At 71.2% G+C, this 57671-nt stretch carries 39 protein-coding genes (2 of these 39 cut by a window edge); 13 read left to right on the plus strand and 26 right to left on the minus strand.

All coding sequences use genetic code 11. The features are described from left to right. Both ABTZ59_RS02825 and ABTZ59_RS02830 read right to left on the minus strand, forming a co-directional pair. Positions 1-982, minus strand: partial view of an MMPL family transporter gene (locus ABTZ59_RS02825; protein WP_351389212.1) — the beginning only. Its footprint begins 1256 nt before the window's first position; 982 of the gene's 2238 nt are visible here — the first part of the coding sequence; its start codon is at positions 980-982; its stop codon lies off the left edge, out of view. A 104-nt stretch (positions 983-1086) separates the two neighbouring features. Further along, positions 1087-1659, minus strand: a complete 573-nt coding sequence (locus tag ABTZ59_RS02830) for a TetR/AcrR family transcriptional regulator (RefSeq protein ID WP_351389215.1) — start codon at positions 1657-1659, stop codon at positions 1087-1089. Positions 1660-1879: 220 nt separating this feature from the next. Here ABTZ59_RS02830 and ABTZ59_RS02835 point away from each other — a divergent pair, with 220 nt between their 5' ends. Then, positions 1880-5374: a S41 family peptidase gene (locus ABTZ59_RS02835; RefSeq protein ID WP_351389220.1), complete on the plus strand. Its 3495-nt coding sequence runs from the start codon at positions 1880-1882 to the stop codon at positions 5372-5374. Positions 5375-5498: 124 nt separating this feature from the next. On the opposite strand, the gene ABTZ59_RS02840 is transcribed toward ABTZ59_RS02835, so the two are convergent. The 4 genes from ABTZ59_RS02840 to ABTZ59_RS02855 all read right to left on the minus strand — a co-directional run bounded on the left by ABTZ59_RS02840 (position 5499) and on the right by ABTZ59_RS02855 (position 9377). Further along, positions 5499-5795, minus strand: coding sequence for a hypothetical protein (locus ABTZ59_RS02840; RefSeq protein ID WP_351389223.1), 297 nt, complete (start codon positions 5793-5795; stop codon positions 5499-5501). A gap of 86 nt (positions 5796-5881) precedes the next feature. Continuing rightward, on the minus strand, positions 5882-6781 hold the full coding sequence (locus ABTZ59_RS02845) for an SDR family oxidoreductase (RefSeq protein ID WP_351389226.1): 900 nt from the start codon (positions 6779-6781) through the stop codon (positions 5882-5884). Then, on the minus strand, positions 6778-7728 hold the full coding sequence (locus tag ABTZ59_RS02850; protein ID WP_351390084.1) for an alpha/beta fold hydrolase: 951 nt from the start codon (positions 7726-7728) through the stop codon (positions 6778-6780). The genes ABTZ59_RS02845 and ABTZ59_RS02850 overlap by 4 nt, the downstream gene beginning before the upstream one ends. Positions 7729-7733: 5 nt before the next feature. After that, entirely contained in the window at positions 7734-9377 is a 1644-nt protein-coding gene (locus ABTZ59_RS02855) for a flavin-containing monooxygenase (protein ID WP_351389230.1), read from the minus strand. Positions 9378-9690: 313 nt separating this feature from the next. Here ABTZ59_RS02855 and ABTZ59_RS02860 point away from each other — a divergent pair, with 313 nt between their 5' ends. Next, entirely contained in the window at positions 9691-10353 is a 663-nt protein-coding gene (locus tag ABTZ59_RS02860; protein WP_351390087.1) for a MerR family transcriptional regulator, read from the plus strand. 65 nt (positions 10354-10418) lie between these two features. Here ABTZ59_RS02860 and ABTZ59_RS02865 read toward each other — a convergent pair whose 3' ends face one another. The 6 genes from ABTZ59_RS02865 to ABTZ59_RS02890 all read right to left on the minus strand — a co-directional run bounded on the left by ABTZ59_RS02865 (position 10419) and on the right by ABTZ59_RS02890 (position 15559). Beyond that, complete coding sequence (locus ABTZ59_RS02865) at positions 10419-11225, minus strand: exodeoxyribonuclease III (protein ID WP_351389236.1); 807 nt, start codon at positions 11223-11225, stop codon at positions 10419-10421. 683 nt (positions 11226-11908) lie between these two features. Then, the gene (locus ABTZ59_RS02870) at positions 11909-13357 is read right to left on the minus strand and encodes a DUF2079 domain-containing protein (RefSeq protein WP_351389239.1); all 1449 of its coding nucleotides are present in this window, start codon (positions 13355-13357) and stop codon (positions 11909-11911) included. Positions 13358-13371: 14 nt separating this feature from the next. Continuing rightward, positions 13372-13884: a hypothetical protein gene (locus ABTZ59_RS02875; protein ID WP_351389243.1), complete on the minus strand. Its 513-nt coding sequence runs from the start codon at positions 13882-13884 to the stop codon at positions 13372-13374. Beyond that, positions 13877-14392 carry a SigE family RNA polymerase sigma factor gene (locus tag ABTZ59_RS02880; protein ID WP_351389247.1) on the minus strand — a complete coding sequence of 172 codons (516 nt, stop codon included), beginning with the start codon at positions 14390-14392 and terminating at the stop codon, positions 13877-13879. The genes ABTZ59_RS02875 and ABTZ59_RS02880 overlap by 8 nt, the downstream gene beginning before the upstream one ends. A 174-nt stretch (positions 14393-14566) precedes the next feature. Beyond that, positions 14567-14974: a rodlin gene (locus tag ABTZ59_RS02885; protein ID WP_351389252.1), complete on the minus strand. Its 408-nt coding sequence runs from the start codon at positions 14972-14974 to the stop codon at positions 14567-14569. Positions 14975-15148: 174 nt separating this feature from the next. Continuing rightward, complete coding sequence (locus ABTZ59_RS02890) at positions 15149-15559, minus strand: rodlin (RefSeq protein WP_351389257.1); 411 nt, start codon at positions 15557-15559, stop codon at positions 15149-15151. 254 nt (positions 15560-15813) lie between these two features. On the opposite strand from ABTZ59_RS02890, the gene ABTZ59_RS02895 reads away from it, so the two are divergent. The 3 genes from ABTZ59_RS02895 (at position 15814) to ABTZ59_RS02905 (ending at position 17917) form a co-directional block, all read left to right on the plus strand. Beyond that, positions 15814-16224, plus strand: a complete 411-nt coding sequence (locus ABTZ59_RS02895) for a rodlin (protein ID WP_351390091.1) — start codon at positions 15814-15816, stop codon at positions 16222-16224. A gap of 326 nt (positions 16225-16550) precedes the next feature. Continuing rightward, positions 16551-16784, plus strand: a complete 234-nt coding sequence (locus tag ABTZ59_RS02900) for a chaplin (RefSeq protein ID WP_351389260.1) — start codon at positions 16551-16553, stop codon at positions 16782-16784. Positions 16785-16933: 149 nt separating this feature from the next. Continuing rightward, a complete protein-coding gene (locus ABTZ59_RS02905) occupies positions 16934-17917 on the plus strand; it encodes a chaplin (RefSeq protein WP_351389263.1) in 984 nt (327 codons plus the stop codon). 88 nt (positions 17918-18005) lie between these two features. Here the strand turns inward: ABTZ59_RS02905 and ABTZ59_RS02910 are convergent, their stop codons facing one another. Both ABTZ59_RS02910 and ABTZ59_RS02915 read right to left on the minus strand, forming a co-directional pair. Beyond that, positions 18006-19274 (minus strand): NAD(P)-binding domain-containing protein, encoded by a 1269-nt coding sequence (locus ABTZ59_RS02910; protein WP_351389266.1) that lies wholly within the window; start codon positions 19272-19274, stop codon positions 18006-18008. Between the two features lie 65 nt (positions 19275-19339). Beyond that, entirely contained in the window at positions 19340-20713 is a 1374-nt protein-coding gene (locus ABTZ59_RS02915; protein ID WP_351389271.1) for a carboxylate--amine ligase, read from the minus strand. Positions 20714-20877: 164 nt separating this feature from the next. Here ABTZ59_RS02915 and ABTZ59_RS02920 point away from each other — a divergent pair, with 164 nt between their 5' ends. Then, positions 20878-22065, plus strand: a complete 1188-nt coding sequence (locus ABTZ59_RS02920) for a glycoside hydrolase family 26 protein (protein ID WP_503001872.1) — start codon at positions 20878-20880, stop codon at positions 22063-22065. Positions 22066-22098: 33 nt separating this feature from the next. On the opposite strand, the gene ABTZ59_RS02925 is transcribed toward ABTZ59_RS02920, so the two are convergent. The 8 genes from ABTZ59_RS02925 to ABTZ59_RS02960 are packed head-to-tail and all read right to left on the minus strand — an operon-like array spanning position 22099 to position 32363. Further along, positions 22099-23301 (minus strand): GNAT family N-acetyltransferase, encoded by a 1203-nt coding sequence (locus ABTZ59_RS02925; RefSeq protein WP_351389278.1) that lies wholly within the window; start codon positions 23299-23301, stop codon positions 22099-22101. A 7-nt stretch (positions 23302-23308) separates the two neighbouring features. Further along, positions 23309-24097, minus strand: a complete 789-nt coding sequence (locus ABTZ59_RS02930; RefSeq protein WP_351389282.1) for a YveK family protein — start codon at positions 24095-24097, stop codon at positions 23309-23311. Positions 24098-24104: 7 nt separating this feature from the next. Then, complete coding sequence (locus ABTZ59_RS02935; protein WP_351389285.1) at positions 24105-25253, minus strand: glycosyltransferase; 1149 nt, start codon at positions 25251-25253, stop codon at positions 24105-24107. Next, positions 25250-26116, minus strand: a complete 867-nt coding sequence (locus ABTZ59_RS02940) for a polysaccharide deacetylase family protein (protein ID WP_351389288.1) — start codon at positions 26114-26116, stop codon at positions 25250-25252. Before ABTZ59_RS02940 ends, ABTZ59_RS02935 begins: the two co-directional genes overlap by 4 nt. Continuing rightward, complete coding sequence (gene murJ / locus ABTZ59_RS02945) at positions 26106-27827, minus strand: murein biosynthesis integral membrane protein MurJ (protein ID WP_351389294.1); 1722 nt, start codon at positions 27825-27827, stop codon at positions 26106-26108. Before murJ ends, ABTZ59_RS02940 begins: the two co-directional genes overlap by 11 nt. After that, a complete protein-coding gene (locus tag ABTZ59_RS02950) occupies positions 27824-29275 on the minus strand; it encodes an O-antigen ligase family protein (RefSeq protein WP_351389297.1) in 1452 nt (483 codons plus the stop codon). The genes murJ and ABTZ59_RS02950 overlap by 4 nt, the downstream gene beginning before the upstream one ends. After that, positions 29275-31122 carry a sugar transferase gene (locus ABTZ59_RS02955; protein WP_351389301.1) on the minus strand — a complete coding sequence of 616 codons (1848 nt, stop codon included), beginning with the start codon at positions 31120-31122 and terminating at the stop codon, positions 29275-29277. Before ABTZ59_RS02955 ends, ABTZ59_RS02950 begins: the two co-directional genes overlap by 1 nt. Then, positions 31119-32363, minus strand: coding sequence for a glycosyltransferase (locus tag ABTZ59_RS02960; protein WP_351389306.1), 1245 nt, complete (start codon positions 32361-32363; stop codon positions 31119-31121). Before ABTZ59_RS02960 ends, ABTZ59_RS02955 begins: the two co-directional genes overlap by 4 nt. A gap of 475 nt (positions 32364-32838) precedes the next feature. Here ABTZ59_RS02960 and ABTZ59_RS02965 point away from each other — a divergent pair, with 475 nt between their 5' ends. The 3 genes from ABTZ59_RS02965 (at position 32839) to ABTZ59_RS02975 (ending at position 34431) form a co-directional block, all read left to right on the plus strand. Then, positions 32839-33078, plus strand: coding sequence for a chaplin (locus tag ABTZ59_RS02965; RefSeq protein ID WP_351389309.1), 240 nt, complete (start codon positions 32839-32841; stop codon positions 33076-33078). Between the two features lie 338 nt (positions 33079-33416). Beyond that, positions 33417-33872, plus strand: a complete 456-nt coding sequence (locus ABTZ59_RS02970) for a hypothetical protein (protein WP_351389312.1) — start codon at positions 33417-33419, stop codon at positions 33870-33872. Between the two features lie 208 nt (positions 33873-34080). Continuing rightward, the gene (locus ABTZ59_RS02975; RefSeq protein WP_351389313.1) at positions 34081-34431 is read left to right on the plus strand and encodes a hypothetical protein; all 351 of its coding nucleotides are present in this window, start codon (positions 34081-34083) and stop codon (positions 34429-34431) included. A 134-nt stretch (positions 34432-34565) separates the two neighbouring features. On the opposite strand, the gene ABTZ59_RS02980 is transcribed toward ABTZ59_RS02975, so the two are convergent. The 3 genes from ABTZ59_RS02980 to ABTZ59_RS02990 all read right to left on the minus strand — a co-directional run bounded on the left by ABTZ59_RS02980 (position 34566) and on the right by ABTZ59_RS02990 (position 37481). Then, the gene (locus tag ABTZ59_RS02980) at positions 34566-35213 is read right to left on the minus strand and encodes a vitamin K epoxide reductase family protein (protein WP_351390097.1); all 648 of its coding nucleotides are present in this window, start codon (positions 35211-35213) and stop codon (positions 34566-34568) included. 60 nt (positions 35214-35273) lie between these two features. After that, entirely contained in the window at positions 35274-35780 is a 507-nt protein-coding gene (locus ABTZ59_RS02985; protein ID WP_351389315.1) for a DUF5949 family protein, read from the minus strand. A gap of 159 nt (positions 35781-35939) precedes the next feature. Further along, a complete protein-coding gene (locus ABTZ59_RS02990) occupies positions 35940-37481 on the minus strand; it encodes a glycosyltransferase family protein (RefSeq protein WP_351389317.1) in 1542 nt (513 codons plus the stop codon). A 442-nt stretch (positions 37482-37923) separates the two neighbouring features. Here ABTZ59_RS02990 and ABTZ59_RS02995 point away from each other — a divergent pair, with 442 nt between their 5' ends. Together ABTZ59_RS02995 and ABTZ59_RS03000 are read left to right on the plus strand one after the other, a co-directional pair. Further along, positions 37924-38136, plus strand: coding sequence for an MbtH family protein (locus tag ABTZ59_RS02995; protein ID WP_351389321.1), 213 nt, complete (start codon positions 37924-37926; stop codon positions 38134-38136). Between the two features lie 253 nt (positions 38137-38389). Then, entirely contained in the window at positions 38390-52543 is a 14154-nt protein-coding gene (locus ABTZ59_RS03000; protein WP_351389325.1) for a non-ribosomal peptide synthetase, read from the plus strand. Positions 52544-52566: 23 nt separating this feature from the next. On the opposite strand, the gene ccrA is transcribed toward ABTZ59_RS03000, so the two are convergent. Next, a complete protein-coding gene (ccrA, locus tag ABTZ59_RS03005; protein WP_351389330.1) occupies positions 52567-53853 on the minus strand; it encodes a crotonyl-CoA carboxylase/reductase in 1287 nt (428 codons plus the stop codon). Between the two features lie 110 nt (positions 53854-53963). Between ccrA and ABTZ59_RS03010 the strand changes: the two genes are divergently transcribed. Then, complete coding sequence (locus ABTZ59_RS03010) at positions 53964-55538, plus strand: AfsR/SARP family transcriptional regulator (protein WP_351389334.1); 1575 nt, start codon at positions 53964-53966, stop codon at positions 55536-55538. 49 nt (positions 55539-55587) lie between these two features. Continuing rightward, positions 55588-57671: the start of a non-ribosomal peptide synthetase gene (locus ABTZ59_RS03015; RefSeq protein ID WP_351389337.1), read on the plus strand. The gene runs 6565 nt beyond the window's last position; the window shows 2084 of its 8649 coding nt (coding positions 1-2084); the start codon lies at positions 55588-55590; its stop codon lies beyond the right edge, outside the window.

Consider the following 57671-nt stretch of genomic DNA (forward strand, 5'->3'; position numbering starts at 1 on the left):
CGAGCGCCGCGGGAATGAGGGTGAGCGCGATGAGGACGGCGATCACGACCGTACCGGCGGCGGCGAGGCCCATCTTGGTGAGCATCGGGATATTGACGACGGCCAGCCCGGCGAGCGCGATCACCACGGTGAGTCCGGCGAACACCACGGCCGACCCGGCGGTGCCGACGGCCCGGCCCGCCGCCTCCTCCCGCTCCCGGCCCTCGGCCAGTTCGGCCCGGTAGCGGGAGACGATGAACAGCGCGTAGTCGATCCCGACCGCGAGACCGATCATCATCGCCAGGATGGAGGTGGTGGAGCCCAGGTCGAGGACGCTGGCCAGCGCGGTGATGGTGGAGACCCCGACACCGACCCCGATGAGCGCGGTCACCAGCGGCAGCCCCGCCGCGACCAGCGAACCGAACGTGATGACCAGCACCACCGCGGCGACGGCCACACCGATGATCTCCGTGGACCCCATCTCGGGAGTGGCCTGGAGCGCGTCCCCGCCGACCTCCACCGTCAGCCCGTGCGTCCGCGCCTCGGCGCCGGTCTCCTCCAGCGCGGTTCGGGTCTCGTCGGTCAGCTCCATCGAGGTGACCTTGTACGAGACCTGGACGTACGCCGTCGAGCCGTCCTGCGAGACGGCGTTGGCGGTGTACGGATCGGTCACGGAGCCGACCTGGCCGGACCCGCCCGACAGTTCGTCGACGATCTTGCCGACCTCGGCCTTGTGCCCGGCGTCGGTCATCTTCTCCCCGGCCGGCGCCTTGAAGACGACCCGAGCGGTCGCACCGTCGGCACTGGCTCCTGGGAAGCGCTCTTCCAACAGGTCGAAGGCCTTCTGGGCCTCCGTCCCCGGTATCGAGAAGGAACTGGACGTGGGCGTGGACGCGGAGGCGGCCGCGACACCGGCGAGCGCGAGCAATGCCACCCACACAAGGGCGACATAGTTGCGGCGCCGGAAGGCGAACCGTCCGAGCTTGTAGAGAAACGTGGCCACGAGGGCGTACTCCCGGGTCTGTGGATGGATCTGAGGGCATGGGGAGCCGGCCCGACAACGAGAGAGCGGCACGCGTCAGGTATTGCGGGTGCTGAAGGGGACTGTCAGACGCCGAGGGCGGGGAGGACCACGGCGTCGAAATAGGAGGTGAGGAAGGACGAGTCGGGCGACCGGTCCTCGATCAGATGCCGGACGACGATGGCGCCGACCAGCATGTGCGTCACGTACTTCAGCGCGGGATTGTCCGCGGCGACCTCGCCGCGGTCCACAGCGCGCTGAAGGATCCCCGCGAGCCCGTTGAGTTCGGGCTCGATCAGGAGCTCACGCAGCGCCTGATGGAGATCGGGGTTGTCGTGGACGGCATGGAAAAGACCGCGCATCAGCGCGCTGTCCTTCTCCATCTGACAGTCATCGGTGTGCGCCATCACGGCGTGGAAGTCACCGCGCAGGCTGCCGGTGTCCACGTCGACGAGCTTGATGGGCTTCTTGTGCCGCATCGCATGGGCGACCAGCTCGGGCTTGCTCCCCCACTGGCGGTAGAGGGTGGCCTTGCTGGAATGGGTGCGGGCGGCGATGGCGTCCATGGTGAGGGCGTCATAACCGACCTCGCGCAGCAGATCGAGCACGGCGGCGTACAACTCGGCCGCACGCTCCGGGGTAAGCCTGCTGCGCGCCACGATCTGCTCCTTCCAAACGAAACGGTTTCGTACAGTACGAAGATAACCCCGGCCCCCACCGAAACGAAACCGTTTCGCTTGTGCGCTGCGCCACACCCCGGGGCGATGCTCCGGAGGCCCGGCCCCGGCACCACCCACAACGACCGCGACTTCCGCCACACCCGCACCACGGCCCCCTGCCGGGAGGCGTTATTCGCACGGAAAGTGCAGCATTGGGTGGGTGAGTGACGACGTCGCGTATCTCCGCTTCCCGCACCTTCACGACGATTCCCTGTGCTTCGCCGCCGAGGACGACCTCTGGGTCGCCCCCCTGGCACCGGCCGGGCAGCGCCCCGCCCGCGCCTGGCGGGTCACCGTCGACCGCACCCGAGTCGGCCACCCCCGCTTCTCGCCGGACGGCCGCCACATCGCCTATACGACCTGGCGCAGCCTCGACCCCGAGATCCATCTCGTACCGGTCGCCGGAGGACCCTCCCGCCGGCTCACCTACTGGGGCGCCACCGACACCCGTGTCTGCGGCTGGACACCGCCCGACAAGCACGGTGAGTCCCAGATCCTCGCGGTCTCCTCGCACGGCCAGCCGTTCTCGTACTTCGCCTGGGCCTACAGCCTCCCCCTCGACGGCTCCCCGGGCGGCGCGCTGCCCTGGGGCCCGGTCAATGACATCGCCGTCGCGGACATCGACGGCGGGCACCGTACGCTCCTGCTCACCGGAAAACCGCCGCACGAGCCCGCCGCCTGGAAGCGGTACCGCGGCGGCGCGATGGGCCGGCTCTGGCTGCACGGCGAGCGGCTGCTCGCGGACCTCGGGGGCCATCTCGACTGCCCGATGTTCGTCGACGGCCGCATCGCGTTCCTCTCCGACCACGAAGGCGTCGGCAACCTCTACTCCTGCCGTCCCGACGGCACCGATCTGCGGCGGCACACCGATCACGACGCCTTCTACGCCCGCCACGCCTCGTCCGACGGGCGCCGGGTCGTCTACCAGTGCGCGGGGGACATCTGGCTGGTCGACGCGCTGACGCCCGACTCGGTGCCGCGCAAGCTGGAGGTACGGCTGGGCGGACAGCGCGCGGGACGGCGTGACTACCAGGTGCCGGCCAGCAGCCATGTCGCCGGGATCTCCGTGGACATGACCGGCCGGGCGAGCGCCGTCTCCGTACGCGGCAGCCTGTACTGGCTGACCCACCGCGACGGCCCCGCCCGCACGATCGCGGACACCCCCGGCGTCCGGGTCCGGTTCCCCGTGATGCTCGGTGACACCGGCCAGGTCGCGTACGTCACGGACGCGGAGGGCGAGGACGCGATCGAGATCGCGTATCTGCCCAGGGCGAGCGGTGAGCGGCAGCCGCGGCGGCTGGCCTCGGGGCAGTTGGGCCGCGTACGGGAGATGGTGGCGGATCCGGACGGGGAACGGATCGCGATCGCCTCGCACGACGGCAGGCTGCTGCTGATAGACACGGCGGAACCGGAACCGGAACCGGAGCCAGAACCCGAGCCGGCACCAGAGCCGAAAGCCGGACCGGAATCGGAAGCCGAACCCGCACCCGCACCCGCACCCGCACCACCGTCCGGCGCCACCACCACGACCCCACCGGACGCCGCGCCAGAACCCACACCCACCTCCACCCCCACACCGGAACCCGTCGTCGAACTCATCCGCTCCATCAACGGCGCCGTCACCGACCTCGCCTTCTCTCCCGACGGCGACTGGCTGACCTGGTCGCACCCCGGCATCGGCCGCTCCCTCCGGCAGATCAAACTGGCCAAGATCGCCGGCAGCTTCGCCCGTACGGTCGTCGACGTCACCAACGGCCGCTTCGAGGACGAGAATCCGGTCTTCACCAGCGACGGCCGCTATCTCGCGTTCCTGTCCTGGCGCGGCTTCGACCCCGTGTACGACGTGCACACCGGGGACCTCTCCTTCCCCCTCGGCTGCCGCCCCTACCTCGTACCGCTCTCCTCCGCGACCCCGTCGCCCTTCGCGCTGTCGCCTGAGGGCCGCCCCGCGGCCGGCGGACTCGATCCGTCGGTCGGCGAGTCCGGCGACGGTACGGTCACCGTCGAGGTCGAGGGGCTGGCCGACCGGGTCACCCCGTTCCCGGTCACCGCGTCCAAGTACTCCGCGCTGTATCCGGTCAGCGGTGGCGGTCTGGTCTGGCTGCGCTGGCCGATCTCCGGCGCGCTCGGCGAGACCTTCGCCAACCCCGCCGACATGTCGGGCCGCCCCACCCTCGAACACTTCGACATCACGAAGGCGCGCAAGAGCGAACTCGTCGGCCACCTCGACTGGTTCGTGCCGAGCGGCGACGGCACCCGGCTGGTGGTCGTGGACGACGGCGAGCTGCGCGCCGTACCCGCCACCGAGCCCGGTGACGGCGATACGACCGTCTATCTCGACATGCGCCGGATCCTGCACGATGTGGATCCCGGGGCGGAGTGGCGCCAGGCGTTCGACGAGGCCGGGCGCATCATCCGCGCCTATTTCTGGGAGCCGGACATGTGCGGCATCGACTGGGACGGAGTGCTCGACCAGTACCGTCCGCTGGTCGAACGGGTCTGCTCCCCCGACGAGTTCGCGGATCTGCTGCGCGAGGTCCTCGGCGAACTGGGCACCTCCCACGCGTATGTCACCCCGGCCCGCCGCAACGAGGGGCCACCGCACTACCAGCGCCCGATCGGTCTGCTCGGCGCCAATCTGGTCTGCCGGAACGGCGAGTGGATGATCAAGCGGATCCTGCCGGGCGACTCCTCCGACTCCAAGGCGCGCTCACCGCTGGCCGGTACGGGCATCCGCGAGGGCTCGGTCCTGACCCATGTGGACGGCCGGCCGGTCGATCCGGTGGCCGGCCCCTACCCGCTGCTCTCCGCCGCCGGGGGCACGACCGTCGAGCTGACCTTCCGGCCCGCGGAGCGCGACCGCCCCTCCCGCCGCGTCGCGGTCGTCCCTCTCATCGACGAACGCCCGCTGCGCTACCAGGACTGGGTGGCCAAACGCCGGGAGGCCGTACGGGAGATCAGCGGCGGCAGATGCGGCTATCTGCACATCCCCGACATGGGCGGCTCCGGCTGGGCCCAGTTCAACCGGGATCTGCGTCTTGAGGTCTCGCGCCCCGCGCTGATCGTGGACGTACGGGGCAACGCGGGCGGCCACATCAGCGAACTGGTCGTCGAGAAGCTGACCCGCCGGATCATCGGCTGGGACCTGACGCGCGACGCCCAGCCCGTCTCGTACGCGTCGAACGCCCCGCGCGGCCCGGTCGTCGCGCTCGCCGACGAAGCCACCTCGTCCGACGGCGACATGATCACCGCGGCCTTCCGGCTGCTGAACCTGGGCCCGGTGGTCGGCCAGCGCACCTGGGGCGGGGTGGTCGGGATGACGGGGCGGCACCGGCTCGGCGACGGCACGGTGATCACGGTGCCCATGAACGCCGCCTGGTTCGACGCGTATGGCTGGTCCATCGAGAACCAGGGCGTGGAGCCGGACATCGAGGCCCTGCGCACCCCACTGGACTGGGCGGAGGGCCGGCACGCCCAGCTCGACGACGCGGTCTGGGCGGCGCTTGACCTGCTGGCCGGGCATCCGGCCTCGACCCCGCCGGGATACGGCGCGGTCCCCGACCTGCGCCGCCCGCCCCTGCCGCCGCGCACGCACGACGCGCGCGGGGAGAAGCCACGCGGCGACAACGCGCGCACGGACCGAGCCCGCGCATAAGGCATGAGCGCGTAAGACATGACCGCATACAACACAAGAGCGCATACGACATAAAAAGCACGACATAAAAAGGAGGCGCACCCGGCGGAAACCGGGTGCGCCCCGCTGTCATCAAGCCATTCACTCAGGCGTCGAAGCGGTCGTCCAGGTCGTCGCGTGCGTTCTGCGCCCTGTTCTGCGCGTTCTGCTGCGCCTCGTGCTGGACATCGCGCTGCGCGTCGTGCTGCGCGTTGTGCTGCGGGGCGTCGTGCTGCCCCTGGTTGCGGTCCCTGGCCGGTGAACCAGGCTGCGAACCGCGGTCGGGCTGGCCGGGGCGGCCGGGCTGCTGCGTCCGGTCGTCCTTCTTGTCGCCCTGCCGCGCATTCGCCTGCTGGGCGGCGAGCTCTTCGGCCTTGTCCTTGAACTGATCGGCGATAGCCATGGAATGTCACTCCTGAAAGGGTGTTGGGGGGCACCGGAGTGGAGCCTCGACCAGACTTACACGCCCCGACATTCCGCGCATTTCGATCAGTAACGCTGTGTACGCTCCTCCTCGTCGGCCGCCCCGCCCGCCCCGACCAGCCCCTTTCGCACGCCCGCCAGTCGAGGTTCGAAGCGGCGCATCTCACGCTGTCCGGCCGCCGCGATCACGGCCGGCAGATATCCGCGCAGGGGCTGCGTCCCGCGCAGCCACCACTGCGCGTACACATGCGCCGAGCGCCGTTCGATCCCGGCGACGAGCCGGTCCGCGGCGGGGCCGAGCGGATAGGTACGGTTCGACGGCCACGGCAGCCGACGCCGCAGCTCCCGCATCACCTCGTCCCGGTCCGCGCCGCGCACCATGTCGGTGTCCGTCCAGGACAGATAGCCGACGCCGACCCTGATCCCCTGGTGGGCGACCTCGGCGCGCAGACTGTGCGCGAAGGCCTCGGCCCCGGACTTGGACGCGCAGTACGCGGTCATCATCGGCGCCGGGGCGATCGCGGCCAGCGACGCGATCTGGAGGAAGTAGCCGCGGCTCGCGCGCAGGAAGGGCAGGAACACCCGCGCCGTCACCGCGCCGCCGATCAGATTGACCTCGATGACCCGCCGCCAGGCGGCCGGATCCGAGTCCGCGAAGGGACCGCCGCTCGCCACACCGGCGTTGGCGACGACGATGTCGACCTTGCCGAAACGCGCCTCGACCTCCCGGGCGACCCGCGCCATCGCGGTGTCGTCGGTGACATCGGCGTACCAATGGTCGCGGTCGGCGTGCAGCCGGGCGGCGACCCGCTTCAGTCCGTCCTCCTCCAGCCCGACGAGGGCGACCTTCGCGCCGCGCGCCGAGAGCTTGCGCGCCAGGAGTTCGCCGACGCCGCGCGCCGCGCCCGTGACGACGGCGACCTGCCCGTCGAGATCGCGGAAACCCCGCCGACCCGTCCCGCTCACGCCACGTCCTCCTTCTCGCTCAGGTAGGTACCGACGAGGGACCGAATCGCTCCGGTGACGGCCTCCGGGGCCTCCATGGGCGTCATATGTCCCACCCCGGTGAGTTCGGTGAGCCCGGTGGGTCCGGTGGGTCCGTTGGATCCGGTGGGTCCGGCAGGCTCGGGCAGCGCGGCCGCCAGCACCCGTGCCCGCACCGGTGGGGTCAGCCGGTCGGCGCTCCCCACGATCACGGCGGTGGGCACCCTCAACTCCCGTACCTCCGCGTCGAGATCGAGCGTGCCGAGGACATGCGCCCAGGCCACCCGGACGGGCCGCGGACACGCGTGCACGATCCGGGCGGCCTGGGCGACCCGGTCCGGCGCGGCGCCCGGGCCCATCGTCCCGTAGCGCAGGATCCGCTTCGACAGCGGTGTGACCGGCCCCAGCGGGACGCGCGAGCCGAGGATCCGCCGGTTGAGCCAGGTACGGGTCCTGCCGGGCCGCATCGGTACGAGAAGCGCCTCCGGGACCAGCCGTGAACTGCCCGTGCTGCACAGCAGAACGGCTGCCGCGTGCTCCCGGAAGGCGGGCCGCCGGGCGGCGGCCATCAGCGTCATCCCGCCCATGGAGTGTCCCGCGAGGACGGCTCGCTCCCCCGGCTCCAGCGTGGCGGCGAGTACGGCCTCCAGATCGTCGGCGAGGGCGTCCGTGGAGTAGCCCGAGCGACCGGCCGGCGCCGCCGAACGGCCGTGGCCGCGCTGGTCGTAGACGATCACCCGGTGATCGGCGGCCAGATCCGCGAGCTGCGCCGCCCAGAACCGGATCGAGCAGGTCCAGCCGTGTGCCAGGACGACGGCGGGCCGGCCCTCTTCGCCGTGGACCTCGACATGGACATGGGTGCCGTCGGCGGAGACGGCGGTCAGTTCACGCTCCTTGTGCGGCCGGCTCGTCGGACTCGTCGGACTCATCGGACTCATCGGACGCTCTCCTTCGCGGCCCGGGATCCGAGGCGCTTCCCGGCCGCCCGCTGGTCCGCGACCGGCTTCTCCGCCTGCCTCGGCACCCGTACGGCCGTGGCGGCGCGGATCACCTCGTACTCCGCGAGATCGACCTCTCGCGTGGCCCGGCGGAATTCGGCCGTCGTCCCCGGCCAGACGGTGGTGTTGCGGCCCTGCTCGTCCAGATACCAGCTGGTGCAGCCGCCGGTGTTCCACACGGTCCGCTGCATACGCTTCTGCACCCGCCGGTTCCAGGCGCGTACGGCGGCGGGCCGGGGCCCCAGCGCCACGCGCCCGTGCCCGCCCGCGCTCCCCGGGCCGCCCCCGGTGCCCGGCCCGCTCCTGCGGCCTCCGAGCCCGTCCAACTGCCGCAGATAGTCGGCCATGTAGTTCAGCTGGGACTCGATCATCAGGATCATCGACGAGTTCCCGAGACCGGTGTTGGGGCCGATGATCGTCATCCAGTTGGGGAAGCCCGCCGCGGTCGCGCCGCGCAGCGACTGCATCCCGTCCCGCCACGCCTCCGCGAGCGTGGTCCCGTCGGCGCCCACCACCCGCTCGGCGATCGGCATGTCCGTCACATGGAAGCCGGTCCCGAAGACGATCGCGTCGGCCTCGGTCTCCGTACCGTCCGCCGCGACCAGTGTGGAACCACGCACCTCGGCCAGTCCCGAGGCGACCAGATCCACATTGGGCCGGGCGAGCGCCGGATAGTACGAGCTGGAGAGCAGGATGCGCTTGCACCCGATGCGGTACGAGGGCGTCAGCTTGGCGCGCAGCACCGGATCCCTGATCGCCTTCGCCATATTGGCCTTGGCGAGGGATTCGATGAGCCCGAGTTCGTTCGGCCGCTTGGTGAAGGCCTGGACCTGCAACTCCCTGATGCCCCACAGGAGACGGCGCCGCAGGGTCCCGGTGAACGGGAGCGCCCGGTGCAGCCGGCGCTCGGCCCCGGATATCGCCCGGTCGACGCGCGGCATCACCCAGGGCGGCGTCCGCTGGAACAGCGTCAGCCGGCCCACCTCGGGCTGGATCGCCGGCACGATCTGTATGGCGGAGGCGCCCGTACCGATCACGGCGACGCGCTTGCCGCGCAGATCGTAGCCGTGGTCCCAGCGCGCCGAGTGGAAGACCTTCCCCGGGAACCCGGCGAGTCCGGGTATCACCGGGATCTTCGGATCGGAGAGCGGCCCGGTCGCGGAGACGATGACATCGGCGGTGAGTGTGCCGCGCGAGGTCTCGATCTCCCAGTGCAGCGCGTCGTTGTCCCAGCGCATCAGCCGTACCTCGTGGTTCAGCCGCAGATGCGGCCGGAGCCCGAAGGTGTCCGCGACATGCTCCAGATACGCCCTGATGTGCCGCTGCCCGGAGAAAGTGCGGGGCCAGTCTGGGTTGGGCGCGAACGAGAACGAGTAGAGATGTGAGGGAACGTCACAGGCGCATCCGGGATAGCTGTTGTCCCGCCAGGTCCCGCCGACCGAGTCGGCGCGCTCAAGCACCACGAAGTCGGTCATCCCCTCACGGCGGAGCCGGACGGCCGCCCCGAGCCCGCCGAACCCGGATCCGACCACCGCCACGTGTACGTGCTCGCGCACGTGGTCGTGTTCGTGCTGGCCCATACCGCCTCCTGACACCGGACGACACACAGGAAACCGCGCCAGTAATCACTGGCATAATTGGAGACTAGAGCAGTGCCGTACTGATGGGTAGGGGTGGGAAGCGGGAAAGTTGCGCCGAGCGCGCCTGCCGGTACGCGGGCGCGCCCGCCGGTTGTCGCGGGCACGCGTGCGCGTCCCGTCGCGGGCGCGCGTACCGGTCCCGTCACGGGCCGGGCGTGCCGGTCGCCGCCGGCCGGCGGGACTGTCGCGACACCCCCGGGTACGCCATAAGCTGACCGGCATGGCAGAAGGCGGCGAACCGCGCGAGTACCGCATGGAGGAGCTGGCCCGCGAGGCGGGCATCACCGTCCGTACCGTGCGCTTCTACCGCGAACGCGGCCTGATCCGGCCGCCTCGCCGCGAAGGCCGGATCGCCTGGTACGACGACCGTCACCTGGCCCGGCTCAGGACGATCGCGGGCCTGCTGGAGCGCGGCCACACCCTGAACGGCATCGCCGACCTCGCCACCGCCTTCGAGAGCGGCAGGGACGTGGGCGAGGTGCTCGGCCTCGGCGAACCCACCGAGGAGACCCCGGTCCGGCTCTCCCCCGAGGAACTCGCCGACTACTTCGAGGGCGAGGTCACCCCGGAGAACCTACGGGCAGCCCTCGACCTCGGCTATCTGGTCACGGACGGCGACGAGATAGTCCACATCAGCCGCCGCCTGCTGGACGTATCGGCGGCCCTGGTCCGCGAGGGTGTCCCCCTGGCGGCGGTCCTCGACGCCGCCCGCCGCGTCCGCGTCCACGCCGACGCCCTGGCCGGACTGTTCGCCACGGTCCTGCGCACCCACACCACCACGCCGGACACGGAGAAACTGCGCCCGCTGGCGAAGAGCGTCGTGGAGGCGGAATTCTCGCTGGCCCTCGACCGCCATCTGCGTACGGACCGGGAAGCCACCCCGCCCACCGACCCCCCGGAACCTCCCGTCGGCTGAGAGCGGCGCGACCAGATCGCGGAACGGTCCGGTGCGCGGTCGCGGGTGCCGCGGCGGAAAGGCGCTCATACGAGATCGTAGGTGACCGTCACCGGCGCGTGGTCGCTCCACCGTTCCTCGTGGCTCGCGGCCCTCTCGACATACGCCTTGACGGCACGCGCGGCCAGACCCGGCGTCGCCACGTGGTAGTCGATGCGCCAGCCCGTGTCGTTGTCGAAGGCACGGCCCCGGTACGACCACCACGAGTAGGGGCCCTCCTGGTCCGGGTGCTGGGCACGGACGACATCGGCATAGCCCGCACCCGTCTCCTCGAAGACGCGGGTCAGCCAGGCGCGCTCCTCGGGGAGGAAGCCGGAGGACTTGCGGTTGGCGCGCCAGTTCTTGAGGTCGGCCTCCTGGTGGGCGATGTTCCAGTCGCCGCACACCAGCACCTCGCGCCCGTCCGCCGCCGCGCTCTTCTTCAGCTGTTCCAGGTACGGCAGGAACTCGTCCATGAACCGGGTCTTCTCGTCCTGCCGCTCCGTGCCCACCTCGCCCGAGGGCAGATAGAGGCTGGCGACCGTCACACCGGGCAGATCGATCTCCGCGTACCGCCCGCTCGCGTCGAACTCCGCGCTGCCGAACCCGATCCGCGTGCGCTCGGGCTCCCGCCGCGAGTAGAGCGAGACGCCCGCGCGCCCCTTGGCGGCGGCGGGGGCGTGCAGGGCGTGCCAGCCCTCCGGGGAGCGGACCTCCTCGGGGAGCTGCTGGGGCTCGGCACGTACCTCCTGGAGACAGATCACATCGGCGGAGGTGCCGGCCAGCCACTCCACGAAACCCTTCTTCGCGGCGGCGCGCAGTCCATTCACATTCACGGAGGTCACGGTGAGCATTCCGACACACTACCCGCCCGGCTCGGACGCCATCGGACCGCCGTCGGATAGCCGTCGGGCCTGGTCGGGCGCGGCTATTCCGTGTTCCCCCGTAATGGACCGCAATGCGGCGGCCCGGGAATTCCCCGGTCGTTCACATCACTCACACCACACCGCGACCGCTCCATTTGTTCCGCTCGGCCACGCGAGCGGAGAGCGCCCCGGCACCGGTGCCTCCACGCGCCGCGGCGGGACTCTTGCCATCGGGGCAAATCGATTGCCCGCACTCACACTTGGGCCACCGGAGACCGGATCCCGGCACCAGATCGGCGCCCTCAACGCCGCGTACGGTCATTCCGCCAGCCTCCGCAGTCCGACGGCGACGCGCTCCACCAACTCACGCGTGGGCTCGGGAAAATACGGCGGCACCCAATCCGGATCCCATCGCACAAAAACCCGGGCCCCGCCCGGCGTCACAGGCTTGTCGATCTCTTCGATCGAGAGTGAATCCCTAGCCATAGGTGCGAGTCCTCGCCTCTCCGTGTGCAATTCCTCGTTTCTACACCCGAAGTGACCTTTACTCACTACTCCGCATGGGGAAATCTCAGCGACAACCCATATGGAACAGAGGGGAGTTGAACGCATGAGCGAGGGGGCGAAAGGCACACGCACATGCGCACGTGCGTGCGGAAGCGGATACGGACCTACTCCGCGCCCCTCGCCCGTTCCAGCACCAGAAAGCCGCCCACCTCCCCGGTGACCGTGTAAGTGGCCCGTGGATGCAGCCGCTTCGCGTACGCCACCGGGTCCCCGACCCACCTGGTCCTGTTGTCGAGCGCGAGGTAGTCCGGGGTGATGCCTCGCGTGTCGCCCACCCAGAAGACCCGGCAGCGCGACGTGAGAAGGCTGATCGGCCCGACATTGGCCTCGACGGTCGCGTCGTCGGGGATGCTGTCCAGCAGCCGTTTCGCCGCCCGTACTTCGGGACGCACCCGGTAGGTGTCCGGCTCGGCCAGCGCCGACAGCGGCAGCGACGTGGTCAGGGCCAGCGCCGCCGCCGCGACCATCGCCGGGAGATGGTGCGCGTAGGAACGCAGCCAGGCACGGGAGCCGCCGCAGACCCGCACGATCGCGTCGACCAGCGCGAGCGTCACGATGGGCATCAGTACGGCGTTGTAGTGCCAGGCCGTGCCCCAGTAGTTGTCCTCCGACGACAGAAAACGCCAGCCGATCGTGGGCAGCGCGATCAGCACCAGCGGGGAGCGCAGGGCGAGGAGACCGGCGGTCGGCAGCAGGAGCCAGAGGAGCGTACGGAACTTGACGTCGAAGCCGTCGAGGGGGCCGGCCCCGCCCTCGACCTTGACCCAGTAGTCGTACGTGTCGCCGGAGTTGAAGGCCGGTATGACGAACGCGAAGGTGAGCACCGCGGCGACCACCGCCAGCGCCGCCACCGCCAGCGCGTCGGGCACGACACGGGGCGCCGTACGCCGCGCGCGCACCGCCACGACCAGCGCGATCGCGGCGGCGGTCAGCCCCAGATCCTCCTTCACCAGCACCAGCGGCAGCGCCCAGCACAGCGCGGCCCGCCGGCGGCCCGTCAGCAGCGCTTCGAGAGCGAAGGCGATCAGTGGGACAGCGAAGGCGATCTCGTGGAAGTCGAACTCGACCGCCCGCTGCACACCCCACGACAGGCCGTACCCCACACCGATCGCCACCCCGGGCCGTCGCCCCAGCAGACGGGCCGCGACGCGGGTGACGGGGATGGCCGAGAGCGCGAAGAGCGCGGCTTGGGCGACGAGCAGCGTGACGGGCGTCGGAAAGAGCCGGTACGCGGGGGCCAGCAGCGCGACGACGGGGCTGAAGTGATCGCCGAGTATGTTCACGCCGGGCCCCTTGAGGTCGGCGACCGGGGCCTCCAGCTGCGCGTACGCGCGTATCACCTGCTCGAAGATGCCCAAGTCCCAGGACATCGTCCGCAGTTGCAGATACCTGGATATGGACAGTGCGGCATACGCGCAGAACAGGACCACGGCCACGATGTACGGATCCCGGCCCCGGACGGTCCGCGTCGGGCTCGCGGCCGGTTCGGGAAGCGGTGTGGAGGGCGGGGCCGGTGCCCCGGTTCCGGGCGGGGCGAGGCTGACTCCGTGCATGGGGTGGGGTCTCCCTAACCGGCCGGCGCCGACGAGATGCTCGCGCCGGAGCCGGGCGATGTCATGACCGACGGTCCGGAGCCGATCCCCGAACCGAGGGGCGGCGCCGTGGACGGCGGCGCCGTGGACGGCGACGCCGTACCGGACGAGAACGAGGGAGTGCCGGACGGCACCCCGCCGAGCGGTGAGCCGGAGGACACCTCGGCGGACGTGGTCGGAGCGGACGGCGACGCGAACCGGCTGCTGTTGGACGGCGGACCGGGCGGCGACGAGGGCGGGGTCAACGAGGGGACGGGACGGGCGGGCGGCTGCTCGGAGGTGAGGTTCAGCGCGGCGAGCGCGCTCGCTCCGCTCAGCGCACACACCGCGCACGCCGCGGCGAGGGCCAGCGTCGCACGCCGACGCCGCGTCCCGCGGGCCTCGATCTCCTCGACGGGCAGCGGCAGCACCTGCCGTCCGCTCTGGGTGGCGGCGTGCTTGAGCGCGGCGGACAGGGGATCCTCCTCGCTCGGACGGAACTCAGGCACCGTGCTCCTCCTCGGAGGTGTCGGAGGGGGGTGAGTCGTCGAGCCCTGCCGCGAGCGCGGCCCTGGCCCGGGACAGATGAGTCTTGACGGTTCCGGTCGAGATGCCGGCCTCTGCCGCCACCTGCTCCACCGTCAGATCGCACACGTAGTGCAGGACCGTCACCTGACGCTGTCGCTCCGGCAGCGTCTGGAGCGCGGCGACGAGAGCGACCGTGCCCGGTTCGGGAGCGGTCAGGGCCCGCGGTTCGCTTCCGCTGTACCGCCGCCAGGCCTCCAGGGCCCGGCCCCGCCCGCGCCACCGGCTGACCGCCAGCCGGAACGCGACGGTACGGATCCACGCCTCGGGTCCCGCGTCCCTGTCCAGCTTCGCCCGGCGGCCCCAGGCGCGTACGAAGGCCTCTTGCACCACGTCCTGAGCCTCGTGGAGGTCTCCGGTCATCAGATACACCTGTCCCACCAGCTGCTGAACGGAGTGAGCGTAGAACTCCTCAAACTCCTCGACGGTCATGCGGCTCCCAGGACGTGGTCAGATCTCAGGGGGTATACGCATGGGGGCGCCGATCCGGTTGACACCGTTCCGCGAATATCTTCCGCACCCGTCGCACCCGGCATCGCGTAGAGAGTCCGGACATGCCGGAGGCCCGGCCCCGCGCAGTGCGCCGGGCCGGGCCTCGGAGTGGGATCAGCGGTTGCCGACACCGTTCCCGGACAGAACCGGGATGTCGTCCAGGATGTGCGACAGCGCCTCGTCGCCCTTGGCCTGAGTCGAGTTCTCGACACACTGCTGGTTCTGCGGGGAGGACAGGACGTTGACGTCCTGGACCGCGATCGGAATGGCGCCGATGAGGGAGCCGACGTTCGCCTTGAGCGGCAGACCGACACAGGGCTTGTTCAGCGAGCCCTGGACCAGGCCCAGCTGCGGGCTCATGTCGCCCTTGGTGGACTGGTTGCCGAAGGCCTGCTTCGCGCCGTTGCCGCTGAGCGACGTGGTGCCCGAGTCGTCACCGATGGCGAGCGCCGGCGACGCGGCGGTCGCCGTGGCTCCGACGATCGACACCGCTACAGCGGCGGTTGCCCACAGCTTCTTCATTTAAATACCTTTCCGGAAAGTCGGACTCCACCGGTGGAGTCCGCCATGCTCAACTCGCTCACGGATGGATTAGTTTCGGCGATTCCCCCGAATGGCGTACTGCAATATTCAGAGAAAAAGGCCGGTCCACCGCGGAATTCAGCGGCGGCCCGGCCTGGCGGCCCAGCCGATTTCTCAGTGGTTGCCGGTGCCGTTCCCGGACAGGATCGGAATGTTGTCCAGGATGTGCGACAGCGCCTCGTCGCCCTTGGCCTGCGTCGAGTTCTCGACACACTGCTGGTTCTGCGGGGAGGACAGGACGTTGATGTCCTGGACCGCGATCGGCACGAGGCCCAGCAGGGCGCCGGCGTTCGCCTTGGCGGGAAGTGCGATACAGGGCTTGTTCAGCGAGCCCTGGATGAGGGCGATCTGCGGGCTCATGTTGCCGTGGGTCGCCATGTTGCCGTACGCCTGCGTGGCGAAGTTCCCGCTGGCGGACGTGGTGCCACCGTCGTTGCCGACGGCGAGCGCGGTGGGCGCGGCGGCGGCGGAAACGCCGACCACGGAGGTGGTGACGGCCAGACCGGCCATAACCTTCTTGATCACGATGAGTCCCCTTCTGAAGGAAGCCCCTAAGTCCCCGGGGCTACTGGTGCAACTCCAGACCCCGGGTTTGGTTCCGGCCCTTCACTCCAACGGTGTATTACCGGGGATCAACAGGGCCGCAACCCCCAGTAACGCCACGGACAATGCCGCGCGCACCGGCAAGCCGATCGAGTGAAGCAGCGGAACTAAACAGCTGATGCCCGGTTGTGCAGGTCGCTCCGCACGCATTCTTTGATGAAAAGGAACACATCGTGATCAAGAAGATTATGGTCGGCGCGGCCGTCGCCGTCTCCGTGGTCGGCGTCACGGCCGCGGCGGCGCCCTCGGCGTTCGCGACCGGCAACGACGACGGCACCACCTCCTTCAGTGGGAACGGTGCCAAGGAGGCCTACGGCAACCAGTCCACCAAGGGTGACCTGAGCCCCCAGGCGGAGCTGATCCAGGGCTCCCTGAACGACCTGTGCCTCGGTGTTCCGGTCAAGGCCAACGTCGGCTCGCTGGTCGGCCTCCTCGTGCCGGTCGCGGTCCAGGACATCAACGTCCTGTCCAACCCGCAGAACCAGCAGTGCGCGGAGAACTCCACCCAGGCCAAGGGCGACGAGCCGCTGTCGCACATCCTGGACGACATCCCGGTCCTGTCCGGGAACGGCGCGGGCAACCGCTGATCCCGCACCTCCCGCACCTCCCGCGGCGCGTACGGGCCGGCTGGGGCAATGGAGCCCCGGCCGGCCCGTACGGCGTTTACGGCGGTGAATGGAGAGCGCGCACGGCGTGTAGAATTCCGTCAAATTCCAGCAGTGTTCCGGGTTGCGTGGCTAAGAAAACATTATCGTGGCAACCGAGTGAAGTATCGGCTGCCTAATTCCCGAACAGTTTCTTCGCCTCAGTCCGATCGTTGGACCTCCAGCAGCGGACGTGTGAGCCGGGACAGCCGTGCTCGCGTTCCACGAAAGCCGTGCGAACGTATTCGCCGCTGCGGAAAGGGCTCAAGATGAAGTGCAAGAAGGCCGCAACGGTCGTCGCAGGCCTGCTCCTGGCCATGGGTTCCGCTGCCCCGGCCATGGCCGACGCCGAGGCGGAGGGCGTAGCCGCCCACTCCCCGGGTGTTCTCTCCGGAAATGTCGTCCAGGTTCCCGTGAACATTCCCGTCAATGTGTGCGGCAACAGCATCGACGTCATCGGCCTGCTGAACCCCGCGTTCGGCGCCAAGTGCATCAACAAGTGACGTTGCAGTGACGTTGTAAGGGCATCCCTCGGGGGTGTTCTCGGCCGGTCCCGGGGCGTGTTCGGCATGCGCCCCGGGACCGGCCTCAGTTGGCACCGATTTCAACAACGACCACTGCTCGCCGCACCGGCGAGCAGGAGGAGAACCAGATGCGAGATCTCATCAGTAAAGGACTGCTCACCGCCGCCGCGGCGTCGAGTGTCCTCTCCATGAGCGGCGGTTACGCCCAAGCCGTGGACGCCGACGGGGCGGCCGTCGGCTCACCGGGCGTGCTCTCCGGGAACAACGTTCAGGTGCCTCTGGAGATCCCGGTCAATGTCTGTGGGAATACGGTGGATCCGATCGGGGTGCTCAACCCCGCTTTCGGTAATGCCTGTGCCAACACGTCGGGCGCGCCGAAGCACGCGTCGCATCCGGCTCCCGCGCCCCACGCTGCCCCGGGCCCGGAGGCAGCTCCAGGGCCCCACTCGGACCCCGCGCCGCATGGCGCTCCCCCCGCGCACGGCGCTCCCCCCGCGCACGCGACGCGGCCGGCCCCCGAAGCGGACGACGCCGCCACCCCCGCGGCCCCGCCCCAGAGCCACGCGCCGCATCACGGCGCGCCCGGCCAGGCGTCCCCGGGCGGGCACCACCACGAGGCCGCCGGCTCCACGCACGCCTCCGCCGCCGCCGTCGGCTCACCGGGCGTGCTCTCGGGCAACGCACTGGAGGCCGTCCTCGACATTCCCGTGAACGTCTGCGGCAACTCGGTCGATCTGATCGGCGTCCTCAACCCGGTCTTCGGCAACTTCTGCGCGAACGGCACCCCGCGGCCGCCCCAGGAAACGCCCGGCACCCCCGGCTCCCCGGCGGCCCCCGAGGCGCCCGAGCCGCCCGAAGCCGCCACACCGCCGGGCGGCCGTGTCGTGGACCCGGCCGACCCCGCCACGCAACCGCGGACCCCGGCCCCCCGGGGTTCCTCCGACGCGATCCTGCCCGCCTCGATGCCCCTGCCCGCGGCCTCGGACGAGAGCGCCCAGCTGGCCTCCACCGGCAGTGATCTGAACCTGCTCGCCATGGGAGCGGCCAGCGCCGGTCTGCTGCTCGGTGGTGGAATCCTCTACCGCCGCAGCACCGCCGCCTCGCGCGTCTGACGGAGTATCCGCCCGGCCGGGAGAATCACGACGGATTCTCCCGGCCGGCTTGTCCCCGTCCCACCCGCTGCGGCCCGGGGCCGCACCGTCAGGACAGTCTCGGCTCCCCCACCGGCGCCGGTGAAGCCTGCCGCTGGCGGACCGTGACGAGCGATCCGCCACGTGATCCGAGCCGCCGTCGCACCCCCGCCACCAGCCGGTCGGCGGTGTACGCGGCCCCGTACACGAACCGCATCGAGGGGCCGAAGGACGGGGCGCTCAGCAGTCCCGCGACGAACAGCCCCGGATACGAGGACTCGAAGAGCGCGCTCGCCTCCGGAGCGCTGCTCGGGCGCACCGTCCGCATACCGGCACGCAGTTCGCGGTCGACCAGACCGAGCCGTTCGAGCCCCGGGGTGAATCCGGTGGCGGCGATGACATGGTCGGTGTCCACAGTCCCGACCCGGCCCGTGGTGGAGACCAGCTCCAGCCGTACGCGCCCGTCCACCCGGGACGCGCCCGCCACGCTCTCCCCCAGCCGGACGTCCACCGCCGGCTCGAAGCGGTCCCGCAGCCACCACGCGCCGGCCGGGCCGAGCGCCGAGGTGAAGACCCGGGCCCGGGTCGTCTCGGGCAGTCTGCGGAAGATGCCCGGGGTCTCCGCGTAGAGGTAGTTCTTCCATCCGCAGCCCAGCCCGGTGTGCGGGGCGCGGGCCGCCTCCAGGGCGGGGCGCTGCCGGGGCGGCGGCAGGGTGTTCCAGTTCAGTCGGTCCGACCGGGCCACCACCCGTACGACGGTGCCCTGTTCGGCGAGGAGCGCGGCGGTCTCCAGGGCGGCCTGCCCGGCGCCGATGACCGTCACGTCCTGGCCCTGGAAGCGCGCCAGATCGGCGTGGTGGCTGCTGTGCGAGACCTGCTCGGAGGGGAGTCCGCGCAGCGGGGCGGGGATGTCGATGAAGGGCATCACGCCGACCGCGAGCGCCACCGTACGGGCGAGGACGGTGGTCCCGTCGGAGGTGTCGAGCCGGAACCCGCCTGGGCAGGCCCGTACGGACGTGATCGTACGTTCGTCGACGGGCGGTGCCGCGCGCTCCGCGAACCACAGGCCGTACGAGGCGAAGAAGCCAACGGGCAGCGGGGAGGCGTGGCGTACCTCCACCCCCTGGGTCGCGGCGTAGGCGGCCAGGCTGAACGCGCCCTTGGGGGCGGAGAGATTCGACGCCCATGGTTCCGACTTCAGGAACATGCCGGGTGGCATATTGTCCCGCCACGAGGCCATGGGTCTGCCGAACACGCGCAGATCGAGGCCGGCCGCCGCCGCGTGGGCGGCGATGGAGAGTCCGTAGGGGCCTGCGCCCACAACTACCAGGTCGTACATCGTGTGTCCCGTTCTCTGCGTCGAAGGTTCTGACAGGGGGCTTGGGATGGTTGACGGACGGTTCATCAGGGCCTCTGGGAGACAGGGGGGCGTGGATTCGCGCGGTTCCTGCCGCGCCCGCGCTGCCGTACGGGGGACGTGCGGGGCCGCTCGGAGCCGCCCGTATGCCGTCCCGGCAGCGCCCGTCTGAGCCTGCGCCAGCCACGCCGTACGACATGCAGCGCCCACGCGACGGCCATGGCGTACGCGGGCAGCGGATCGTCCAGCGCGAACCACGCGGCCTCCGTGGACCCGGGCCGCGGCACACCGCGCCCGCCACGCCGGCCGCCGCTGCGCCCGAAGGGCGAGAGGAGCGACGAGCGCGGGGACGCGAGAAAGGACAGCAGGGCGTAGTTCTCCACTACGAAGGTCCTGCCGTGCGCCGCCTCCTGCGGGGGGACGGTACGGCCGGTGAGGTCGAGATGCAGGGCCCGTACGACGTCGGTGCCCGACCGGTCGGTGAAGAGCCGGAACTGCGCGCCGGGCCGGGGGTTGAAGTCGAGCAGATGGTAGGCGCCGGTGGCGGTGTCGAGCCGGAAGTCGAGGTCGAGGATCCCGCGGTAGCCGAGCGCCGAGACCATCTGACGGGCCATCCGTTCGACCGCCGGGTTGGGCAGCCACCGGCCCACCGCGGTCAGTCCGGCCCCCACCGGCCAGGAGCGTTCCTTGCGCCCGGCGGCCCCGATCAGACACTCGCCGCCACCGCCGCTGTAGCCGTGGAAGAACCAGTCCAGGTCCCGGCCCTGCGGCAGGAACTCCTGGAGGAGCAGCCGGCTGCCCGCCTCGGCGCTGCGCGCGTACAGCTCTCGCGCCTCCTGCGGGGAGCGTACGACCAGGGTGCTGCGCAGCCCGGTCCCCGCCGGGAGGAGCCACGGTCTGCTCCACTTCGCCACCACCGGCAGCCCGAGCGACCAGGCCGCCGCCGCTGCCTCCTCGGCGCCCGAGGGGATGACGGTGCGCGGGTGGGGGATGCCGAGTGTGCCGCAGATCCCGACCAGTTCCGCTTTGTCCGCCACCCGTTCCGGCAGTCCTGACGGCTGTTCAGGGAGCAGATAGCGGCCGTCGAGCCGCTCCCGCAGCCGGCCCACCGCGATCGCGCTCAGGTCGTCCATGGCGATGAGCACGGGCGGGGTGGTGAGCCCGTCCGCGATGCCGAGCAGCAGGCGCTGAATCTCCGACAGATCCGAAGACTCCGTCAGATCCGTGGGGTGGTCGGGCCGCAGATGCGCCGTGCGCAGATAGCGGGAACGGCCCACGGGGCTGCGCGCGCCCTCGATCACCGCGTGGACCTCGATCCCCGCGCGGCCAAGGGATCTGACGGCGCCAAGGGTGCCGTGGTGGAACGGGTTGCGGTCGAGCCTCATGAGTACGGCGGGGACTCGGGTGTCAAAGCTCGGCACGTTGATGTCCTTCATTTCGGTAACCCATGCGGGGGATGAAATTCACGAACGGACTACTGGAACGCCAGGCCGGGTTCCCGATCGGCTTATTAGAAATACTTTTGTGATCAACGTGACCACGGATCGAGGCCACGGAAAGAGGTCCACACTCACGAGGAGCGGACATGCCCCTTCGACGACGACGGCTGACGACCACCTGCCTGGGAGTGGTCACGGCCGGCCTCCTCGCTTCCGGTGCGGCGCCGCCCGTCGCCCATGACGCGGACGCACGGGCCGCGACGGACGAATCGATGGCACACGGGAAACCGAAACCGCCGAGGGCACCCGAACCCGCGATGGGCGCGTATCTCGATTACGGTCCGAAGGGCGTCCGGCGCATCGCCGCCATGCAGCGCTGGCTCGGCGGCAGGGAGCTTCGGGTGGGGCACACCTATCTTCCCGGGGACGTGTGGTCGAACATCGAGGGCGGTCCCGGCTTTCTGGAGGACTGGGCCGCCTGGCGAAAGGCGAAGGACGACCGGCTGTTCGTCCTCAACGTCCCCATGCTGGAACACAATGAGGAGCGGGTGCCGGACGCTCTCGTCCGCGAGGAGCTGCGCAAGGCCGCGCGGGGCGATTACGACGGTCACTTCAAGACCCTGGCGCAGCGGCTCGTCGACCTGGGTGTTCCGGACACGGTGATCGTGCTCGGCTGGGAAATGAACGGGGTCACGTACACGCATCGCTGCGGCCCCGACCCGGAGTCGTGGAAAAAATACTGGAATCGCATCGTCACCACCATGCGCGCAGTGCCAGGACAGAAGTTCCGGTTCGATTTCGCTCCGAACCGAGGACGGGACGCCATTCCCTGGACCGAGTGCTATCCGGGTGACGATGTCGTCGACATCATGGGCATGGATTCTTATGACCAGCCCCCGGGCCGGACATTTGATGAACAGGTGAATGAGCCCTTTGGGCTTCAGGAGCACGTGGATTTCGCCGCTGCACACGGAAAGGTTATCTCCTATCCGGAGTGGGGCCTCTTCCGCAACGGTGACAACCCGGAATACATGCGCCGCATGCTCCAATGGATCGACACATACAAACCGGTGTACAACACGGTGACCGACTACTGCCCGCACGGCATCTGGCTGTGCGGGCAGAATCCGAAGTCGTCGAAGATGTTCCGGTCCCTGCTGTACGGGTTCAAGCCGGAGCCCCTGCCGCTCCCGGAGCCCCTCCCGACACCCACGCCGCCGCCGACGCGGCCGCCGGGGAACTGTACGCCGCTGGACCTCGGTCCCTGGGTGGAGAAGTGGCTCGGAGGCAAGATCTGCATCCGCCTCAACTGGTCGCGGCGCGAGGACAGCTGACCAGCCACCCGTACGGGGCGGCGGCGGCCGGGGTCATCCCCCGGCGCCGCCGTCCCGCAGCCGTTTGACGAGCGCCGCGGCCCGGTCGCGGCCCGCCGCCTGCGCGACCAGCAGGTGCAGGGACGGCGCCAGATGCGGCCGGGCGAGCAGCAGCCGCTGGTTGCGGACGGTCTCGGGACGCCAGTGGTGTTTGTACGGCTCATTGCCGCGCAGCATGCTGAGCGTGGCGCGGCCGCTCGCGCTGATCCGCTGTGCCCCGCTCCGCAGCAGCATCGAGGCCACGTCCACCTTCCTGGCACGCAGCGCGGGATCGGCCCCGTACAGATAGCCGCCCTCCAGCCGGCCGGAGATCAGGGTGAGATCGGCGGCCACCACCGCGCCGGACAGCCGGAACTCGGTGAGCCGCGCGTCGCCGTACTCGGTCATGGCCCGTACCGACCGGGTCAGATGGTCCGCGAAACGGACGCTGAGGTGTTCCGGGGTGACCCCGCGGCCCCGCCACTGGAGCCGGTGCAGCTCCAGCAGCCGCCCGACCGCCGCCGGGATCTCGTCCTTGGGCACCACCCGCTCCTCGATGCCCAGCGCGTCCAGCTTGCGCAGTTTGGCGCGGGCGCGCTGGGCGCGCGAGGAGGTGAGCCTACCGAGCAGTTCGTCCATGGGAACGCCGGGCAGTTCGAGGCAGAGGGAGTCGTCCAGCTTTCTGCGTGGGCCCGTCCAGCGGGCGAAGATTCGTTCCGCCGCCGCCCCCGGCCGTACTTCGCGCAGATCGATCACCGCCGTTCGGGCCAGCTCAGCGAGCGACGTCACCAGCTCACCCGCCGCCGCCTCGGCGCAGTCGTCGTGCAGCAGGACATCGGAGAAGTCGGAAATGGAGCCGCCGAGTTGGACGAGGACGGGCAGGGGCCGGTGGACGAGCATGAGCGGGGCCGCGGCGACGAGTTTCGCGCCCCGGCGTACGAGCACGATCCGCAGCCCGCGCCGGTTCCCGTACGACAGCCACCACGAGTGCAGCCACGAATGGCTCTGGAAGGGCGTGGCCGTGCGCGAGCATCGATACAACTCGTGCCAGGCCGGGGCGAGTTCGGCGAAGCGGCCGGCGTCACGGCAGAGCTCCGTGGTGAACACCGGGCCGGACGCCCGCGACGCGGACCTGAACAGCGGGGAGAAGACGCGGAGGTGCGTGACCGGAGGGGCTGGGCGGGTCGCGGCGGTGCGCGCGCTCGATTCGGCGGCCATCAGGCGCTCACACCGTTTCCGACTGCGGCAGCGACTGTGCCTGGGACTGGGCATGCGGCTGGGTATGCGGCTGGTCGGATGTCGCCGGGCCGGGTACGTTCGCGTGGAACTCACCGCGCCGCGGTTTCGGTCTGACCAGCAGTCCGAGCCCGCCGAGCAGCCCGCCCGCACAGCCGCCCACCAGGGCCGACAGCCCCGCCGAGGGGGTCACCGGAGCGGCCGGCTCGACCGCGCGGGAGAACTGGAGCACCCGCACCCTCGTACTGCCCTGCAAATGGGAGCCGTTGACGACCAGCGCCCGTGCCACCCCGTCCGCCATGTTCACCGCGGTGGAGGCCCGGTCCGAGGTCGCCGTCACGGAGATCATCGGAGCGTCCGGCGAGGTGGCCGTCCGCACGCTCTCCCGGAGCGTCCGCGCGGGCACCCCGGCCCAGACCGGCGCGTCACCGATCAGCGCGACCTGCGTGGCGACACGCCCATAGGCCGTCGCGAACCCCAGCGCGGCGGCCGGGTCGGACTTCTCCGTCGGTACGACGACGACATAACTGGTCGCCGAGTACTGCGGTGTGCGGAGCATCCCGTACGTGCCACCTGCCAGCGCCCCGGCCAGGACCGCCACCGGCACGATCCAACGGGCGGGCAGCGCCGTCACCTTCGACAGCGGGAGCCTGACCCGGCGCGACACGGCGGCGGCGGAAGCGGCGGTGGAACCGGCGGTGGAAGCGGACGCGGGTTCGGGGACGGCGGGCCGGCGCCGCGCGGCCGGGCGTCGCGGAGGATTGGTGTGCGGGGTCATGAGCAGCTCACTTCTCGGAGGGGGCCGGGCCGCGGACGGCGTTCTCGTAGACGGTCATCAGCTGGTGGGCGCTGTGGGCGATGTCGTAGTGGCGCGCGGCCGGGGGTACGGGCAGCCGGCGCGGTCCCGCCTCCTCGAACCGCCGTAGTTCGTCGACGAGTCCGGGTACGGAGCCACTGACCCGGCGCGCTCCCGGCGCGGCGTCGGCGGGCAGGTCCTGGAGGGCGGGGCAGGTGACATGGAGGACCGGCAGCCCGGCCGCCAGCCCCTCCACGACGGCGAGTCCGAACGCCTCGTCGGGGGAGGTGGAGACGAAGACGTCCATGGCCGCGAGCAGCGAGGGGAGATCGGGCCGGCGCTGTGACGGGAGCGCCGCGGGCGGGGGCGGCGGGTCCTGGCAGGCGCCGTGCAGCAGGATCCGGTCGGCCGCTCCCCGCTCCCTCGCGAGCCGCAGGAGCCGGTCGCGCTCGGGTCCCTCACCGATCAGGAGGAGGCGCGCGTCGGGCAGTTCGGCGACGGCCCGTACGAGCCGGTCGAAGCGCTTGCCGCGGGTGAGCCGTCCCACCCCGCCGACCACGAAGGCGCCCTGGGGCACTCCCAGACGCGCGCGGGCCGCGCCGCGCGCTGTCTCGTCGTAGGCGAAGCGCCCGACCTCGATGCCGTTGGGCACCACATGGATACGGTCGGGGCGCACCCCCCAGCGCTCCAGGCGCCGGGCGACGGTGGCGGAGACGGCGACGGTCGCGGTGCCCAGGCGTTCGCCCGCGAGATAGAGGGCGCGGGCGCCCGCGGAGAGCGGCCGGCCCTCGATCTGGACGGCCCCGAGGGAGTGTTCGGTGGCCACGATGGTCCGTACGCCGGCGAGACGGGCCGCGAACCGCCCGTACAGGCAGGCGCGGTAGAGGTGCGTGTGCACCAGGTCGTAACGTCCGCGCTTGATCAGCCGCGTGAGCCGGGGCAGGGCGCCGAGGTCACCGTTGCCCGCCATGTCGAGGTCGGTGACGGGGACACCGTCGGCGACGATGCCCTCGGCGACCGCTCCCGGGTTGGTGAGCGTGATGACCTCGCAGTCCGTGGGCAACTGACGTAACAGAAGGCGGAGTTGCTGCTCGGCGCCACCGATGCCGAGTCCGGTGATGATGTGCAGCACCCTCATGTCGTCGTTGCCCGGGTGTCGGCCAGGGCGGCCACCGGGGCCGCCGGGGCCGCGGGCCCCACCATGGCCATCGCGTCCCGAGCGGTCCGTCTGGTGTGCGCCGCGTACTCGGCGTACTCCCCGGCCGGGACGGGCTCGCGGCGCCAGCGGTGCAGCCGCCGTTTGAGGTTCAGCCTGGGGCCGGTGTCGCCTTCCCCGATATGGACGCGGGGCAGCGCGAACACACCGGTGAGCGGCCCCGGGTCGATGGCGCAGGCGTACGCGTAACCGGCGGCGCGTACGGCCTTGATGGCGCGGGCGTCGACCGTGCCGTACGGATAGCAGTAACCGGCCACCTCGTGACGGCCGGTCAGGTCCCGGAGCAGTTCCCGCAGGAGTTCGCGGCTGCGCGCGGTATCGGCCGCGATCAGCGCCTCGTCGGCCTTGGTCAGATCGGTGTGGCGCAGCCCGTGCGAGCCGATCTCCATGCCCGCCCGCGCCGCCGCGCGGATGCCGTCCGCCGTGAGGAGGGGCTTGCTCGGACCGGGACTGTCCCATTCGTTCGTGCCGCCGAGACGGCCCGGCAGGACGAAGACGGTCGCCGTGAACGCGTAACGGCGCAGCAGCGGGACGGCCTGTTCCAGGAAGTCGGCGTACCCGTCGTCGAAGGTGAGCCCGACGAGCCCGGCGCCCCGCCCCCCGGCACGGGCGCGCAGCAGCCGGTCCATACTGACGCCGGTCAGCCCCCGGCGGCGCAGCCAGCGCAGCTGCCGTTCGAGCCGGTCCGGCGAGACCGTCACCCGGTAGGGATCGTCGGTCGGGTCGGCGACGGAGTGGTACATGGCGGCCCACAGGGGGCCGGCGGACACCGTGTCAGCGGACATGCGCGAGCTTTCGTGTGAGGAGGCGGGTGAGGAAGCGGAGGATGGTGTCGGTCTCGGGGGCCCGCAGGGCGTGCGCGATGACGAGGAACACCGCGCCGACCACCACGCAGGCCGCCATCGCGCCCAGGACGGGTGACGGGACGAGGGCTCCGCAGAGCCATCCGGAGCCGGTGGCCGCCGCCGCGGCGGCGGCGAGCTTGACCAGCCCCCCGGTCATGAACCGGAGGCTGACGGGCACGCTGTGCCGGCCGACCCGGTACAGCATCAGGGCGGCGGTGACGGTGATACCGAGGGCGTTGGCGGCGGCGATGCCGAGCACGCCCCACACCTGTACGAGCAGGGCGCCCGCGCCGGTCGTCAGCGCGAGCCCGCTCAGCATCGCGAACGCGGGGAACCACAGCGGGCGCGCGGCGGAGAAGTAGCAGCGTACGAGCGCTCCGACGAGGGTGTGGCCCAGCAGGCCGAGCGCGTACACCCGCATCACATCGGCGGTCGCCGCCGTGTCCGCCGGGTCGAACGCGCCGCGCTGGAACAGCACTTCGATGATCTGCGGCGCGCAGGCGACCACTGTCGCGGCGCCGGTCAGCACGATTATCCCGGCGAGCGCGAGATCTCGCTCGACCCGGAGCCTGGCCCGCTCGGTGTCCCCCGCCGCCATGGCGCGGGCGACCACCGGGAAGGTGACGGTGCAGAGCATCATGGAGAGCGTCATCGGGATCTGCGCGACCTTCTGCGCGTAGTTCAGATGCGAGATGGCACCGGCCGGCAGCGGTGCGGCGAGGAACCGCTCGATGAGGACCTGCGACTGCCTGCTGAGCGCGAAGACGATGACGGGCGCCAGCAGGGCGAGGGCGACGGTCGGTCCGCCGCCCGCGCCCTTCGGTCCCTGGCCGGTCGTGGTCACGTCCACCGGCCGGCGCGCGCGCAGCCTGCGCCACAGGAGGGGCGCCTGGACGAGGACCATGAGCGCGCCGCCGATGGCGACCCCGGCGGCGGCGGCCCGTACCCCCCACCGGTCGCGGACCAGCAGCATGGTGGTGATGATCCCGGCGTTGTACGCCACGTAGATCATCGCGGGGGCCGTGAAACTGCCGTGCGCGCGGAGCGCCGCGCTGCAATAGCCGGCCATGCCGAAGGTGAAGGCGCATGTGGCGGTCAGCCGGGTGCAGTCGACGGCGAGCCCCGGCTCGGGCAGCCCCGGCGCGAGGAGGGCCACCACCCAGGGCGCGGTGGCCACCAGCAGGGCCGAACCGGCGCCGAGGGCGAGGAACAGCCGGGGCAGGGTGCTGCGCACCAGCAGCCGTACGGGGTCGGGATCCAGCACCGGTGCGGTGGCACGCCGGGCCAGTGCCAGGCTGAACGCCGGTACGAGGATCAGCGCCATGGCGTCCTCGATGAGGAGCGTGGCGGCCACCTCGGGCACGGTCCAGGCGACCAGGAAGGCGTCCGTATCCGGGCCCGCGCCGTAGAGATGCGCGATGGTCTGGTCGCGGACGAGCCCGAGCAGCGCACCGGCGGCGGTCAGCAGCGCGGTGAGGAAGGCCGCGCGCGCCAGGAACCGTCCGGAGGTGAAGGAGCCGCGGCCCTCCGCGCCGGTGCGGGTCTTGCCTCCTGTGCCGTCTCGGCCCCTGCCTCCGCCCTTCGCGCCCGCCGGGGAGGGCGGAGGCGACTGCGGCGGCACGGCGGGAAGGGAGTGCCTCGTATCGCTCACGCGCGACCGGCCTCACTCGTGGCGGGCCGCTCGACCGGTCCGAGGGCCCACCGGGCCGCGAGGCCGAGCATCACGGCGGTCAGTACGGTCGAGGGTCCGCCGATGTCCGCGTAACCGAAGTCGACCAGCTGCCAGACCAGCAGCCCGGTGACGGCGAGGCCGCAGTCGGCGCCGGTACGGGAGCGGTGCGCGGCGGGCAGCCGGCGCAGGGCGCGGACGAGGAGCGCCGCCCAGCTGCCCGCCAGGGCGACGACGCCCAGCAGCCCCTGTTCGCTGAGGACGAGCAGATACATGTTGTGCGGGGAGAGCAGTGGCTGACGCTGGAAGCCGAGACCGGCGCCCTCGGTGTCGCTGGCGGCGGAGAGCGCGAGCGAGGCGTGGCTGTCGCGGTAGGCGGGGAAGCCCTTCAGCCCGACGCCGGTGACGGGGTGTTCGCGCCACATGCCGGTGGCCGCGGCCCACATGGTGTACCGGTCGGTGACGGACTGGTCGGGCGCGTCGGTGACCCGTGTGATGCTGCCGAGCCGTTCGGTGATCATCTGCGAGCCGATACCGAGGCCTCCGACGAGTACGACGCCGAGCGCCCCGGCCACGAGCGTGACCACGACGGCGCGGCGCGGCCCCGACAGCGTCAGCTGGAGGGCGACGGTCACGGCGGTGGCGATCCAGGCGCCGCGGCTGAAGGACAGGGCGAGGGGTACGGTCAGCAGCCCGGCGCAGCCGAGTGCGACGGCGCGCCGCACGCGGGCCGCGTGCCGCCCCCGGCCGGCCGCCGCCGGGCTCAGGGCGAAGCCGATGGAGATGACGAGTCCGTACGCGACGACCGTGGCCATGCCCATCACGTCGGTGGGGCCGAAGGTGCCGACCGCGCGGATCTCCTCGCCCATGTACGAGGCGCCGGTGCCGGTCAGATACTGGGTGACACCGATCGCGCCCTGCACCAGCGCGAGGACGACGACGGACCCGGCGACCAGCCGGAAGTCGCGGCCGTCGCGCAGGAGCAGCAGCAGCGCGCCGGGTACCAGCACGAAGATCTGGAGGTAGCGCGCCACTCCCGGCAGGCTGGCGGCCGGGTCGTGGGCGCTGATCGCCGCGATGGTCACGCCCAGCACGGGAAGTCCGAGGACGAGCGCGGCGGTACGGGTCAGCGGCCTGGCCCGGTCGCGCAGGACGCGTACGAGGCAGTACAGGACGAGCAGTCCTGAGGCCGCGTCCGCGACACTCCCGGACCCGGCGGAGCCGTCCCCGGCCGGCGCCGATTCCACGGCGAGCAGCGCGACGACCGCGACGGCCGGCAGCAGATGAGCCGACCGGCGCAGGACGTGTCCCCACGGACCCGCCGCCGGAAGCGGCCGGCCCGCGGGCCCACGGACGGCGGGACGGCGAGCGGCCGGCCCGGCGACCCCGACGGTGCCCGGGAAAACGACGCCGGTGGCGTCGGCGGCCATCAGCTGCCCGCCGGGCGGACGAGGGACACGGCGGTCCGCAGCAGGATGCACACGTCCTGCCACAGCGACCAGTGGTCGATGTAGTGGTTGTCGAACCGCGACCGCTCTTCGATGGAGGTGTCGCCGCGCAGCCCGTGGACCTGTGCGAGACCGGTGATCCCGACGGGCATCCGGTGCCTGGCCGCGTAACCGGGCTGGGTCTTGCTGAAGTTGGCGACGAAGAACGGACGCTCGGGCCGGGGCCCGACCAGGCTCATGTCACCGCGCAGCACGTTCCAGAGCTGGGGCAGTTCGTCCATCGACGTACGACGCAGGAAGTTGCCCACCGGGCTCATCCGCAGATCGTTGGCGATGTTCCAGCGGGTGGCGGACTCGTGCTCGTCGGCCGGGCGCAGGGTGCGGAACTTCAACAGGGTGAAGGTGCGGCCGTGCTGTCCCACGCGTTCCTGGCGGAAGAGCACATCGCGGCCGTCGCGGAACCGGACGGCGAGCGCGCAGGCCAGCAGCACCGGCGAGGCGGCCACCAGCAGCGGAAGCGTGAACACCACGTCCAGCAGCCGTTTGACGACGGCTCCGCGCCGACGGCCGCGTACGGCGGGCGGCTCGACACGGCGGGCGGCGAACCCCCAGAGGTGCCGCTCCATGGCCACGGGCGCGGCGGTCAGATCCCACGGCCCGGCGCCGACGAACCAGGTGGCGCAGCCGTACTCGTGGAACAGCGCGACGAGGGCCGCACGGTCCGTACCGTCGCCGGGCTCGGCGGCGCCGGGGTCGCGGAATCCGGAGTCGTGAAATCCCGGCTGACTGAACCCGGGCTGATTGAACCCCGGCTGGTTGAACCCGGGCTCGTTGAACCCGGAGTCGTTGAATCCAGCTTCGTTGAATCCTGCTTCGTCGAACCCGGAGCCGCCGAGCCCGCGGTCACGGTCGAGGAACCGGTGGTCGATGAACAGCGCGTCCTGGACACCGTTCTGGATGACCGCCCGGTGGATCTCCTCGGCCGAGGTCAGCACCGGCAGGGCGGGGGCCTCCGTCACCGCGCCGTCCCGCCCGCCGGTTCTGGTCGCGGCCCGGTCCGCCTCGTCCTCGTCCTGGGCGGGCCCGGCGATACCGACGGGCCGCAGACCGTACTCGGGATGCTGGGCGAGCAGCGCGGCCAGCCGCCGCGCGGCCTGGCCCGACCCGACGACCAGCGCGGACCGCAGCCGGTTGCGCGCCACGGCGCGGCGCCGGGTGTGCAGGAGCGAGCGGCAGCCGCAGGCGACGACGAGTTGGAGTGCGCAGCCGCCGAGCAGCGCCGGTACACCCACGGCCAGGGCGGGGAGGAACGCGGCGAGTACGGCCGCGGCGGCGCACCAGGCCACCGCGATCCGGGCGGCCAGCGCGGGCAGTTGATCCAGCCCCGACAGGACGCCACCGGGACGGTAGAGCCCGGCGGACGCGTTCAGTACTGTCACCCAGACGAGGAGCTGGACGACGAGAACCGCGTCACGCTGCTCGTCGTTGAGCACGACGGTGGACAGCAACGCGGCGAACACGTCCGAGGCGATCAGCGGGAGGGCGAAGCGCAGCGTGGCACCCGGGGACCGACGGGCCGGCGACGCGAGGCGGTCCGAGGCGTCGCGGGGGGAGGCGATCGAGGCGCGCCGCGGGACCTGCTGCCCCAGGGTCCCTGGCCCCGGGGTCCGCGGTCCGACGGTCTGCCCGAGCGCCTGCTGTCCGAGTCCCTGCTGTGCCACCGTCTGTTGTCCCACCGCCGGTTGTCCCAGGGCCTGTTGCCCCATGGCCTGTTCCGCTCTCCGCGCCCGCCCGGTGGGCGGCGGAACGCTGGTGCTTTCCGTGGTCACTGGGGAATCGGCTCCCTGCGTTCGGGGCGCGGCACTGAGGCGACTTCGCGGTACACGTCCGCGATGGCCCGCGCTGTCTGCCGCACGTCATAGGTGCTGAGTACGTGCTGATGGCCCTGGCGGCCGATGGCTTCGCGCAGTGGCGCGTCGCGGAGCAGAGCGCCGATGGCCGCCGCCAGCGCGGGCGGGTCCTCCGGCGGAATGAGACAGAGCGCTTCGTGACCGGGCGACAGGCTCTCGCGCGCGCCGTCCACATCGCTGAGGACGACGGCCCTGCCGCTCGCCATGGCCTCCAGCGGCGCCACCGCCATGCCCTCCCAGCGCGAGGGGAGGACGACCAGATCGGCCGCCCGGTACCAGGGCGCGGTGTCCGGTACGGCTCCGGCGAAGAGCACCGACGGCGGCGCGGCGGCACGCAGTACGTCGGCGTCCGGCCCGTCCCCGACGAGGACCAGCCGCGCTCGGGGCAGCTGGAGGAGGATCTGCCGCCAGGCCCGCAGCAGGATGTCCTGGCCCTTCTGCCGGCAGAGCCGCCCGACGCACAGCACGAGGGGTGTGCCCGGCGGGAGAGCGGCCAACTGCGGGAGTGCCGCGCGCGCGGCGGTGGTGTCGGCCATGGCCGCGGCACCGGACGGCCCCGCGGCGGCACCGGATTCCCCGCCTACGGGACCGAACCGTCCGGTCGCGGGACCGAACCGTCCGACATCGACTCCGTTGTGGACGACGGACCAGGGGGCACGGATTCCGGCCCGCTCGCCGGTGCGCCGTTCCGCGTCACTGACGCATACGACCCGGTCGGTCCACCGGACGGCCCAGCGCTCCCAGCACCCGGCCAGCCGGCCCGTCATGCCGCCGACCGCCTCGAACGACCAGGCGTGCGGCTGGAAGACGGTGGGCACCCTGCCACGGACGGCGAGCCGTCCGGCCAGTCCGGCCTTCGCGCTGTGGGCGTGCACCAGATCGGGCCCGACGCGCCGTACCACCCGAGCCGCCTGCGCGACCTCACGGACCAGTCCGGGCCCGGGGTCGCGGGTCACCCGCCAGCCATGGACCTCGGCGCCGAGCCGGGCCGCACCCGCGGCCAGCGGCCCTTCCCCGGGACAGGCGACGGCCACCCGTACACCGGCCTCCAGTTGCGCCCCGACCAGATCAAGAACCACTCTGGCCACTCCGCCGTCGACCGGCTGGACGAGATGAAGAGCGGTGAAGCCGGCCCCGGGCCGGCGCCGTTGTGGCCGCACGCGCAACTCCTCCACTCGTGGATACGGGAAAACGATCTCTTCGAGCGGGCTCGGGGCGCCCGGATTTCAGTTCCGGTTGTCCGCTCCTATGAAAAACGCACCGGCGCGGCAGGGGTCACGCTTCACGCCGAATCGAACACTTGAGTTATCCGGCTCCCCTCGATTTTATTACGACCCCAAAAACCGCCGAATTCCATAAATTGGCACTCCGTCTCGAAGATCGAAACAAGAAGGCACCTTTACAGAGGGCGGAGTGAAAATCACGTGAGACGCGCTGAATCGCGCTGAACGTACAAAAGGACTCTTACGAGCGGCTGTTCCTCGGTCAGCGGGTCGCCGCACCGCGGCCAGGTGACACATGGGGCGTCACTCATTCGGACGCGCAACCGACGGGCGCCCCCGGCGTTGATGCATAAGTCGGGCAATCGCGCCCGGCGCGTATAGCGTCCCCCTTTCGACCGAGGAGCCCTTCTCCATGTCGCGTATCGCCAAGGCTGTTGTTCTCTCCACCGCGGCCGCCGCCGCTGTCGCCGGGGCCTCCGGCGCCGCTGTCGCCGACGCCGGTGCGGAAGCCGCGGCCATCGGCTCCCCGGGTGTCATCTCCGGCAACGTCGTCCAGGTCCCGATCCACCTGCCCGTGAACGTCTGCGGCAACACGATCAACGTCATCGGCCTGCTCAACCCGGCCTTCGGCCACACCTGCATCAACAACTGACGGCCTTCGCCGTCGCTGTCGGCGCCATGTCGGCGCGATGCCGACGTCGCGTCGGCGTCGCTCGCGAGAGCCGCTCTTCCCCTCGGGGAAGAGCGGCTCTTCCGCTGTCCGGGGGTCACCCTTACGTGCCCGTGTGTCCACTCTTCCGGCGGCGCTGCGCGGCACCACGCGGACGCCGTCCGGGCACGTCGGGGCAGGTGAGAGACGGGCCGGAGCAGGCCGGGGCAGATCCGGGCGCCGTCCGACGACCGTACGGGCGATGCCCTTTCGGTTGCGTGCCCCCCGCGGGCCACGGACGGTGAGGTGAACGTTCCTCCTCGTCCCGAAAGGACACAGGTATGCGTCTCAAGCTCTCCCGCCGTGTCACGACCGGCGCCGTGTGTGCCGCGCTCGTGCTCGGCACCGCGGCCCCGGCCGCCGCCCATGAACTCCCGCGCGACACCGGCGCCGACAGCACGGCGGCCCCCGCGCCGGGTCCGGCGGCACCCACGGCGCCCACGGCATCCACGGCGCCCACGGCGCCCGCGTCACCCGCGTCGGAGACCAAGCCCTTGGCGGACGTAGGTGACCTGCTGAAGCCCGTCGCCGAGCTGGTCAAGGCGGCGCTGAAGGCACCCGGCGGCGAACTCTCGCCCGCGGACATCGAGAAGCACACCAAGGCCATCAGGGACGCCGTGGCCGCGCTGAAGGCCACCGCCGACGACGACGCGCTGGCCGATGTGGTGGTGACCGTACAGAAGACCACGGACTCCTTGCTCGAACCCGCCACCGAGGCCGAGCCCCAGCAGCCGTGAACGGCCTTCGCCCGGCCGCTCGTTCGATACGGGAACGGAGCGAGTTCCCTTCATTCGGGTGGCCTGTCCAGAATTCCTTCCCGACGGAGTTTCCGCCACGCGCACACGTCGTTACTGATGACGAGCGACCGCGCGAATGGGACCTCCAAGAGGCCTGTGCGAAGCGTGAGTTGCCTCGCAACAGACATCGCTGAAAGAAGGATTCACCATGAAGCCCATGAAGGTCGCCGCCGTCGTCGCCGGTTCTGTGATGGCTCTGGGTGCCGCCACCCCGGCGTTCGCCGCCGAGGGCATGAGCCTCAACGGCGGACTGGAGACCGTGCTGAGCGAGGGCCTCAAGGACCCCAGGCCGCTGAACACCAACGCGCTGGACACCGAGAACCCGGGGTCCGTGCTGAACGCCGTGAAGGGTGCCACGGACACCCTGAACAAGAAGAAGGGCGGCAAGACGAACGGCAAGACGGCCGGCAAGAAGACGTCGGGCAAGACGGGCGCCAAGGAGATCGTCGGCACGTCGACCGGCAACAAGCTGCTCGGTGGGCTTCCGCTCGGGAAGTAGTCTCCGGCAGCGGATTCCGGACGGTCCGGGCCTCGCGAGGGCCCGGACCCCGTAACCGTCCCGGACCTGTAGCCCGTCCGGACCCTGTAGCCCGTCCGGACCTCGTAGCCCGGCGCGGATTCGGCCGACGCGGATCAGCTGGTCCAGAAGTCCCACCAGCGGGTCAGGACGAGCATCCCGATGACGCCGGTCCACAGCACCGGCGGCACCCAGTGGAACTCGCGGAGCGCGCCCCGCAGGCCCGCGGGCGCGGGCAGGATCCCGTGCTCGACGTTGTGCGCCGTGACGTAGCAGAACATCACGATCGTGGCGACCCAGGCCAGACAGCACCACAGACACAGCGAGTTGATGCTGTAGAGCGACTGGTACTGGAGCCAGGTGCAGAAGCCGACGCCGAAGAGCGTTCCCGCGTTCAGGCCGAGCCAGAACCAGCGCCGGTAGCGCGCCCCGGCCAGCAGCCCCGCGCCGACGCCGATGACCACCGCGTACGCCGCAAGCCCCAGCATCGGGTTGGGGAATCCGAAGACCGAGGCCTGTTCGCTCTTCATGATGTTCCCGCAGGAGACCACCGGGTTCAGACTGCATCCCGGGGTGAAGTCCGGGTCCTCAAGCAGGGCGAACTTGTCGAGGGTGATCACCCAGGCCGCGAGCAGCCCGGCCGCTCCGCTGATCATCAGCACGAACGCGAAGGCCCGGCCGCCGCCCCACGCATTGCCACCGCCAGCGCCGGTGCCCTCCGTACGCTCGTCGGTGGTCCTGTTCTGGGCCAGTGCCGTTGTCATCACGTCCGCTCCCCTGTCTCCGGTGGTCATGCGGTGTCTGTCCGTCCGCGCTTCCGACACTCAGCCGCGCAGGCTGCGTACCGGCACCAGGCAGTGCGCCGCGCTGGTGAGCATCGCCTCGTCACCGGCGAAGGCGCGCAGTTGCTCCTCGGTGACGGGCTTGCCCGGTGTCGCCTCGGCCCATGGCCGGGTGGCGACGATGAAGTAGACCTGCCCGTGATCCCGCGCGTCGCGCTCCCACTCCGGCGGGACGGGGCACTGCGCGTTCAGATACGGCATCGTCAGTACGGCGCGGCCCGCCTCCACCAGCAGCGTGATCGGCACGTTGGGGGTCTTCGAGACATCGACCAGATCGCCGCCGGGGATCAGCCCGATCTCGGCGAGCACCGTACGCATCGTCTCCTCGCCGGCCTCCGTCCCCTCCCTGCCGTCCCCGAGTGAATAGGCGAGCAGGAAAGGCGCGTTGCGTTCGCCGTCGGAAGGATCGCTGGTCCAGGAAATCACCGAGAGAGTGCCCAGCCTGGAGGCGTTCCGCGCACTGGTCGAGGCGGAATTGATAGAGGTCATGGTGCGGCACAGTAGTGGTCCTCGGGGAATATCCGTGAGCCCGCGTCACCCAAGTGGGGGACCTTGGAGGCCACTTCGGGACAGCACTCTCTCAATTTCGTTTCTCAGTACGAGACTTGTTCCTCCGTTCCGTTTCATCCGCCGTTTCATCCGCCCGTTTCATCTGCCCATCTCATCCTTCCGTTTCGTCCGCCCGCGCATGGACGTGCCCCGCGCGGCCGGCGAGAGCAAGGCATGCCAGTCGCTCTGGCCCGGCAGGTCGGGAAGGCGCAGAACACGCCAACCTTTGGTGTAAGCGGGCGGCGCGCCCTCCCCCGCCACCACGACGGCCACCGGCCGGTCGCGGGCGAGCGCGACAAGGCCCGCGGGGGTGATGGAGCCGTCGTGGCCGCCGGTCTGCCGTGACGCGCAGCCGGCGAGGTAGGCGAGCCGTACGGCCTCCGCGCCGCTGATCACACAGGGCGGCCGTACGCCCTGGCGTGCCAGCTCCGCCGCCACCCTGCCGAACGCCACCCTGTTGTTACGGCCGCGCGCGGCGGCGCTGTCGAGGACCGCGTACTGCACCGCCAGATGCCCCGCCAGCAGCGCCGCGAGAGCGCCCACCGCCAGGGGCCGCGGCCGCGCCGCCCGGCCGATCCTGGCCAGGCCCGTCGCCGCAGGCAGCGCGAGCAGCGCGTATGTGGGGAGGAGGAAGCGCGGCGCGGCGTAGCCGATGAGCAGGACGTACGGCACCGCCATCGACAGCCCCGCCAGCGTCGGCACCAGCACGACGGCCGCCCTCTTCGCGCGCGCCGCGGCCAACACCCCGCACAGCACGAGAAACGGCAGCACGAACCACCACACCGCCGTGACGGGCCGCCGCCAGGGGATGTCGCAGGGGCGGCAGAGCAGCCGCCCGTCGAGCGCGCGCACTTGGTCGTCGAAGGCCAGATTCCAGCCCAGGTCCCCCTGGATCGCGCTGGCGCGCCGCAGCCGCGCGGAGAGGCCGCCGTAACCGACGTACGCCTCGACGGCCCAGGGCGCGCAGCCGAGGGCCGCACCCGCGGCGAGTGCCAGCAGCGGCAGCGGGCGGCGCCACGCCCCGACGAGCAGCACGCCCGCGGCGAGCGGCAGGGCGAGCCAGAAAGCGTCGCTGGGCCGCATGAGCGCGACGAACGCCACGCCCCCGCACAGGCCGGCGAGGGCAGCGCGGTCGGACCGGTCGCGCACGGCCCGCAGGAAGCAGCCGACCGCGAACAGCGACCCCAGCGCGACCCACAGGTTCGGCATGACCTGCGGACCGTAGAGGACGGTGATCCACAGTCCGGCGAACAGCGCGCCGGCGAGGGCGAGTACGGGTGCCGGGAGCAGCCGTCGCCACACCCACAGCGCGAGCAGGAGACCGGCGCCCGACAGCAGCGCGAGATACACCCGAAGGGCCTCGACGGACGAGGTCAAGGCGGTCACCGGCGCGATGAGGAAGGTGATCCCCCGGGCCCGGGGCGCGCTGAAGAAGGCGGCTTCGGCGTCCCGGGCGACCTGGCTGACGTAGACCGTCTCGTCCCAGCCGAGACCCGACCCGGGCACGACGAGGAGCAGTTGGAGGAGGGTGTACGCCACCGCGACAGCGAGGGGCCACCCGAACCCGCGGCCCATCCACCCGCCACCCGCCCGGGGCTCCGTCCGGCCCGGGCCCGCGGCGACGGCCGGGGTCTCTGTCATAGGCCCCACGCTGCCCCGGCTCCGCCCGCCGGGCCATCGGGGCAAGCCACTCGGACGAACGGCCTAAGGCCTGGCGGGACAGGGCCACGAGGTCACGGGCTCGGTCATCGCGATGGGGGTCTGTCCGGGGTGCTGCCGGCGCGAGGCCAAGCCGCACACATTCAGCCATACGACCACATCAAAGATTTCTGATATGTCGCATATTTTCGATCCATCAATGATGGACCCAAATATCAGCGCATAGCGCCGAATGTACCTGCGAATAGAGGGACTTTGCGGCCCTGCCCATAAAAAGATTGCGCGAGCCTGCCTCGGCATGTTGAATGGCCGAGTGATCTTCCTGGGTTTTTGCGCCCACGCAGGTCACCGACAGAACAGAACAGATTTGTCCCACAAATAGCAAGCAGCCTTCCGCTTATCTGGATTGGCAGGTGCGACGAAGATGGCAAATCCCTTCGACGATGAAGACGGCACTTTCCTTGTGCTCACCAATAGCGAGGGACAGCACTCGCTGTGGCCGTCCTTCGCGGAGGTGCCGAACGGCTGGCGGTCCGTTCACGGTGCGGCTTCCCGGCAGTCCTGTCTCGATTATGTCGAGGAACACTGGACGGACATGCGCCCGAAGAGCCTCGTCGAGGCCATGGAAAGGCCTTGATTCCGCGAGTCCTCACATGTCCGCTACCGAAAGTCACTGACGCCTGCGCGTAACCACCGGGCGGCGGAATTCCCGCCTCCCCTTTTTTTGCGCGCGCGACGCGGGTAGATTGCCTGCCCTTTAGAGTTGACGCCGGGGTCATGCCGTCGGGTTCGACAGCGCTGTCCGTGCGATCTGGGCAACCATCTGATCTCCGCCCTTCACCGAGAAACCGAACTCCTTTTCTGTCGACTCGCGCCATGAAGGAAGACCCTTGCCTGACGAACTGAAGGACGCACAGGTCAACCGCTGGGCACTGTCACCGACGCAGACCGGCATGTGGCGCGCGTGGGAGATCGACCCGGCGAGAGCGGTCTTCCGTGGCGGCGAGTACATCGAGATCCACGGTCCGGTGGACCGCGTACTCTTCGAGGCGGCGCTCCAACAGGCCGTCCGTGAGGCGAATACGCTGCACGTCCGGTTCGGCGTGGACAACGGCGAACCGTGGCAGACCGTGGGCGCCACCCCCGCGTGGTCGATGGACTTCGTGGACGTCAGTTCCGAACCCGAGCCACGCGCGGCCGCGGAGCGGCTGATGCGACAGGAACTGTCCGTGTCCCTCGACCTGTACAAGGACCGCCTGTTCGGCCACATGCTCTTCCGCGTGGCCGCCGACCGGTACTTCTGGTTCCACCACCAGCACCATCTCGTGATGGACGGGGCATCCACGACGCTGATCGTCCGTCGGGTGGCGCGGCTCTACACCGCGCTGGTGGAGGACCGGCCCCTTGACGAGACCCCGTTCGGTTCGGTCCTGGACCTCTTAGAGGAAGACGTCGCCTACCGCCGGTCGGCCCAGTACGCCGACGACGGTCGGTACTGGCGCGAGCGATTCGCGGACAATCCCACGCCCACGCGGTTGTCCAGCCATGCCGGGTCAGGTCCGGCCGAGCCGCTGCGCCACACCGGCTACCTGTCCCCTCGCGCGACCGACGCGGTGCGGGCCGCCCTGAGCCGTACCGGCGCGCGGCTGTCACGGCTGGCCATCGCGGCGATGGCGGGTTACGTCCACCGTCTGACGGGCAACCAGGACGTGGTCCTGTCGATGGCGGTGACCGCTCGGACCACTCCCCTCGCCCGCACCACACCGGGCATGCGCACCAACGTCCTTCCGCTGCGGCTGGACCTGCGGTCGGGCATGACCGGTGCCGAGCTCCTCGCGAAGACGACGGACGGCATCCGGGACCTGCTCGCCCACCAGCGTTACTGGGGTGATCAACTCAGCCAGGAACTCGGTCGGCCGGTGGGGTTCGGACCGTCGGTCAACGTGTGGGCGTTCAACTACGACCTCACCTTCGCCGGCTTCCGCACCAGCACGCACAACATGTCCATGAGACACGTCGAGGACCTGTTGCTGTCCGTGTACGACCGGTCGGACGGCAACCCGCTGCGGATCGACTTCGACGGCAACACCGCCCGTCACAGTCCCGAAGAGCTGCGGACCCACCACGATCATTTCCTCGTCTTCCTGGAACACTTGGCGGCGTCGATCGCCACGGGCGACGGCCCGATCGGCGGCCTGGACCTGCTGGGGTCCACGCGTCGCCGCCAGGTCCTGGAGCAGTGGAACGACACCGCCCGCGACCTCCCCACCGCCCACCTCGCGGAGCTGTTCGAAGCGAGGGCTCATCAGGCACCGGACGCGATCGCCGTGCGCCACGGCGCCTCCACGGTGACGTACCGCGAACTCAACGAGCGGGCCAACCGCCTGGCGCACCGGTTGATCGCGCGCGGCATCGGACCGGAGCAGGTGGTGGCGCTCGCACTGCCCCGCTCGCCCGGACTCCTCGTGGCGATGCTGGCCAGCCTCAAGGCGGGCGCGGCCTACCTCGCGGTGGACCCGGAGTACCCAGCGGGCCGCGTCGCCTTCATCCTCGACGACGCACGGCCCGTGTGCCTGCTCACCACCGAAGAGGTCCGCGGCACGCTGCCCGACCACGCGATTCCGGAACTGCTCCTCGATCCCGCCGACGCCCTCGATCCCGTCGACGCCCCCGACGCCCCCGACGACCGGGACGGGCACCCGCTGACGGACCCGACCGACGCCGACCGGACGCACGCGGTCTCCCTCCTGAACGCCGCCTACGTCATCTACACCTCGGGATCGACCGGTGTCCCGAAGGCCGTCACGGTCACCCACGCCGGTGTGCCCAGCCTGGCGTCCCTGCGCGAACAGCTCCGCATGGACGAAACCTCCGAGGTGTTGCAGTTCCTGTCGCCGAGCTTCGACGGGATGTTCTGGGAGGTCTTCATCACGCTCCTGGCGGGCGCCACGGTGTCGATGGCGCCGGCCGGCCGTGAACTGGTGGGACCGACCCTGGGCGAACTGGTGTGCGAGAAGGGCATCACGCATCTCGCGCTGCCGCCGTCGATGCTCGCCGAGCTGCCCGCGGACTCGCTGCCCACGGGCATCACACTGGTGGTGGCCAGCGAGGCATGCCCCCCTGAGCTCGTCCAGCGGTGGTCGAAGGACCGGCTCATGCTCAACTCCTACGGGCCGAGCGAGATGACCGTCTGCGCCACGCTCAGCGATCCCCTGCGAGGGCGCGTCGTCCCGCCGATCGGCACACCCATAGCCAACGCCCAGGTCTTCGTGCTCGACGCGGCGCTGCAACCGGTCCCGCCGGGCACCGTCGGTGAGCTCTACCTCTCGGGACCGGGCCTGGCCCGCGGCTACCTCCGGCGACCCGGCACGACCGCGGGCCGGTTCGTCGCCAACCCCTTCGGGAAGCCCGGGACCCGGATGTACCGCACGGGCGACCTGGCCCGCTGGCGGCACGACGGCGATCTGGAGTTCGCCGGACGTGCCGACCGGCAGGTCAAGCTGCGCGGATTCCGGGTCGAACTGGACGAGGTCGAAACGGTCATCACCCGGCTGGACTCCGTCGCCCAGGCGGCCGTCGTGGTGCACACGGCACCGTCAGGCCATGAGCACCTGGTGGCCTACGTGGTGCCCGCACCGGGCGCGGTCGTCGACGCGGGCCGGCTTCGCGCCGCCGTCGCCGACGCGCTGCCGTCCTACATGACGCCGTCCGGGGTCGTGACGATGGACGCCCTACCGCGCACCCCCAACGGCAAGCTCGACCGGGACGCGCTGCCCGCTCCGGCACCGGAGCGCTCGCCGGCTTCCCGGGTGGCGCCCCGCAACGACCGCGAGGAAGCGCTGTGCGGCCTGTTCGCCAAGGTCCTCGGCATCCCCGAGGTCGGCGTCGACGACAACTTCTTCGACCTGGGCGGGCACTCGCTGCTGGCCGCACGGCTGGTCACCGCCGTCCGCTCCGAGCTGGGGGAGGAGCTGCGGGTCGCGACGGTCTTCGACATGCCGACCGCCGCCGCCCTCGCCCGGTGCCTGGGTGCCGAAGGACCGGACCGGACCGCGCTCCGCCCCTCTCCGCACGAAGGACCGGTGCCGCTGTCCGCGGCCCAGCGACAGCTGTGGCTCCAGCACCAGTTGGAAGGGCCGAGCGCCACCTACAACACGCCGCTGGTCCTGCGGCTTTCCGGAGAGCTCGACGTCGAGGCGCTCCGGGCCGCGCTGGCCGACCTGGTGACGCGTCACGAGACGCTGCGCACGGTGGTCCGCGAGACCGATGGCGGCGCCCACCAAGTTGTCCTGGACCCCGCCGGAGCACGCCCCGAACTGACCGTCGTGCCCGCCGAGGAATCCCGGATGCCCGCCCTGCTGGCGGACGCGGTCAGGTACCCCTTCGAACTGTCCGCGGAACCGCCCGTGAGGGCCACCCTCTTCGTACTCGGCCCGGCCGAGCACGTCTTCCTCCTGCTGCCGCACCACATCGCGTGCGACGAACTCTCGCTGCGGCCACTGGCCCGGGACCTGGCGACGGCGTACGAGGCGCGCGTCACCGACGCCGCCCCGTCGTGGCAGCCGCTGCCGGTCTCCTACCGTGACTACACGCTCTGGCAGAAGCGCAGGCTGGGCAGCGCCTCGGATCCCGACAGCCAACTCGCCGGGCACCTCGCGTACTGGACCACCGCACTCGCCGGCCTTCCCGACGAACTCGGCCTGCCCTTCGACCATCAGCGGCCCGCCGTGGCCACCCATCGCGGCGCCGCCGTGCCGGTACGGATCGACGAACCGACCCACCTGGCACTGGCACGCCTCGCCAAGGACGGCCGGGCCAGCGTCTTCATGGTCGTGCAGGCGGCGTTCGCGGCTCTGCTCACCAGAATGGGCGCGGGCACCGACATCCCGATCGGCAGCCCTGTCGCGGGCCGGGACGAGCAGGCCCTCGACGACCTGGTCGGCTGCTTCGTCAACACGGTGGTGCTCCGGACCGACACCTCCCAGGACCCCACCTTCCGCGAGCTGCTGGCCCGCGTACGCGCCGCCGACCTGGCCGCCTACGACCACCAGGACGTGCCGTTCGATCACGTGGTGGAGGCGCTGAGCCCCCGGCGCTCCCTGGCGCGGCAGGCACTGTTCCAGGTCATGCTGGCCTTCCGGACCGGTGTGGACCCGGACTTCACCATGCCGGGCCTCAGCACCACCCTGGAGCCGGCAGACCTCGGGGCAGCCAAGTTCGACCTCTCGCTCCACCTGGGCGAGTCGACCGCGGGCGGACAGCCGGCCGGCATCAGCGGGGTACTGAACTACAGCACGGACCTGTTCACCCCGCACACCGTCGAAGCGCTGGTACAGCGTCTGGGACGGGTGCTGTCGGCGATGGCGGAGAACCCCGACCAGCGCCTGTCCGCGCCGGACCTGCTCAGCGACGAGGAGCGTGCCGCGCTCTCGGCGCCCTGGACCCCAGCCGTGTCCGAACACGCCACCATCGTCGAGCGTTTCGAGCGACAGGTGCGGCGTGCCCCCGGCGAGACGGCCGTGCGCTGCGACGGGGCGACGCTCACCTACGCGCAACTCAACGCCCGGGCCAACCGGTTGGCCCGTTGGCTGATCGAACGCGGTGCGGGACCGGAGCGGTACGTGGCCATCAGCCTGCCGCGCTCGGCCGATCTGGTGGTGGCCATCCTCGCCGTCCTGAAGACGGGCGCCGCCTACCTGCCGATCGACCCGGAGAATCCCGCCGAGCGCACCGCCTACATGATCGAGGACGCGGGTCCCTGCTGGATGCTCGACCGACTGCCCGACGATCTGGCGTCATGGCCCGAGCACGACGTGACCGACGAGGACCGGATCCGGCCGCTGCTGCCCGACCACCCCGCGTACGTCATCTACACCTCCGGCTCGACGGGGCAGCCCAAGGGCGTGGCGGTGCCGCACCACAACGTTGTGCGCCTCTTCGAGGCGACCAGCGAGCAGTTCGGCTTCGGACCCACCGATGTGTGGGCGCTGTTCCACTCCTACGCGTTCGACGTCTCGGTGTGGGAGCTGTGGGGCGCGCTCCTGCACGGCGGCCGCCTCGTGGTCGTGTCGTACGAGACGTCGAGGTCGCCGGACGACTTCCTCGAACTGGTGGCGGCCGAAGGCGTCACCGTACTGAACCAGACCCCCTCGGCGTTCCCCCAGTTCATCGCGGCGGACGCCGCGCATCCCGAGTGGAGCGCGGCCCTGCGGCTGCGGTACGTGATCTTCGCGGGCGAGGCGCTGGACCCGGCGCGCCTGCGCGCATGGTACGAGCGGCACGCCGACAACGCGCCGACCCTCGTCAACATGTACGGGATCACCGAGACCACCGTGCACGCCACCCATCTCGCCCTGGAGCGCCGGCACGCCGACGAGCCCCACGGCAGCCCCATCGGCACGCCGCTCACCGATCTGCGCGGGTACGTCCTGGACGAGCGACTGCGGCCGGTTCCGTTCGGGCTGACGGGCGAGCTGTACGTGGCGGGTCCCGGACTGGCACGGGGATACATCTCCCGACCGGGGCTGACGGCGGGGCGTTTCGTGGCGGACCCGTTCGGTGTTCCGGGATCACGGATGTACCGCAGCGGGGACCTGGTGCGCAGGCGCGCCGACGGCGGCCTGGAGTTCCACGGCCGGGCCGACGACCAGGTCAAGGTGCGCGGATTCCGGATCGAGCTGGGCGAGATCGAGTCCGCGCTGGTCCGGCACCCCGCCGTCGGCCAGGCAGCCGTGGTGGTCCGCGAGGATCACCCCGGCGACCAGCGCCTGGCCGGCTACATCGTGCCCGCGGGCGAGCAGGAGGTGACCGGGGAGGAGCTGCGCGAGTTCGCCGGCCAGTGGCTGCCGTCCCACATGGTGCCCGGCGCGATCGTCACCCTCGACGCGCTGCCGCTGACGGTGAACGGGAAACTGGACCGCCGGGCACTGCCCGCTCCGCAACCGCGGGACCTGAGTGCGGGACGAGCCCCGCGCACGCCTCAAGAAGCGTTCCTGTGCGGGCTGTTCGCCGAGGTCCTAGGCTCGCCCGCGGTGAGCATCGACGACGACTTCTTCGCGCTGGGCGGGCACTCGCTGCTGGTCACCCGGCTGGTCGGCCGGGTGCGCGCCGAACTGGGCGTAGACCTGCCGGTACGGGCCGTGTTCGAGGCGCCGTCCGTCCACCGGCTGGTCCGCCGGCTCGAAGAAGCCCGGCCCGCCCGGCCCGCCCTGCTCCGCCGGGAGCTGCCCGACCGGATGCCGTTGTCGTACGTCCAGCGCCGCCTGTGGTTCCTGAGCCGGATGGAGGGACCGTCGGCGACGTACAACATGCCGCTGGTGCTGCGGCTGTCCGGGGCTGTGGACGGCACCGCCATGCGGGCGGCCCTGCGCGACGTGGCACAGCGGCACGAGACCCTGCGCACGGTCTTCGGCGACCACGACGGAGAGCCGTACCAGGTGTCGCGTCCGGTCTCCGCGATCGACCTGCCGGTCATCGACGTCGCGGAGAGCGAGCTGACCGCGACACTCAAGGACGAGGTGCGGCGCGGATTCGACCTTTCCGCGGAACTCCCCCTGCGCGCACGGCTGTTCGCCCTGCCGAGCGGGGACCACGTGCTGACCCTGGTGCTGCACCACATCGCCGCCGACGGCTGGTCGGTCGCCGTGCTCGGGCAGGACCTGGCCACCGCGTATGCCGCGCGCCGGGCGGGGCGGACACCGTCCTGGCCGGCCCACGTCCGGTACGCCGACTACGCCGCCTGGCAGCGTGAACTGCTCGGCGACCCCGAGGACCAGGACAGCGAGATCACCGCGCAGACCGCCTACTGGGCACACGCGCTGGCCGGGATCCCGGAATCCCTGCGACTGCCGACGGACCGGCCGCGCCCGGCCGTGGCGAGCCATCGCGGCGCGTCGTTCACGTTCGACATCGACGCCGCCACGCACCGGGCGCTCGGTGAACTGGCGCTGAGCCACCGGGTCACCCCGTTCATGGTGGTGCAGGCAGCGCTGGCGGCACTGCTCACGAGGCTGGGGGCCGGAACGGACATCCCCCTCGGCATCCCCGTGGCCGGCCGTGGCGACGGCGCCTTGAACGACGCCGTCGGATGCTTCGTCAACACCCTGGTCCTGCGCACGGACACCTCGGACAACCCGACCTTCACGCGGTTGCTGGACCGGGTGAAAGAGACGAGCCTCGCCGCCTACGCGCACCAGGACGTGCCGTTCGAGCACCTGGTCGAACAGCTCAACCCGGCCCGGTCACTCGCCGGTCACCCGCTCTTCCAGGTCATGCTGGCCTTCCAGAACAACCCGACCGGACGCTTCGACCTCACCGGTCTGACCGTGGAACGGCACCATCTGGACGCGGAAGTCGCCAAGTTCGACCTCTCGTTCGCCTTCCGCGAGCGCCACGAGGGCGCGCCCGAGGGGATCCTCGGCGCGGTCGAGTACGCCACCGACCTGTTCGACCGCGGGACGGTCGAGCGGATCGTGACCCAATTGCTGCGCTTCCTCGGCGCCGTGACCGCCGACCCGGGCACACCCATCGGGCACGTCGAGGTGATGACCCCGGACGAAACGAACGCGGTGATTCGGCGGTGGAACGACACCGCCCACCCGGACCCGGTGCCGTCCCTGCCCGAGGCCTTCGCACGGCAGGCGGCGCGCACCCCGGAACGAACAGCCGTGACCCAGGACGGAGTCGCGCTCTCGTACGCCGAACTCGACGCCCGGGTGAACCGTCTGGCGCGCTTCCTCGTCGACCGCGGCGCCGGGCCCGAGCGTTTCGTCGCCGTGCTTCTGCCCCGGTCGCCCGAACTGATCGTCGCCGTACTCGCCGTCGCCCGCAGCGGAGCGGCCTTCGTACCGATGGACCTCGACCAGCCCGCCGAGCGCGTCGCGTTCACCACGCGGGACTCCGCCGCCGTCCTGGGCCTCACCACCGTCGGGACCGCGCGGGACATGTCCCTGCCGTCGGACGTCCCGTGGATCGCGCTGGACGACGAGGACACGTGTGCGGCCGTGGCCGGATACGACGCCACCGCGCTGCCCGCCATGCCCTCGCAGCTCACGCCCGCCTATGCCATCTACACGTCGGGCTCGACCGGCCGCCCCAAGGGCGTCGTCGTCGAACACCGTTCCCTGGCGGGCTATCTCGCGTGGGCCGGTCGCACGTACCCCGGCGCGGCCGGTACCGCCCTCCTGCACTCGTCGGTCTCCTTCGACCTCACCCTGACCACCCTGCTGCTTCCGCTGACCGTGGGCGGCCGGATCTGGGTCGCGGACCTGGACGACGCGGCCCCGCCGCGGGAAGAGATCACCTTTTCCAAGATCACTCCCAGCCATCTCCCCTTGCTTGCCGCGCTGCCCGATGCCTTCGCGCCGACGCAGGACCTCGTCATCGGCGGTGAACAGCTGCTCGGCGAGGAGCTGGGAGAGTGGCGCCGCCGCCACCCGGACGTCACGGTGGTCAACGAGTACGGGCCCACCGAGGCCACGGTCGGCACGGTGGCGTACCGGATCCTCCCCGGGGACACACTCGGCGGCGGGGCCGTGCCCGTGGGCCGGCCCATCCGGAACACCGGCGTCTACGTTCTCGACGAGCTGCTGCGTCCGGTGCCCCCCGGTGTCGTCGGCGAGCTGTACCTCACCGGCGCCGCGCTGGCTCGCGGCTACCTCGGCAGGCCCGGCAGGACGGCCGAGCGCTTCGTCGCCGACCCGTACGCCGCCTCGGCCGGGCGGACCGGGGGAGCGCGCATGTACCGCACCGGAGACCTGGCCCGCCGGAGGGCCGACGGCGTGCTGGAATACGCCGGACGGTCGGACGAGCAGGTCAAGATCCGCGGCCACCGCGTCGAACTCGGTGAGATCGAGGCCCGGATCACCGCGGACCCGCAGGTGCGCACCACGACCGTCACACTCCGGGACGTCGCGCCTGGCGACCGGCGCCTGGTCGCCTACGTCGTACCGAGCGCACCGGACGTCTACGATCCGGCCGCCCTGCGCGACTCCCTGGCCAGGTCCCTGCCCGCCTACATGGTGCCGGCGGCGTTCGTCACCCTGGACGCCCTGCCCCTGAGCGCGAGCGGAAAAGTGGACCGCCGCGCACTGCCCGTCCCCGAGTTCCGTCCGGCCGCCGCGTCGCGGGCACCGCGCACCCCTCGCGAACGCACGGTGTGCCACCTGTTCGCCCAGGTCCTGGGTGTGCCCGAGGTCGGCATCGACGACGACTTCTTCGCACTGGGCGGACATTCGCTGCTGGCCACCCGGCTGGTCAGCCGGATCCGCTCGGTCCTGGGCACGGAACTGCCGCTGCGCGCCCTGTTCGAGGCATCCACCGTGGAGCGGCTCACCCGACTGCTCGACACGGCGGCCGCCGGGCGGCCCGCACTGGTACCGGCCGAACGGCCGGAGGAGATCCCGCTGTCCCCCGCGCAGACCCGCCTGTGGTTCCTCAGCCGTCTTGAGGAGGGCGGGGCCACCTACAACATCCCGCTCACGCTGCGGCTGACCGGCCCACTGGACCGCCCCGCGCTGGCCGCCGCGCTGCGCGACGTGATCAGCCGCCACGAGTCGCTGCGCACCGTCTTCCCGGAACGCCGCGGTGTGCCCCGGCAGATGATCCTGGACGCCGCGTCGGCGTGGCAGGGCCTGTCGGAGGTCGCGTGCGGCGTCGACGAACTGCCCGAGACGCTGGCGAAGGCCGTGAGTCACTCCTTCGACATCACCACCGAACCCCCGCTGCGCCCCCAGCTGTTCGTCCTCGGCCCCGACGACCACGTGCTTCTCCTGCTGCTGCACCACATCGCGGGCGACGGCTGGTCGATGGCTCCCCTCACCCACGACCTCGCCCACGCCTACACGGCCCGCCGCGCCGGTGCCGCCCCCGACTGGCGGCCACTGCCGGTCCAGTACGCCGACTACACCCTCTGGCAGCGCCGGATCCTGGGCGACGAGCAGGACGCCGACAGTGTGCTCGGCCGCCAGCTCGACTTCTGGCTGCGCACGCTCGACGGCCTTCCCGACCACCTGACGCTGCCCACGGACCGTCCGCGCCCGGCTGTCGCCAGCCGGCGCGGTGGGGTGGCCGCCGCACGGCTCGACGCCGTGCTGCACCGGCGCGTCGTCGACGTGGCGCGGAAGACCGGCACCACCGTCTTCATGGTGCTACAGGCCGGCCTGGTGGCACTGCTGAACCGGCTGGGCGCCGGCGACGACATCTCCGTCGGCACCCCGGTCGCCGGGCGTACGGACGAGGCGCTGGACGAGCTGGTCGGCTTCTTCGTCAACACGCTGGTGCTGCGCACCGATGCCTCGGGCGACCCCACGTTCTCCGAACTGCTCGCCCGGGTGCGGGAGACGGACCTCGCCGCCTACGCACACCAGGACGTGCCGTTCGAACGGGTCGTGGAGGAGGTCAACCCGCCCCGCTCGCTGGCCCGGCACCCCTTGTACCAGGTGGCCCTCGTCCTGCAGAACACGGCCACGGCGGGCGCCGAAGGGTTCGCCGGTCTCGACGCCTCCGTCATGCCTGTCGGTACCGGCGGGGCCAAGTTCGACCTGGCCGCCGCCTTCACCGAGACCCACGGCGCCGACGACACCCCCGGCGGTATCCAGGCCTTCCTGGAGTACGCCACCGACCTGTTCGACGCCGACGGCGCGGAACGGCTCCTCACCCGCCTGATCGCGCTGCTGGACGCCGTCACCGCCGACCCGGACCGGCCGATCGGCCTGGCGGACATCCTCACCCGCGAGGAACGCCGGCAACTCCCGCACGACTGGAACGGCACCGCCGCCGAGCGGCCCGCCGGCCGGCTCACCCACGAGATGGTCGCCGCGCACGCGGCCGGCACACCCGACGCCACCGCGGTCGTCCACCAGGGCCGGCCACTGAGCTACGCGGAGCTGGACACCCGCGCCAACCGGCTGGCGCACCGACTGGCCGCGGTCGGTGCCGGGCCCGGCACCGTCGTCGGCGTCTGCCTGGAAGGGACCCCCGAGGCGGTGGTGGCCCTGCTGGCCGTCCTCAAGGCGGGCGCGGCCTGCGTCCCCCTGGACCCCGCAGGCCCCGACGAGCGCCGTCGGGCGATCCTCGCCGACGCCGCCGCCCCGGTGGTGGTGACCCGGCAGCACCTCGCCCACCTCTTCGGCTCCCAGACCCGCGCTCTGCTCATGGACGACTCGGCCGAACAGGCGGCCCTCGCCGCGATGCCCGGCACCGCCCCGGCCGTCACCGTCGGCCCCCGTGACGCGGCGTATGTCCTGTACGGCTCCGGCTCCGACGCCACGCCCCAGGGCGTGATAGTCGAACACCGCGGCCTGCTGGACCTGTGCCTGTGGCACAACAAGCACCACGCGGTCACCTCCGAGGACCGTGCGAGCCTGCTCGCCCCTCCGGGCTTCGACGCCGCCGTGTGGGAGCTGTGGCCCTATCTGTGCGCCGGCGCCTCGGTCCACCTGCCCGACCGGGACGTCGTGGACGATCCCGCCGCTCTGGCGCGGTGGTGCGCCACCGCGGGCGTGACCGTCTGCCCGCTGCCCACACCCCGGCTGCGGGCCCTGCTGGACGAACCGGCCCTCGCCGCCTCGTCCCTGCGAGCGGTGCTGGCCGGCGGGGACGCGCTCGGCCGCGGGCCCCGGCCCGGGCTGCCCTTCCGGGTGGTCAACCACTACGGACCCGCCGAGCTCTCCGTCGTCGCCCTGTCCGGGGACGTGACGCCGGGCGACGCCGAGGTTCTGCCCCCGGTCGGTACACCGGTGGACAACACCCGTGCCTATGTGCTGGACGCACGGCTCGCCCCGTTGCCGCCTGGGGCCGTCGGCGAGCTGTACCTGGCCGGCGAGGGACTGGCACGCGGCTATCTCGGCCGGCCGGGGCTCACCGCGGAACGCATGGTGGCGGACCCCTTCGGGCACCTCGTCGGTGAGCCCGGCAGCCGGATGTACCGCACCGGGGACCTGGCACGCCGACGCGCGGACGGACGCCTCGACATCGTCGGCCGCGCCGACGGCAGGACCGTGATCCGGGGTGCCCGTGTCGAGACCGGCGAGATCGAAGCGGTCCTCGCCACCCACCCGGACGTGGACCACGCCGTCGTCCTGGTCCACGACGACGGGCCGGGCGGCCGGCAGTTCGTCGCGCACCTCGTGCCGAGGCGCGGCCGCTCGGCGGAATGGGAGGACGTGTCCCGATTCGCCGCGGAACTCCTGCCCGACTACGCGGTCCCCGACCGGGCCGTGGTGCACGACACCCTGCCGGTCGACACGAACGGCAGGGTCGACCGGACGCGACTGCGCGTGCCGGCCCCCGCCCCCGAGTCCGTGGCGACCGGCTCCGCGCCGACACCGGAACTGGCCGTGCTGTGCGAGATCGTCGCCGAGCTGCTGAACCTGCCCGCGGCGAAGGCCGACGACAACTTCTTCCTCATGGGCGGGGACAGCATCGTCTCGATCCAGCTCGTGAGCCGCGCACGGGAACGCGGGCTGATTCTCACACCCCGTGATGTCTTCGAACAGAAGACCATGGCGGACCTCGCCGGGGTGGCGGGCACGACACCCTCCGAAACGGTGGACGAGTCCACCGAGGCGGGCATCGGGGCGGTGCCCCTGACACCGGTCATGCGCTGGCTGGAAGACCTCGACGGCCCGGTGGACGGCTTCAACCAGGCGGTGCTGGTCCGGGTCCCGGCCGGGGCCCGGCACGACCACCTGACCACGACGCTGCAAGCGGTGCTCGACCACCACGACGCGCTGCGGATGCGCCTGGACCGGCCCACCGGAGCTCCATGGCAGCTGGAGGTCCTGCCCCCTGGCGCCGTGCGGGCCGGGGAACAGCTGCGCCAGGTCGACGTGGCCGGCCTCGACGAGCCCGAACTGACCCGGCGCATCACCGAGGAGGGTGAGCTGGCGCGGCTCCGGCTCTCACCCGCCGACGGTGTGATGACGCAGTGCGTCCTCTTCGACGCCGGGCCGGGGCAGGCCGCGCGGCTGCTCCTCGTCGCCCACCACCTTGTCGTCGACGGCGTCTCCTGGCGGGTCCTGCTGTCCGACCTCGCCGCCGCGTGGGAACACGCCGTGACGGGTCGTACGCCGGAACTGCCGCCGGTCGGCACGTCGTTCCGGCGATGGGCTCAACAACTGGCGGCCCTCGCCGACGACCCCGCGAGGCTCGACGAGCTCGCGTACTGGGAAGCCGCGCTGTCCCAGGGCCAGATGGCGTTGGGCGCCACCCCGGACACCGGCCGTGACACCGTGGGTACGGCCCGCCAACTGCGGATGACACTGCCCGCCGACCGGACCTCCCCGCTCCTCACCCATGTACCCATGGTGGTGAACGGCCAGGTCAACGATGTACTCCTGACCGGCCTGGCTCTCGCGGTGACCGCCTGGCGACGGCGCCGCGGTCAGGACGACACCGGCGACGTGGTGGTCGACCTGGAGAGCCACGGCAGGCAGGAGATGCCCGGCACCGACCTCTCGCGCACCGTCGGCTGGTTCACCAGCATGTACCCGGTCCGTCTGGCTCCGGGCACCGTGACCTCCGGGGAGCTGCACGTCGGCGGCCCCGGTGTCGGTCGGGCGCTCAAGCGGATCAAGGAACAGCTGCGGGCGCTGCCGGACCACGGCATCGGATTCGGGCTGCTGCGCCATCTGCACCCGGAGGGCCGCGCCCGGCTCGGCGCGCTGCCCCGCCCGCGGATCGGCTTCAACTACTTGGGACGGGTCACGGTCGCTCCCGATCAGGACTGGTCCTTCATCGGCACCGCCGGACCGGTCGTGGCAGGCGCCGATCCGGAGATGCCTCTGTCACACACCCTGGAGCTCACGGCGACCTGCCTGGACGGAGCGGGGGGCACCGAACTCGTCGCCACCTGGACCTGGGCGCCCACCTGCCTGTCGGAACAGGACGTACGCGAGCTGGCCGAACTCTGGTTCAGCTCACTCGACGCCCTGGTGGGATACGCCGAGCAGCAGAAGACCGGTAGTCGGTCACCCTCAGACCTGCCGCTGGTGACGCTGAGCCAGAGCGAACTCGACGACCTGGAGGCGCAGTGGGAGATCTGAGGTGCTCCGAGGCGGCGATCGGTCTACCCGGCGGCGGCCAGGCCGGCGGTGGTCGGACCGCTGGTGGTCAGGCCGGCGGTGGTCAGACCGGTGGTGGGCGCGTTCACCAGCACGGCCATGTTGCCCGACGGATGCACGTTCTCGTACATCATCTGGTGGGCCTTGCCGATGTCCTCGAACCCGCCGCACCAGGACAGGCAGGGGTCCAGCTGCCCCCGGGCCGCGAGTTCCACAACGTCATGGCACTGCCTGGTGTTGGCGAAGTGCGAGCCTTGCAGGCGCTTTTGGCGCATCCACAGGTACCGGAGATCGAGATCGCCGTTGTAGCCGCTGGTGCCACCGCACGTCACCACCATGCCGGCGGTGTCACAGACGAACATGGAGGTCGGAAGGGTGTCCTGACCGGTGTGCTCGAAGACGATCCGGGGGGAGCGCTTCTCGCCGAGGATCTCCCAGATCCGTCGTCCGAACGCCTGCACGCCCTTGGACCAGGCGGCCATCCCCTCCGTGTCGTCGTGGTCCGGCATGCGTCCCCAGTGATCGAACTCGGTCCGGTTGATCACTCCCTTGGCACCCATCCGCAGGCAGTGCTCGCCGCGCTCCTCCGTCGACACGACCGCGATGGGCAGCCCGCCCCTCAGGGCGGTGATCTGGATGGCCATCGAGCCGAGCCCGCCGGCACCTCCCCAGATGAGGACAGGGTCCCCGATGCGGACGGTGTGCGGTTCCCAGCCGCACAGTTGCCGGTAGGCGGTCGCCGCGGTGGCGATGAAGCAGCCGGCCTCCTCCCAGCTCATCCTGGGCGGCTTGGGGTGGCACTGGTACTCGTCGACGAGGGCGAACTGGGCGAGGGAACCGTAGTTGGTCTCGTATCCCCAAGCCCTCTGGGTGGCGGAGGTCATGGGGTCCGCGCCGAGCCGGACGTCCCGTGCGGTCTCGTCCCACTGGCAGCTGGAGAGAGTGACCTCGTCGCCGACCTTCACCTGCTCCACGCCCGGGCCCACCGCCCAGACCACCCCCGCACCCTCCGACCCGCCTATGTGGAAGTCCTCCGTGGCACCCTGACGCCGGCGGATGGCGATGACGTCGATGGGTTCACCGAGCGAGGTCCACACGCCGTTGTAGTTGATGCCCGCGGCCATGACGTACACGAGCACCTGGCCGCGTCCCACGGGCGGAACGTCGACGACCTCGGTACGGATGGCACTCGCGGGCGTACCGAAGCGGTCCTGCCGAACGGTCGATGCGTACATCTTCTCCGGCACCCGGCCCAGAGGCGGCATTTCACCAAGTTCGTACAGCGTCTTCATCGCGATTACTCCTCGGTTCCCGTTCATTCGGCGTCTGCGGGACGCGCCCGCAACGTATCCGGTGGAACGGGTAGACGTGCTGCACGCCCGCTGTACGGGGCGGTGGCCTCATGACGGGCACGACGTACGTCGATCTTCTCGGGCAGCTGAGTGTGCGCCACGACGACCGGCCCGTCTCCATCCGGTCCCTGAAACAGCGGCATCTCCTGGCCACTCTCGCGCTCCATGCCGGCCAGGTGGTCTCGCACGAGAAGATCATCGACGCGCTGTGGGGCGAGAATCCGCCCGCGACCAGCCTCGCCCTGGTGCACACCTATGTGGCGCGCCTGCGCAAGGCCCTTCAGTCGGGCTGTGACGGCTTCGGTGCCGACAGCGCGTCCCCGAGCCTGATCCGCCACACCGGCACCGGATACCGTCTCGACCTCGGCACGCACCAGGTGGACCTGCTCCGGTTCCTCGACGTGGCGGCGAAGGCACACGAGGAACACGCGACGCGGAACGCGGAACGGGCCGAAGAGCTCTTCCACGAGGCGCTCCGGATGTGGCGCGGAAGCGTCCTCGCGGACCTGGACCATCGTCTGGGGCAGGATCCGGTGATCCTCAACGCGGTCCATCTCCGTCTCACCAGCACCCTGGCGTACGCCGATCTGGCCCTGGAGAGAGGGCACTTCCACGAGGCGGTGCGGCAGCTGCGGTCGGTCACGCCCGAGGAACCGGTGCACGAAGGGCTGCACGCGCGCCTGATGCTCGCCCTGGCGGGAGCAGGTCAACAGGCGGCCGCGCTCGAACTGTTCACCCACGTACGCGAGCGGCTCTCCGAAACCCTCGGAATCGACCCCGGCCCGGAGATCGAGGCAGCACAGCTGCGTGTGCTGCGCCAGGACCTCCCCTTCTCGGGCGCGGGTGGGCCACGCACGGCTCCATGGAAACCCCCGGTCCCGGCCCAGCTGCCCCTGGACATCGCCGGATTCACCGGACGCGCCGAACCGCTACGGCAGTTGAGCCGGCTCCGCGTGGCGAGCGGCGACCCCGCGTCGGGCCCGGCGATCGCCGCCATCACCGGCCCGCCCGGGGCCGGCAAGACGGCGCTCGCCGTGAGCTGGGGCCACCAGGCCCAGATCCACTTTCCCGACGGCCAGCTCTACGCCGAACTGCGCGGAGTCCCGCCGTTCGCTCCCCGCACCACCACCGAGACCCTGTCGATGTTTCTGCGAGCCCTCGGGGTTCCTCCCGAGGCGGTGCCCGACGACGAGGACGAGCAGGCCGCCCTCTACCGGTCGCTGCTCGCCCACCGCAGGATCCTCGTGGTGCTGGACAACGTCGCCTCCTCCCACCAGGTCCGCCCGCTGCTCCCGGCCGGCCGGCGCTGCATGGTCGTGGTCACCAGCCGCACAGAACCGACCGGACTGATCGCGCTGGAAGGGGCCCAGCCGATCCGCCTGGGTGCTTTCACCCCGCAGGAAAGCTCTGTCCTGATCAGACGGCTGACGTACGGCGACCCGGCCGGGGCGGAGACCGGGCCGGGCGCCGAGCTCGGGCAGCTGAGCGGACACCTGCCGCTGGCACTGCGCCTGGCGGCCACCGACATCGGCCGCCGCTGCCTCGTCAGCTGTTCCGCGGCGGCGGCCGCACCGAGAACCAGGTACCCCGCGCTCGCATCGCGCCCCAGGACGACACCGGCGTAAGAGCGGCTTGCCGGCAACCCGTGACCGCTTGACCAAGCATGGAGTTCTGATGATTCCGTTGTCCTTCGCGCAACGCCGTTTGTGGTTCCTGGACCGTTTCGATTCGGTCGGCGCGGCCTACAACACCTCGCTCACCCTGCGGATCGGCGGGAAGCTGGACGAGGGGGCGCTGCGAGCCTCCTTGGGGGACGTGGTGGCCCGGCATGAGGTGCTGCGGACGGTGATCGGCGAGCGTGACGGCGAGCCGTTCCAGGACATCCTGCCCGAAGGGCCCGAGGATCAGGCGGTGATGGCCGGGACGGAGACGGTGTCCCGGGAGGAGCTGCCGGGCCGGCTGGCACAGGCCCGGCGGTACGTGTTCGACCTCGCGGTCGACCGGCCGTTGCGGGTGCGCCTGTTCCGGGTGGGCCCGCGGGAGCACGTGCTGCTGGTGCTGCTGCACCACATCGTCTTCGACGGCTGGTCGACGGCGCCGTTCATGCGGGACCTGGCTCAGGCGTACGCCGCGAGGCTGAAGGGCCAGGCGCCGGGCTGGGATCCGCTGCCCGTGCAGTACGCGGACTACACCCTGTGGCAGCGGGACCTGCTGGGGGATCCGGCGGACCCGGAGAGCCTGTTCGCGCGCCAGCTGACTCATTGGAAGCGGTCGCTGTCGGGGATGGCGCAGGAGCTGTCGCTGCCGGCCGACCGGGTGCGGCCGGCCGAGCCCAGCTATCGGGGCGGTGTGGTCAAGTTCGGTGTCGACGCCGAGACCCACCAGAGGCTGGCCGGCCTGGCCCGCTCCACGAACACGAGTATGTTCATGGTGCTGAAGGCCGCTCTGGCCGCGACACTGACCCGCCTGGGAGCGGGCAGCGACGTCCCCATCGGTGTCCCGATCGCCGGGCGCACCGACGAGGTACTCGAAGACCTCGTCGGGTTCTTCGTCAACACCCTTGTGCTGCGGAGCGACGTCTCGGGCAACCCCACCTTCCGGCACCTGCTGGAACGTACCCGTGACACCGTTCTGGCCGCCTACGCCCACCAGGACCTTCCTTTCGAGAGCCTGGTCGAGGCACTCAATCCCGAACGCTCCCTGGCCCGCCACCCCCTCTTCCAGGTCGCCCTCACCTTTCACAACCAGACGCGGTCCACCCTCGAACTGCCCGGTCTCACCGTTGAGCCCATCCCGGACGAAGACATCTCCGCCCTCTTCGACCTCGCGTTCAACATCGCCGAACGTCATTCCGGCCCGGCCGGTGCCGCGGCGGGACTTGAGGGCTCCTTGCAGTACTCCCGCGACCTGTTCGACCACCCCACGGCCGAACGCGTCACCGGATATGTCACCCGTCTCCTGACGGCCGTCGCCGCACACCCCGACCTCCCCCTCAACCAGGTCCCCATCCTCTCGCCGGGCGAGCTGCGCACCCTCACCGCACACGGGCACACCGGCGGCTCCGCGCACGGGCCGGCCGCGGACTCGGGCTCGTCGGATGCCACCGCGACGCTGCCGACGCTCTTCGAAGCGCGGGTCTCCCGTACACCCGACGCCCCCGCCGTCAGCTACGAGGGCACCACGCTCACCTACGCCGAGCTCAACGCCCGCGCCAACCAGCTCGCCCACCACCTCATCGCCCAAGGCGCGGGCCCGGAGAGCAGCGTCGCCCTGCTCCTCCCGCGCTCCCTCGACCTGGTCGTCGCCGTTGTGGCCACGCTCAAGGCGGGCGCGGCCTACCTGCCCATCGACCCGGACTACCCCGCCGAGCGCATCAACCACATCCTGGGCGACGCCCGCCCCCTGCTCACCCTCCGCGGCATCAGCGACGAGTGGCCGGCCACCCGGCCCACCACCGATCCGACCGACGCCGACCGCGTCGCCCCGCTGCGTCCCGGGAACGCCGCGTACATCATCTACACCAGCGGGTCCACCGGCCGTCCCAAAGGCGTCGTCGTCACCCACAGGGGAATCCCGAACCTCATATCCAGCAAGATCGCCGGCTTCGGCGTACGCCCCGGTGACCGCTTTCTCCAGTTCGCCTCGCTGGGATTCGACGCGGCGTTCATGGAGATCACGGTGTCGCTGCTGGCCGGCGCCACGCTCGTCCTGACCCTGGCGGAGAACCTGCATTCCGCGGAGTCACTGACCGAGCTGTT

It is taken from the genome of Streptomyces sp. NPDC094034 (assembly GCF_040303865.1).
Taxonomy (GTDB): Bacteria; Actinomycetota; Actinomycetes; order Streptomycetales; family Streptomycetaceae; genus Streptomyces.

What these genes read in the sequence shown, in the direction of transcription:
- ABTZ59_RS02840 (WP_351389223.1), bottom strand. Translation starts at nt 5,795, where the DNA reads ATGGCTATCGCCGATCAGTTCAAGGACAAGGCCGAAGAGCTCGCCGCC.
- ABTZ59_RS02850 (WP_351390084.1), bottom strand. Translation starts at nt 7,728, where the DNA reads ATGAGTCCGACGAGTCCGACGAGCCGGCCGCACAAGGAGCGTGAACTG.
- ABTZ59_RS02855 (WP_351389230.1), bottom strand. Translation starts at nt 9,377, where the DNA reads ATGGGCCAGCACGAACACGACCACGTGCGCGAGCACGTACACGTGGCG.
- ABTZ59_RS02860 (WP_351390087.1), top strand. Translation starts at nt 9,691, where the DNA reads ATGGAGGAGCTGGCCCGCGAGGCGGGCATCACCGTCCGTACCGTGCGC.
- ABTZ59_RS02865 (WP_351389236.1), bottom strand. Translation starts at nt 11,225, where the DNA reads ATGCTCACCGTGACCTCCGTGAATGTGAATGGACTGCGCGCCGCCGCG.
- ABTZ59_RS02870 (WP_351389239.1), bottom strand. Translation starts at nt 13,357, where the DNA reads ATGCACGGAGTCAGCCTCGCCCCGCCCGGAACCGGGGCACCGGCCCCG.
- ABTZ59_RS02880 (WP_351389247.1), bottom strand. Translation starts at nt 14,392, where the DNA reads ATGACCGTCGAGGAGTTTGAGGAGTTCTACGCTCACTCCGTTCAGCAG.
- ABTZ59_RS02885 (WP_351389252.1), bottom strand. Translation starts at nt 14,974, where the DNA reads ATGAAGAAGCTGTGGGCAACCGCCGCTGTAGCGGTGTCGATCGTCGGA.
- ABTZ59_RS02900 (WP_351389260.1), top strand. Translation starts at nt 16,551, where the DNA reads ATGAAGTGCAAGAAGGCCGCAACGGTCGTCGCAGGCCTGCTCCTGGCC.
- ABTZ59_RS02905 (WP_351389263.1), top strand. Translation starts at nt 16,934, where the DNA reads ATGCGAGATCTCATCAGTAAAGGACTGCTCACCGCCGCCGCGGCGTCG.
- ABTZ59_RS02910 (WP_351389266.1), bottom strand. Translation starts at nt 19,274, where the DNA reads ATGTACGACCTGGTAGTTGTGGGCGCAGGCCCCTACGGACTCTCCATC.
- ABTZ59_RS02920 (WP_503001872.1), top strand. Translation starts at nt 20,878, where the DNA reads ATGCCCCTTCGACGACGACGGCTGACGACCACCTGCCTGGGAGTGGTC.
- ABTZ59_RS02925 (WP_351389278.1), bottom strand. Translation starts at nt 23,301, where the DNA reads ATGGCCGCCGAATCGAGCGCGCGCACCGCCGCGACCCGCCCAGCCCCT.
- ABTZ59_RS02930 (WP_351389282.1), bottom strand. Translation starts at nt 24,097, where the DNA reads ATGACCCCGCACACCAATCCTCCGCGACGCCCGGCCGCGCGGCGCCGG.
- ABTZ59_RS02935 (WP_351389285.1), bottom strand. Translation starts at nt 25,253, where the DNA reads ATGAGGGTGCTGCACATCATCACCGGACTCGGCATCGGTGGCGCCGAG.
- ABTZ59_RS02940 (WP_351389288.1), bottom strand. Translation starts at nt 26,116, where the DNA reads ATGTCCGCTGACACGGTGTCCGCCGGCCCCCTGTGGGCCGCCATGTAC.
- ABTZ59_RS02950 (WP_351389297.1), bottom strand. Translation starts at nt 29,275, where the DNA reads ATGGCCGCCGACGCCACCGGCGTCGTTTTCCCGGGCACCGTCGGGGTC.
- ABTZ59_RS02965 (WP_351389309.1), top strand. Translation starts at nt 32,839, where the DNA reads ATGTCGCGTATCGCCAAGGCTGTTGTTCTCTCCACCGCGGCCGCCGCC.
- ABTZ59_RS02970 (WP_351389312.1), top strand. Translation starts at nt 33,417, where the DNA reads ATGCGTCTCAAGCTCTCCCGCCGTGTCACGACCGGCGCCGTGTGTGCC.
- ABTZ59_RS02975 (WP_351389313.1), top strand. Translation starts at nt 34,081, where the DNA reads ATGAAGCCCATGAAGGTCGCCGCCGTCGTCGCCGGTTCTGTGATGGCT.
- ABTZ59_RS02980 (WP_351390097.1), bottom strand. Translation starts at nt 35,213, where the DNA reads ATGACAACGGCACTGGCCCAGAACAGGACCACCGACGAGCGTACGGAG.
- ABTZ59_RS02985 (WP_351389315.1), bottom strand. Translation starts at nt 35,780, where the DNA reads ATGACCTCTATCAATTCCGCCTCGACCAGTGCGCGGAACGCCTCCAGG.
- ABTZ59_RS02990 (WP_351389317.1), bottom strand. Translation starts at nt 37,481, where the DNA reads ATGACAGAGACCCCGGCCGTCGCCGCGGGCCCGGGCCGGACGGAGCCC.
- ABTZ59_RS02995 (WP_351389321.1), top strand. Translation starts at nt 37,924, where the DNA reads ATGGCAAATCCCTTCGACGATGAAGACGGCACTTTCCTTGTGCTCACC.
- ccrA (WP_351389330.1), bottom strand. Translation starts at nt 53,853, where the DNA reads ATGAAGACGCTGTACGAACTTGGTGAAATGCCGCCTCTGGGCCGGGTG.
- ABTZ59_RS03010 (WP_351389334.1), top strand. Translation starts at nt 53,964, where the DNA reads ATGACGGGCACGACGTACGTCGATCTTCTCGGGCAGCTGAGTGTGCGC.